Here is a 56,124-nt window from a genome sequence, read left to right as displayed (position 1 = left end):
CAATGCCTTGACGCGCGAGATCATGCCGCGCTGATCGGTCTCCTTCAGCCGCAGCAGCACGGCGGCGATGTCGGCGGACGCGATCAGCCCCGGTAGCTCGGCGACCAGCGTCGCGGTATCGTCGACGACGGGCGTCGCGAGATAGAGGCGCGGCGCCGGGCGCGGCGGAGGCGGTTTGTTCGACAAGGTCTAGGCTGCCTTCTGTTCCAGGCTGCTTTGCCATTCGCCCCTGGAGGCGAGGCCGTTCATGCGCGCGCGATGGCTGAAGGCGCGCTGGCCGGCCGCGACGTTCTCAGGCTTGCCCGACCAGGCCTTCTGCGGCGCGGCCTGCAGCGCGCGGCCGTAGGAGAAGGTCAGGCCCCAGGGCAGCGGACCGAGCTTGTGCATGGCGTTGAGATGCGCGGTCGCCTCCTCGTCCGTCTGGCCGCCGGACAGAAAGGCGATGCCGGGCACCGCCGCCGGCACGCAGGCCTTCAGCAGCCGTATCGTCTTCTCCGCGACCTCCTCGACCGAGGCCTGCTTCGGACATTTCTTGCCTGATATCGCCATGTTCGGCTTCAGCACCATGCCTTCCAGCGCCACGCGCTGCACGCGCAATTCCTGGAAGGTCTTGTTGAGCACGCGGCTCGTCACCTCGTAGCAGCGCTCGATGTCGTGGTCGCCGTCCATCAGCACCTCCGGCTCGACGATCGGCACGATCTGCGCGGCCTGGCACAGCGCAGCATAGCGCGCCAGCGCGTGGGCGTTGACGCTGATCGCGGTCATCGAGGGGATGCCGCTGCCGATGTCGATCACCGCGCGCCATTTGGCAAAGCGTGCGCCGCGCTCGTAATATTTCTTCAGCCGCTCGGCGAGCCTGTCGAGCCCGACCGTGACGAGCTCTCCGGGGCACATCGGCAAGGCCTGCGTGCCTTCGTCGACCTTGATGCCGGGAATGGCGCCGGCCTGCTCGATCAGCTTGACCAGCGGCGTGCCGTCCTTGGCATTCTGCCAGATCGTCTCGTCATAGAGGATCACGCCGGAGATGTACTGGCTCATGGCGTCCTTGGCGCGAAATAGCATCTCGCGATAGTCGCGGCGGTTCTCCTCGGTCGATTCCACGCCGATGGCGTCGAAGCGCTTCTTGATGGTGCCGGAGGATTCGTCGGCAGCAAGGATGCCCTTGCCGGGCGCCACCATGGCGGTCGCGATCTTGTTGAGCTCAGTCAGATTCATCGAGAGGTCCTCCCAAAACGATTCTGCCCTTGCCCGTGAAAATAGACCGTTCTCGGGCAATTGCCGAGTTATCGTTCGTCGCAGGGTAAAGGGTCTTTCTGTCATTCCGGGATGCGCCGAAAGGCGCAGGCCCGGAATCCATAACCCCAGGCTGTGGTTATGGATTCCGGGCCCACGCTTCGCGTGTCCCGGAATGACGGGAGGATGTGACGGAGGCCTTAGGCGACCCGGGGATCGAGCTCGCCCTTGGCGTAGCGCTTGGCCATCTCGGCGGTGGTCAGCACCTTCTTGATCTTGGAGGCCTGGCCTGCGGTGTTGAACTCCTGCAGGCGCTGCTTGCACAGCTTGGTCATCGCCTCCATCGCCGGCTTCAGGTACTTGCGCGGATCGAACTCTTCCGGGTTGTCCTTCAGAACTTTCCGGATCTGGCCGGTCATCGCCATGCGGTTGTCGGTGTCGATGTTGATCTTGCGCACGCCGTTCTTGATGCCGCGCTGGATCTCGGCCACCGGCACGCCCCAGGTCGGCTTCATCTTGCCGCCATAGGCGTTGATGATGTCCTGCAGATCCTGCGGCACCGAGGAGGAGCCGTGCATGACGAGATGCGTGTTCGGCAGCTTGCGGTGGATCTCCTCGATCACGTTCATGGCGAGGATGTCGCCGTCGGGCTTGCGGGTGAACTTGTAAGCGCCGTGCGAGGTGCCCATCGCGATCGCGAGCGCGTCGACCTTGGTCTCCTGCACGAACTTGACGGCCTCGTCCGGATTGGTCAGCAGCTGGTCGTGGCTGAGCTTGCCTTCGGCGCCGTGGCCGTCTTCCTTGTCGCCCATGCCGGTTTCGAGCGAGCCGAGCACCCCTAACTCGCCCTCGACCGAGATGCCGCCGAGATGGGCCATGTCGGTGACGGTCTTGGTGACGCCGACATTGTAGCCCCAGTCGCCGGGGGTCTTGCCGTCGGCCTTGAGCGAGCCGTCCATCATCACCGAGGTGAAGCCGGCCTGGATCGCGGTCATGCAGGTCGCCGGCTCGTTGCCGTGGTCGAGATGAACGCAGACCGGAATGTGCGGATAGATCTCGGTCACCGCGTCCATCATGTGCTTGAGCATGACGTCGTTGGCATAGGAGCGCGCGCCGCGCGAGGCCTGGATGATGACGGGCGCATCGACCTGGTTGGCCGCGTCCATGATGGCCAGCGCCTGCTCCATGTTGTTGATGTTGAAGGCCGGTACGCCGTAATCGTTCTCCGCCGCGTGGTCGAGCAATTGACGTAACGTGATCCGAGCCATCTGTCTTTGTCTCCCGTTGGGGCCTCAAAGGCCGCTTGATTACTTGCTACGCAGAACTTCAACGCCGGGCAGGGGCTTGCCTTCCATCCATTCAAGGAACGCGCCACCGGCGGTCGACACATAGGTGAAGTCACCGGCCACATGGGCCTGGTTGAGCGCCGCGACGGTGTCGCCGCCGCCCGCGATCGAGATCAGCTTCTTGGCCTTGGTGCGCTCGGCGGCGTGCTTGGCGGCCGCGACCGTGCCGCGGTCGAACGGCTGCATCTCGAATGCGCCCAGGGGGCCGTTCCAGACCAGCGTCGCCGCATCGTCGATCGCGGCATGGACGCGCGCGATCGATTGCGGGCCGACGTCGAGGATCATGCCGTCGGCCGGGATCGCATCGAGTCCATAGGCATGCGACGGCGCGTTGGCGGCGAAGTGATAGGCGACGGTGGCGTCGACCGGGAGGATGATGGCGCAATTGGCCGCGTCCGCCTTCTCCATGATGCGCAGCGCGGTGGGGCTAAGATCCTTCTCGGCCAGCGACTTGCCGACCGCAACGCCCTGCGCGTGCAGGAACGTGTTGGCCATGCCGCCGCCGATCACGAGCGCGTCGACCTTGGTGACGAGGTTTTCCAGCAGGTCGATCTTGGTCGAGACCTTGGCGCCGCCGATGATGGCGATCACGGGCTTGCTCGGCGAGCCCAGCGCCTTCTCCAGCGCGTCCAGCTCGGCCTGCATGGTGCGGCCGGCATAGGCCGGCAGCTTGTGGCCGAGACCTTCGGTCGAGGCGTGGGCGCGGTGCGCGGCCGAGAACGCGTCATTGACCCAGATGTCGCCGAGCTTCGCGAGTTCCGCGACGAAGGCGGGATCGTTCTTTTCTTCCTCTTTGTGGAAGCGGGTGTTTTCCAGGCACAGGATGTCGCCATCCTTCAGGCCGGCTACCGCCTTGGCCGCGGGCTCGCCGATGCAATCCTCGGCAAACGCGACGGGCTTCTTCACCACCTTCGCCAGCGCCTCCGCGACGGGCTTGAGCGAGTCCTTGGCGTCGCGTCCCTTCGGCCGGCCGAAATGCGCGAGCAGGATGACCTTGCCGCCCTGGTCGGCGAGCTCGGTGATGGTCGGCGCCACGCGCTCGAGCCGGGTGGCGTCGGTGACGCGCCCGCTCTCCATGGGCACGTTGAGGTCGACGCGCAGCAGCACGCGCTTGCCCTTCACGTCGACGTCGTCGAGGGTGCGGAATTTAGCGGGCATCGTTCATCATCCGTGCGTCGGAGTGTCGGAATCGGGGGGAGGCGAATGGCCGTGGTCGCCGCTCCCTCCACCGTCTTTCGGAGACTTCACTGCGAGGCCCCGGCGAAATCCGTACGCGATCAACGCGATCAACAGTATGACGCCAGGGATGCCAATCCAGTGAGGAAGCACCTTGGCTTCCCTCAGATCACCTTCGCCATCGCGGCGGCGGTGTCCGCCATGCGGTTCGAAAAGCCCCACTCGTTGTCGTACCAGGACATCACGCGCACCAGCGTGCCGTTCTGCACCTTGGTCTGGTCCTCGTGGAAGGTCGAGGAGTGCGGGTCGTGGTTGAAGTCGATCGAGACGTTCGGCGCATTGGTGTAGCCGAGGATGCCCTTGAGCTGCTGCTCGCTGGCGCGCTTCATCGCCGCGTTGATCTCCTTGGCGTCGGTGGCGCGCTTGGCGACGATCTTGAGGTCGACGACCGAGACGTTCGGGGTCGGCACGCGGATCGCGACGCCGTCGAGCTTGCCCTTCAGCTCGGGCAGCACGAGGCCGATCGCCTTCGCAGCACCCGTCGAGGTCGGGATCATCGACATCGCCGCCGCGCGGCCGCGGTAGAGATCCTTGTGCATCGTGTCGAGCGTCGGCTGGTCGCCGGTATAGGCGTGGATCGTGGTCATGAAGCCGGTCTCGATGCCGACGAGATCGTTCAGCACCTTGGCAACCGGCGCAAGGCAGTTGGTGGTGCAGCTGCCGTTGGAGACGACGAGGTGATCCTTGGTCAGCGTGTCGTGGTTGACGCCGTAGACGATGGTGGCGTCGGCGCCGTCGGCGGGCGCGGAGACCAGCACGCGCTTGGCGCCGGCGGTCAGATGCGCGCTAGCCTTGTCCTTCGAGGTGAAGATGCCGGTGCATTCCATCGCAATGTCGACGCCGAGATCCTTCCAGGGCAGCTTCGAGGGATCGCGCTCGGCGGTCACCTTGATCTTGCCGTTGCCGAGGCTGATGGAGTCGCCGTCGACGGTGACGGTGCCGGGAAAGCGGCCATGGACGCTGTCGAAGCGGAGGAGATGAGCGTTGGTCTCGACCGGGCCGAGGTCGTTGATGCCGACGACCTCGATGTCCTTGCGGCCGGACTCGGCGATAGCCCGCAGGATGTTGCGGCCGATGCGGCCAAAACCGTTAATTCCGACGCGGACTGCCATGTGTCGTCTCCTTCAATGACCGTTGTCATCCCGCACAACGCGCTATACGCCTGCGAGGGTTTTTTAGGGGCGGACGCCCGGTTCGGCCGGGCGGTGCTTGATCATATGGGAGATTAGGTAGTCCTTTTTTGCGGCAAGCTCAACTCTCAGGAAACGCGCTTCAGCACAGCGTTAACCGCGGCCTCGGCGGTAATGCTGAAATGCTTGTAAAGCTCCTTGGCAGGGCCGCTTTCGCCGAACGAATGCATGCCGATGAATTCGCCATCCTGGCCAATCACGGCGTCCCAGCCCCAGCGCACGGCGGCCTCGATCGCGATCTTCACCGGCGCGTTGCCGATGATGGCGGCGCGCTTGGCCTCTGGTTGCGCTAACAACAGCTCCAGCGAGGGAACGGAGACAACGCGCGAAGCGACGCCGCGTTCCGCCAATTGTTTCTGGGCCGCGACCGCGATCTCGACCTCCGAGCCCGAGGCGAACAGCGTCGCCTTGGCTTCGCCCTCCGCGGCGACCAGCTCGTAGGCACCAGCCGCGCAGGGATTGTCGTTCGGTGCGGTGGTCCGCAGCTGCGGCAGGTTCTGCCGCGTCAGTGCCAGCACGGTCGGGCCATCGACGCGGTTGAGCGCGAGCTCCCAGCACTCAGCGACCTCGATGGCATCGCAGGGACGGAACACGCGCATGTTGGGAATGGCGCGGAGCGCTGCGAGATGCTCGACCGGCTGATGGGTCGGGCCGTCTTCGCCGAGGCCAATCGAGTCATGAGTCATGACGTAGACGACGCCGGCGCCCATCAGCGCGGCAAGGCGCATCGCCGGACGCGCATAATCGGTGAAGACGAGGAAGGTCGCGCCGTTCGGCGCGAAACCGCCGTGCAGGAAAATGCCGTTCATCGCGGCCGCCATGCCGTGCTCGCGGATGCCGTAATGGATGAAGCGGCCCTTCGGCGTCTTGGCCGAGAAGGCGGTCGCCGACTTCGCCTTGTTGTTGTTGGAGCCGGTGAGGTCGGCCGAGCCTGCCAGGAATTCCATCGGCATGGCGCCGGCGATGACTTCGATCACCGCTTCCGACGACTTGCGGGTGGCCGCGGTCATCGGCTTTTCCAGCAGCTCCTTCTTGTAGGCGCGAACGGCCTTGGCGAGCGAAGCGGGACGCTCGTGACGCAGGCGGCGCTCGAACTCGGCGCGCTTGCGGCTGCCGAGCTCACCGAGCCGCGCTTCCCATTCCTGGCGTGCCGCGGCGCCTCGGCTGCCGGCCGCGCGCCATGCCTTCAGCACGTCGTCGGCGACCGCGAACGGCTCGAGCGAAATGCCGAGATTTTCCTTGGCAGCCTTGAGCTCGTCGGCGCCGAGTGCTTCGCCGTGCACCTTCGAGGTGCCTTGCTTGTGCGGCGCGCCGAAGCCGATCGTGGTGCGGCAGGCGATCAGCGTCGGCTTGCTGGATTTCTTCGCGCGCGTGATCGCATCGGCGATCGCGGCCTGGTCGTGGCCATCGATCTTCTCGGCCGCCCAGCCCGCCGACTTGAAGCGCTTCACCTGGTCGACGGAATCGGAGATCGAGGTCGGGCCGTCGATCGAGATGCCGTTGTCGTCGTAGAGCACGATCAGCTTGTTGAGCTTCCAGTGGCCGGCCATCGCGATCGCTTCCTGCGACACGCCTTCCATCAGGTCGCCGTCGGAGGCGAGCACATAGGTGTGGTGGTCGACGATCTTCTTGCCGAATTCGGCGGCGAGCATCTTTTCGGCCAGCGCCATGCCGACCGCAGTCGAGATGCCCTGGCCGAGCGGGCCGGTGGTGGTCTCGATGCCATTGGTGCGGAAGTTCTCGGGGTGGCCGGGGGTCAGCGAGTCGACCTGGCGGAACTGCTTGATCTGGTCCAGCGTCATCTCGGCATTGCCGGTCAAATACAGCAGCGAATAGAGCAGCATCGAGCCGTGGCCGGCCGAGAGCACGAAGCGGTCGCGGTCCGGCCAGGCGGGCGCAGTGGCATCGAATTTCAGGAACTGCGTGAACAGCACGGTGGCGATGTCGGCGGCGCCCATCGGCAGGCCGGGATGGCCCGATTTCGCCTTCTCGACAGCGTCCATGGAAAGGCCGCGGATCGCGTTGGCCATACGGGTGTGATCGACCTGCGTCATGTCTGAAATCCGTCTGAAATGAAGCGCTTGGCGATGGTTGCCCGCGCGGGGAGAAGCCTGGCGGCCACTGAAGGTTGGCGCTGGGATAGCACCTCGGTTCCGGGAGTCCAAGGCAATCGAACGCCGGTTTGGCCGCAAAAGTTGCCTGTGTGGACATCGGTTTTCCGCCGGGATCGCGCCGGGCGGAAGCGACGCAGCGACACGTCGTCCCGATTGAACAGTGCATAGTTTTGCGGCGGCGTTGCGCTTGGCTAGCTTGCTTTGTAAATTTCTGCTTCTAACCGCTTGCCGAACCGAGTCTTTTGCCGGACGGCAAGCTCCAGGGAAAGGCCACTGGGCAAAGGCCGCCAGGTTCCGCCGCTGACTGCATGAACGATCGCGTATCCAACAGTTCCGCCATGACGGAGTCGTCCGCCGTCGAGATCGAGATTGCGACCCGCAGACTCATGGCGGCGCTCGATGCGCTCGAAAGTGCGGTGGAGCGGCGTCGCGATGCCGATCGCGACGAGAACGAGCTTGCGGCGCGCATCCAGGCGCTCGGCGCGGATCGCTCGCGTCTTGCCGACGAGCTCGACGGCGCGCTGGTGAAGGCACGCAAGCTCGAGCGCACCAATCGCGAGATTTCTGACCGGCTGGATTCCGCGATCGTGACGATACGCTCGGTGCTCGATACCGGAGAGGACGGATGAGCCACATCAACGTCACCATCAACGGCCGGCAATATCGCATGGCCTGCGAGGAGGGCCAGGAGGTGCGGCTGCTCAAGCTCGCCGAGACGCTGGAGACGCGCATCCAGTCGCTGCGCGGAAAATTCGGCGAGATCGGCGATGCGCGCCTCACCGTCATGGCTGCGCTCACCGTGTGCGATGAGCTGATCGACACCACCAACCGCGTCCGCACCCTTGAGCAGGAATTGACCGAGCTCAGGGATTTCCGCAATGCCGCCGTCGAGCGCGCCAGGATGACGCAGACCGCGGTGGTCAACGCGCTGAACGCCGCCGCCGAGCGCATCGAGAAATCGACCCAGGTCCTGAACCGGACGGTGGGGAACGGCATCGCGATCGGCTGAAGCTCGATAGGAGCCGTGCCCTTACCCTCCCCTGGAGGGCCCTGGAGGGGGAGGGTCGATCGCGCGTAGCGCGAGCGGGGTGGGGTGATCTCTCCACACGAACAGTGCCCGTGGGGAGAGATCACCCCACCCCGTCTCACATTTCGCTGCGCTCCATGTGAGCCGACCCACGGGCGAGCTTCGCTCGTCCCGGACCCCTCCAGGGGAGGGTAAGAAAGCGCGCAGCGGAAGCCGCACTCTCGTCGCACTGGCGATTCGTCAGTACAGTTGTTACATTGCCTGCGCGAGGCTGCGACGTGCGTCAGGAGCCATATATCCCCGGGGCCTTATCGATCCTTTAGGGAACTGTCCCTGGCCGGGCCCGTGGGCTCGGACATATGGTGCCCACCTACTTTCGTAGGGAACTCCGGGATCGAGTGCTTCAACGGCGTTCGCGGCTTCGCACTTTCGTTTGCTTCGTTTGTGCTTGTTGAAACGACTGCGGCCAATTCAACAGGTGTCATTCCCCGCGAAGGCGGGGAATCCAGTACGCCGCGGCCCTTGTGTGAATCACCACCGCCTCTGGAATACTGGATCACCCGCATTCGCGGGTGATGACGTGGGGACCAAAGCACATGTCCAACTCCAAAGCCGAGCTCCGTGCCAAAGCCCTCGCCAAGCGCGATGCGCTGAGCGAGAAGAAACGCATCGCGGCCGCCGCAAAGCTCGCCAAGCGCGGGCTACCGTTCAAGCTGCTGCCCGGCAGCATCGTCTCCGGCTATTCGCCGATCCGCAGCGAGATCGATCCGATGCCGCTGCTTGCGAGGCTCGCGGAAGAGGGCGCCAGGCTGGCGCTGCCCTGCGTCACCGCGCGCGGCCAGTCGCTGATCTTCCGTCTCTTCCATCCGAACGACCGCCTGATGCTCGGCCCGCTCGGCATTCCCGAACCTTCACCTGCTGCGGCCGAAGTCATTCCCGACATCATGCTGACGCCGCTCGCCGCCTTCGACCGCCTCGGCCATCGCATCGGCTATGGCGCCGGGCATTACGATTTCACCTTCGCGCATTTGCGCAAATCCAAGCACATCGTCGGCATCGGCCTTGCGTTTGCAGTGCAGGAGATCGAGGCGGTTCCGGCACTATCCCACGACGTGGCGCTCGATTATGTGCTAACGGAATCGGACGTGTTCGATTTCCGGAGTTCTGAAGTTGCGCATTCTCTTCGTGGGTGACGTCGTCGGCCGTAGCGGACGCGAGGCCGTCTCCGAATATCTGCCCGGCATGGTCAAGGACTGGTCGCTCGATCTCGTCGTCGTCAACGGCGAGAATTCGGCCGGTGGCTTCGGCATCACGGAAGCGATCTACCAGGAGTTTCTCGAGGCCGGCGCCGACGCGGTGACGCTCGGCAATCACTCCTGGGACCAGCGCGAGGCGCTGGTGTTCATCGAGCGCGCCGACCGCCTGGTGCGCCCCGCCAACTATCCGCGCGGCACGCCCGGCCGCGGCGCCGCCTTGGTCGAGACCAAGAACGGCAAGCACGCCCTCGTCGTCAACGCGCTCGGCCGCGTCTTCATGACCCCGTTCGACGATCCCTTCGCCGCGCTCGAGCGCGAGCTTGGCGCCTGTCCGCTCGGCGTCGCCGCCGACGCCATCGTCGTCGATTTCCATTGCGAGGCTTCAAGCGAGAAGCAGGGGATCGGCTTCTTCTGCGACGGCCGCGCCAGCCTCGTCGTCGGCACGCACACGCATGTGCCGACCGCCGACCACCAGATCCTGTCAGGCGGGACCGCCTACATGACCGACGCCGGCATGACCGGCGATTACGATTCCATCATCGGCATGCAGAAGGAAGAGCCGCTGCGGAGGTTCACATCAGGAATTCCGTCCGGCCGCTTCGAGCCGGCCGCAGGCGCCGCGACGCTCAGCGGCGTCGCCGTGGAAACGGACGATGCGACAGGGCTCGCGCTCAAGATCGCGCCGGTGCGCGTGGGTGGAAGGCTGGAGCCGACGACGCCGAAATTCTGGTTGAGCTGAAGCGCGAGCGAAATCACCCGGTGTCGTCCCCGGACGATTATATCAACTTTGCCCTCAGCAGCGGACATCGACGGGCAACAAGGGAACTCCGCTTTGGGCTACAAGCGGAAGTCAACAGTCATTGGCGGCTGCGAGCCCTTCTCTTCGACAGATTGGATTCCGTTCAAGAAGCTGTCCGCAACATTGGTGTCATCGTCGGCGAAGAACCATGTTGTATCTCGCCGATGATCTTGAAGCCGTGGCGTTCATAAAGGGAGATGTTTCGCGGATTCGAACTTTCAAGGTAGGCGGCGATGCCCTCCTCGTCGCATCGTCGAAGAGCGTGCTTCATCAACAATGTGCCGAGACCTTGGCCGATCCAGTTCGGATCGGAGGCAATGAGAGGCAGATACCAATGGGGCTCGTGGGGATGATGTTCGGCCATTCCCTGGAGCATGTGTCCAATATCATCGGCGATCTCCGGACGCAGGGATTGCGCCATGAGTGCGTCCATGGCCGTTTCATCGGGCTCGACGCCGGGCGGCAGCCACAGGGCGGCCGCGCGAGCCCCTTCTGTGATGTAAGCTGTGCCATGCTCGAATGCCCGTCCGCCAAATGCCTTGACGAATTGAGGCATAATCCTGAGATATTCGGATGAATCGGGCCAAACCCAACGCGCCATCGGATCGGCTGCAAAGCCAAGTACAATGGTGCTGATAGTGCTTGCCTGAATGTTGGCGCCCGCAGATTTGATTTCCGAGTCTGCGCTCATGATATCGTCTCCAAGTCGTCGATGGCGTCGGCCACATTCATTCTAAGATGCAGCACAGGATAGTGGCCGGGCGCTACGGCGTCGCGCGCAATCACGCGTCAATCTCAGGTGACCGCGCCCCGCGCCGCGACTGGCCAAAGTGCCTCCACGCGGGAATCCGGCGTGTTGAAGCCGCGCACGCCGACATACCAGTCGTAGAGATTGACGGTCGGGTCGCAATGGCCGGGGATCAGCGTCACCTTGTCGCCGATCGCTAGTCGCGACGAAGCGTTGTCGAAATTGAGCAAGCCATGCTCGTCAGAGGGCCGATGATAGCGCAGATCGGGCCGGCCGAGCACGACCGGAAATCCGCTGTCGTTCGACAGAGCCTTGTGGCCGGCATCGATGACCGCGTGTTCGCCGGCGCCTGTGCTCATCACCGTCGCGATCACGAACAGCGCATGCTCGAACGGATTGGCGTTGCGCGCCCCGTCGGCGAGGTTCTTGGCGTAGTCGGCGTCCATGAAGATATAGGAGCCCGCCTGCAATTCGTTCCAGATGCCGCTCGCGCCTTCGAGCTCGAATGTGCCGGTTCCCGCACCTCCAATCGTCCGGCACTGAAAGCCCGCGTCCTTGAGGACGCGCAGTGTCTCCGCGGTCGCGTTCGCGGCACCGGCGATGGCAGCGCGCCGCTCCTCCGGCGTGCGTAAATGTTGCGCAGAGCCGTGATAGGCCTGCAAGCCGCCGAACGATAGAAAGCGTGAAGCCGCCACCTGCCGCGCCAGGGTGGCCGCCGCCGGCCCCGGCCTGACGCCGCAGCGACCGGCGCCGACGTCGATTTCGACCAGGACTTCGATTTGCGATCCTGCCCGCTCCGCGGCCTGCGACAGTTGCTCGACCATGATCGCATCGTCCACGCAAACGCTGATGCGTGCGTGGCGCGCGAGGCCTGCGAGCCGTTCCAGCTTCCGCAGGCCCACCACCTCGTTGCTGACGAGCACGTCGCTCACCCCGCCCGCAACCAGGATCTCGGCCTCGGCGACCTTCTGGCAGCACATGCCGATTGCGCCGCGCGCTATCTGCTTGGCCGCAATGATCGGTGATTTGTGGGTCTTCGCATGCGGACGCAAGCGAACGCCGAGCTTGCTCACCGCCGCCGCCATCGTGTCGAGATTGCGCTCGAAAGCGTCGAGGTCGATGATCAGCGCCGGTGTATCGATCTCGGAAAACGGCGCGCCGATTTGGGCGGGTGGACAGGCCATCGAAAAACCAGCTTGTTGTGTTCGGGTTCGCGCTCCGAATGCGCGGCGGCATTTCTACGGCAACGTCGGCCGCCGCACCAGTGCAGTCGGCTTTTGGTGCTCGGCAGGCGGCGGTGAGAACCGCCCACAATTTCGGAATAATAGCATTCTACCCCTGTTTTGCCCGACGGGTCAACGCGCGCCACGGCCTGCCGGCGCAAGCCATTGATTCCACACGCCCCGGCTACTGTGCATGGGGTTGTTTTCGAGCTTTTGTTTTGAAGATGCCGGAGCGTCCTCGTCAGCCCTGGCGAAAGCCCATCCGGAAGGCGCCCCAGTGCTTGCCGCGGATCATGATTGGTGAGGACAGGTCCTTCATCAGCACGAACTGCCCGCCGCCCATGTCGCGGCGATAGGTCTGCAGCAGGAAGGGTTTTGTGTTGGCCGCGACCTTCTTCACCGCGCGGTCGGTGAACAGGCGGCGGTTGCGGCAATTGGCGTTATTCCAGACCGGGTCCTTGCCCTGCGGCAGGCGGTAGTTCGGATTGTGGGTCGGAAGGTAGCCGCCCCGCGCCCAGGCGACGCAGAACACGATGCGCGGATCGGTCTTCTGGATCGGGTCCTGGATCGCGGGCAGCACGCGGTCGGTGAACTCGACGTAGTTGGTCAGGTACTGCTTCGGATCGGTGCCTGATATCTCGCGGTAGGTCTCGTCCATGAGCTGGTCGAGCGTGATCTCGCCGCGGTCGATCGCAGCTTCGAACTCGGCCGAGATCCGCTTCGCGGTGTCGACGACGATACGGATCAGTGGCGCGTCCGACGTCTCCACGCCGCTGTCGGCGATCAGCGCGATCAGGCCTTCGGAGGCGTCGAGCAGCTTTGCTACCCGCTCGTCGGCGCTTCGGAGGTCGCGCGAGGAGAGGTCGACGCCCTTGGCGAGCTCGTTGAGCTCGCTGATCACGGTGTCGCAGTGGCCGAGATTGGAGGTTGCCGCGCGCGCGACGCCGTCGATCTCGGCTTCGACCGAGGCGAAGCCCTGCTGGACCCGCGAGATGATGCCGGAGATCGCTTGTGCGCCTTCGCCGGCGGTCTTGGCGCGCTGCGAGGCGTCGCTGCTCTCGCCGATCAGGCCTTCGATCTGGCCGTCGAGATCGCGCACCGTGTCGGAGATCTCATGCGTGGCCTGGCGCGTGGCCTCCGCGAGGCTCTTGACCTCGCTCGCGACCACCGCGAAGCCGCGGCCGGCATTGCCGGCGCGCGCGGCCTCGATGGTGGCGTTGAGCGCGAGCAGATTGGTCTGCTTGGCGATCGCCTCGATCGAGCCGGAGACCTTCGCCACCTGCGCCAGCGCCGCGCCGACGGCGCTGAGGCGCGCCTCGATCCGCTCCACCGCGGCGACGAGCTCGGAGATGTGGCTGACCGCGGTGTCGACCGCGCCGCGAGACTGCGCGATCTCGCCGACCGCGGCCGACGTCGTGGTTTGCACCGCCTGCGAGGCGTTGGCGATGTCGTGGTTGGCAGAGACCATCCTCTCGGCCGTCTTCTGCAGATGGTGAAACCGTTCCGACTGGCTCGCGACGCGGTTTGCGACGTCCTGGACATTGCCGGCGATGTCGGCGAGCTCGACGCCGAGACCGCCGATGCGGTCGGCGAGCTGGTCGATCAGGCGTTCGGCCAGCGTCCGGTTGGAGGCAGTGTCCAATACGGCAAGTTGTGCAGAGGACATGTACGGGCTCTCTCCAGTCGGAGCCGTTGATCGGCTCCTTGGCGGCATTCCGATTCCAGATCCGACCTTAGAGGATGATTCGCGCCCGGCGTCTTGCCCAGGAGTGCAGGTGCGTGCAGGTGCGTGCACGCGCGGGAGCGCTACAGCTTGTAGGCCGTGCGGAAGCCGCCCCAGTGCCGGCCCTGCACGCGGATCGGGACGTCGATCTCCCGCATCATCACCGTGTTCCCGTTGCCCATGTCGCGCGCATAGCTCTGGACCAGGTACGATCGCAGGTTGCGCGCGGCGGCCAGCCCCGCCGGATCGTTGAAGATGCGCCGGTTGCGGCTGTTGGCCGTGTTCCAGGCGACGTCGCCCGGCCGCTGCGGATGCGAATAGATCTTGTTGTGCACCGGCAAAAAGCCGTTGCGGTCGACCATGGCGCAGAACGCCATCCGCGACTCCCGCGCCAGAAAGGCTTCCTGGAACGGCGGCAGGGCGCGGTCGGCCCAGTCGAGATATTTGGTGCGGTATTGCTGCGGATTGGTGCCGCCGATTTCCAAATAGTCCGTGTCGAAGAGGTCGTCGAGCTTGACCTCGCCGCGCGCAACCGCCTGCTCGAATATCTGCGTCAGCGCATTGCCCGCTTCCATGGCACGGGTGACGAACTCGGTGTTCTCCTCATGGATCGACCAGAGCTTGTCCTCGATCTTCTCGTTGAGAGCGGCGGTGGCGCCGACGAATTGCGCGCGGGCGCCGGCCTTCGATTGCTCGATCACGCGCAGGCGGCAGGCGCCGATGTCCTCTAAGCTGCCTTCGATCGTCGCTTGCGGTGCGAGCCGGCTCGCGTCCGCGCCGCCGATCAGCACGCCTTCCATCGCGATTTCATAGACCGGCATCACGGCGCGCGCGGTTTCGAATTTGAGGTGGCAGGGCAGCCGCTCGGTCTTGCGGCGGTCGTCGTGCTCGCTCTGGCGCAGCAGCACCGCGCAGCGCGATTTCAGCTTCTGGGCGAAGGTGGTGACGGCCTTGCCGGCGCTGGCGACGCTCTCGCCATGGGTCTCGGCCGCCTTGGTCGCCGCGTCGATCTCGGCCGCGCTCTCGCCGACCGAGATGATGAACTCCGAGGCGCTGGCGGCATTGCCGGAGACTTCGCTGGTCGTGGCATTCTGCTCGGCGACCGCGCCGTTGACGGTGTCGAACACCGGACGGATCGCCTCGATCGCCTGCGAGATGCGGTGCACGGCGTCCGCCGAACCGGCGGCGTCGCGCTGCAATGCGTCGATCTTCTTCGTGATCTCCTCGGTCGCACTCTGGGTCTGCACCGCGAGCGCCTTGACCTCGGTGGCAACGACGGCAAAGCCTTTTCCGGCTGCGCCCGCGCGCGCGGCCTCGATCGTCGAGTTGAGCGCGAGCAGCGTGGTCTGCCGCGCGATCTGCGCGATCAAATTGACGACGTTGCCGATGGCGGCGGAGGATTCGCGCAGGCGGTCGACATTGGCGCGGGCTTCCTGCGCGGCGGCGCTGGCCTCGTCGGCGAGCTTGCCGGCTTCCCGGACCTGCGCGCCAATCCCTTGCGCGGACTGGGTGAACTTGTCGGCGGCATGGGCGAAGGTGGAGGCGGTGGATTGCGCCGCGTTGGTCCGGCCGGTCAGGGCGTCGGTGCGGTCGCGAATGGCAGCGAGGGTCGCCGCGGTCGCCTCGGCGCCGCCAGCCACCGAATTGGCGGCGCGCTCAAGCTGGCGGATCATGGCGCCGAGCTCGAGTTCCAGCAATTCCAGGATTTCCCGGGCCGAATCACTTTCGGCGGTCGGGGCGGGTGCGGCAGGGGCCGCCGGCTGCGCAGCCTCCGGGGCTGCCGCGGGCGCGGCCGTGTCCGGCAGACGCTTCCGAAATAATCCGAACGCCATCGGGTCTCTCTTGTCGGGGGACGGTCGGGCGCTATTTTCGCAGTCCGGAATGAAATCAGGGTTAACGGTGCCCATCTAGGCAGGCGCCGTTACGGCGGCTACCTTTACAGTGCTACCTCAGGCGCAGCCGAGCCCTTTGATTCCGGTGGGTTGGCGGCCTATAAGGCCGCGCTTCCCACGCTCATCTTTGGCTGACGATTTCTCAAGAGACCACGCATGGCCGGACATTCCCAATTCAAGAACATCATGCACCGCAAGGGGCGGCAGGATGCCCAGAAGTCGAAACTGTTCGGCAAGCTGGCGCGGGAAATCACCGTCGCTGCCAAGCTGGGCACCCCCGACCCCGCCATGAACCCGCGCCTGCGCGCCGCCGTGATCGCTGCGCGCCAGGAGAACATGCCGAAGGACAATATCGAGCGCGCCATCAAGAAGGCGCTCGGCAGCGACGGTGAGAACTATGACGAGATCCGCTACGAGGGCTACGGCCCCGGCGGCGTCGCCGTCATCGTCGAGGCACTGACCGACAATCGCAACCGCGCCGCCTCCGACATCCGCTCCTTCTTCACCAAGTCCGGCGGCAATCTCGGCGAAACCGGCTCAGTCTCCTTCATGTTCGACCGCACCGGCATCATCGAATACGACCGCAGCGTCGCCTCCGACGATGCGGTGCTGGACGCCGCGATCGAGGCCGGCGCCGACGACGTCGTTTCCGGCGAGGGCGGCCACGAGATCTACGCCTCGACCGAAGGCTATCGCGACGTCGCCAAGGCGCTGGAAGCCAAGTTCGGCGAGCCGCGCAAGGCCGCACTGATCTGGAAGCCGCAGAACACGGTTGCGGTCGACGACGAGACCGGCGAGAAGCTCCTGAAGCTGATGGACCTGCTCAACGAGCACGACGACGTCCAGAACGTCTACGCCAATTTCGAGGTGTCGGACGCGCTTGTTGCGAAGATGGGCGGATAGGCCGCTCTCGTGTCCCGGACGCGCTGCAGCGTGAAACGCTGCGGCGCTGGGCCGGGACCCATTCCCCTGTTACTTCCGTTCTGTTTCTGTTTCGCATCCCGCGGCCAGCCGCTATCACTGGCCCATGACTGCGCTCCCGATTCGTGGCCCCGTTCGCATCATCGGCATCGACCCCGGCCTGCGCCGCACCGGCTGGGGCGTGATCGAGGCCGAGGGCAACCGCCTGATCTATGTGGCCTGCGGCTCGGTGGAACCGCCGGACGATTTGCCGCTGGCGAGCCGCCTGCTCGCGATCCATGAGGGGCTCGCTTCCGTCTTGTCCGATCACCGGCCGGTGGAAGCGGCGGTGGAGCAGACCTTCGTCAACAAGGACGGCGTTGCGACGCTGAAGCTCGGCCAGGCCCGCGGCGTCGCCATGCTGGCGCCGGCAATGTTCGGCATCTCTGTCGCCGAATACGCGCCGAACCAGGTCAAGAAGACCGTGGTCGGCGCCGGCCACGCCGACAAGCAACAGATCGCGATGATGCTGAAAATTCTGCTGCCGAAGGCTGAGCCGCCGTCCGCGGACGCAGCCGACGCGCTCGCCATCGCCATCACCCACGCCCATCACCGCCAGAGCACCGCTCTCAGGCTGAAGGTGGTGGGGATATGATCGGCAAGCTCAAGGGCTTGATCGATTCCTACGGCGAGGATTTCGTCATCCTCGACGTTGGCGGCGTCGGCTATCAGGTACATTGCTCCTCGCGCACCTTGCAGCATCTGCCCTCGCCGGGTGAGGCCGCTGTGCTGTCGATCGAGACCTATGTCCGCGAGGACCAGATCAAGCTGTTCGGCTTCCGCACCGATCAGGAGCGCGAATGGTTTCGCCTGCTCCAGACCGTGCAGGGCGTCGGCGCCAAGGTCGCGCTGGCCGTGCTCGGCACGCTGTCGCCGGCCGATCTCGCCAATGCCATCGCGCTGCGCGACAAGGCCGCGGTGGCGCGAACGCCCGGTGTCGGCCCGAAGGTCGCCGAGCGGATCGTCACCGAATTGAAGGACAAGGCGCCGGCCTTTGCCAATGTCGATCCCGCCGTCGTGCATCTCGCCGGCGCCGTCGACGACCAGCGCGCGCCGCGCCCCGTCGCGGATGCGATCTCTGCGCTGGTCAATCTCGGCTACGGCCAGCCGCAGGCCGCCGCGGCGATTGCATCGGCCTCGCGCAGCGCGGGTGAGGGCGCCGAGACGGCGCAGCTGATTCGATTGGGTTTGAAGGAACTGGCCAAGTGAACAACGGCCAGCGCCTCTCCGAGTGGGGTCAAGGTGCGGCACGCCAGCATTTGCGGCGCCTCGGCCGTATGTTCGTCGTCGTCTTCTGCGGAACACTTTTTGCCGGGTATCTTGCAATGCTGGCGTTCTCGGCGTCAGGTTTTTTTCTTAGTCGTGTCATTCGATGCTTTTCGGTCTCGCGCGACCTGATCGGGTTCAGCTGGTTTGCCGTGAAAGGCTTGTTCTTGCCTGCGGCCGTTGTGGCCTTGATGGTTGCAATCTTCCTGCAAATCCGAGGCTCCGTTGTCTGGTGGAACGTTCTCGTTGCAAGCTTGCTTTCGGCGCTGGTGATTGGCTCTGTTGGAAGAGCACTGAGTGAACCGGCTGAGGCATTTGTCTTGCCTGTGGTAAGTTTGATCTTCTTTGCAGGTGCTCAAGCTGCCCTTCTTATCGACAAGCGACTGTGCAGGACTTCCGCATGACCACTCCCCCCCGCATGGTCTCGCCGGAGCGCCGCAGCGATGATGTCGGCGACACCGCGCTGCGGCCGCAATCGCTGTCCGACTTCGTCGGCCAGGCGCAGGCGCGCAAGAATCTCTCGATCTTCATCGAAGCGGCGCGCAAGCGCGGCGAGGCGCTGGACCACGTGCTGTTCGTAGGTCCCCCGGGGCTCGGCAAGACCACGCTGGCGCAGATCGTGGCGAAGGAGCTCGGCGTCGGTTTCCGCGCCACCTCGGGGCCCGTGATCGCCAAGGCCGGCGATCTTGCCGCCCTCTTGACCAATCTCGAAGAGCGCGACGTGCTCTTCATCGACGAGATCCATCGCCTCAGCCCGGCGGTGGAAGAGGTGCTCTATCCCGCGATGGAGGACTTTCAGCTCGACCTCATCATCGGCGAGGGCCCGGCGGCGCGCTCGGTCAAGATCGAGCTGTCGAAATTCACGCTGGTCGGCGCCACCACGCGCGCCGGCCTTCTCACCAATCCCTTGCGCGACCGCTTTGGCATTCCGGTCCGGCTCAACTTCTACACGATCGAGGAGTTGGAGAGCATCGTCAGCCGCGGCGCGCGCGTGCTCAACGTCGGCATGAGTGCGGACGGCGCCAACGAGATCGCGCGCCGCGCCCGCGGCACGCCGCGCATCGCCGGCCGCCTGCTCCGCCGCGTGCGCGATTTCGCCTCGGCGGCCGATGCCGACAAGATTGACCGTAAGATTGCCGACCATGCGCTGAGCGCGCTCGAGGTCGATGCCGCAGGGCTGGACGCGATGGATCGGCGCTATCTCTCGACCATCGCGCTCAACTATGGCGGCGGACCGGTCGGTGTCGAGACCATGGCTGCGGCCTTGTCGGAGCCGCGCGACGCCATCGAAGACATCATCGAGCCCTATCTGATCCAGTGCGGCTATCTGCAGCGCACCCCGCGCGGCCGCCTGCTGACCTCGCACGCCTTCCGTCATCTCGGCATCGCCGAACCCTCGCGCGATGCGGCGGCGCAGTTCGGCCTGTTCGGCACGGATGACAGCGACGAGTGAGCTGCTGAACCTCGCGCCGTTCCGCCTATGATGAATTTCCGTTAACCTCGTGCAGACGATCTGCACGAACGCACCCCAATTCCGCTCCAATCGGATATCATCAAGGCGCCGCATCATCATCGGGCTTCCATGATCACGCGCCGTCATCTTATCCGTTCCATTGGCGGTCTGTCCGCCCTCGGCGTCTCGACCGCAGCCTACGGCGTCGGTGTCGAGCCGGTGCTGCGCCTTCGCGTCACGCGCTATCATCCGATGCCGCGGCAGTGGCCGGCGGATTTTCCGCTGAAGATTGCCGCCATCGCTGACATCCATGCCTGCGATCCCTGGATGTCGCTGGAGCGCATCGAGGGCATCGTCGACCGGACCAACGCGCTCAACGCCGATCTCATCGTGCTGCTCGGCGACTATGTCGCCGGCCTTCACCATGTCACGCGCTTCATTCCGTCGAGCGAATGGGCAAGGGTATTGGGGCGCCTGAAGGCGCCCCTCGGCGTCCATGCCGTCATGGGCAACCACGACTATTGGGATGACAGAACAGTGCAGCAGGCAGGGCACGGGCCGACCATCGCACATCGGGCGCTGGAGGCGGCCGGCATCCCCGTCTACGAGAACGATGCTGTGCGCCTCACCAAGGACGGCCGTCCGTTCTGGCTTGCCGGCCTCGGCGATCAGCTCGCCTTCCTGCCGGCGCGGCGCTTCCGGAGCATGGCGCACTTCGGTGCCGACGATCTCAATGCTACGCTGGCGAAGATCACCGACGATGCGCCGGTCATTCTGCTCGCGCACGAGCCCAATGTCGCTCCGCTCGTGCCCGCGCGCGTCGCGCTGCAATTGTCCGGCCATACCCATGGCGGCCAGGTCCGCCTGCTCGGCTGGTCACCGGCCGTCGCGCCCAGGAACGGCCTGCGGCTCGCCTATGGCCATTTTCGCCTGAAATGCGATCTCATAGTCTCCGGCGGCCTCGGTTGCAGCATCATGCCGCTCCGCTTCGGTGTGCCGCCTGAGATCGTCGAGGTGACGCTGGGAAGGTCAGGACCGGTCGTGTCCTAACACGCTTGCGCGTCCGGCTGTTTTTGCGCACAACGAGCCGGTTACCGACCAGCGAAGAGGCTCGCGACGTGACAGCTCATCTCGACGGCGAGATCCGCGACGGCCGCCACCACATGCAGGTCCGGGTCTATTACGAGGACACGGATTTTTCCGGCATCGTCTATCATGCCAATTACCTGCGCTACATGGAGCGCGGACGCACCAATCATCTCAGGCTGATGGGTGCCGAGCAGCAGGTGCTGTTCGAGCAGACCGAGACGGACGGCGCGGGCTTCGCCTTCGTGGTGCGCTCGATGCATCTGGACTTCCTGAAGCCCGCGCGAATGGACGACGTGCTCGACGTCGTGACCTGGCCGGTCGCGGTGAAGGGGGCATCCATCATGCTGGCGCAGGAGGTGCGGCGCGGTGATGACGTGCTGGTGAAAGCCGAGGTCCGCGTTGCCTTCATCAGCGGCGGCCGCGCCCAGCCGATCCCGAAATCGATCCGCCAACTGATGAAGGCCGATCTGGTTTCGTGATCGCTCGATAGCGGATGGCCTATCGACTCCGCCAATTGCGACGATACATTCGCTGACACGATCAACCGATGAGGTCATCATGTCGCGCCCGCCGCTTCCACCCTTCACCCGCGAGACCGCCGCGCAAAAAGCCCGCATGGCCGAGGACGCCTGGAATTCACGCGATCCGGTGCGGGTCTCGCTCGCCTATACCGAGGACAGCCGCTGGCGCAACCGTTCGGAAGTTTTTCAGGGCCGCGAGGCCATCGTCGCCTTCCTCACCCGCAAATGGGAGAAGGAGCAGGATTACCGCCTGATCAAGGACCTCTGGGCCTTCGACGGCAACCGCATCGCGGTGCGCTTCCAGTACGAATGGCACGATGCAAGCGGCCAGTGGTACCGCTCCTACGGCAACGAGCAATGGGAGTTCGACAAGCACGGCCTGATGAAGCGGCGCGAGGCCTCGATCAACGACATCGCCATTGCGGAGAAGCACCGCCGGTTTCACTGGGCGGCACCGGGCCCGCGACCGGCCGATGTGCCCGGGCTGGGAAGCGAGCCGTTCTGAATTCTACCAGCGGCGCTGCTTCACCCTCTCCCCTTGTGGGAGAGGGTGCCGAGCGAAGCTCGGCGGGTGAGGGGTCTCTCTCCTCACGAGCAGTCCGGCGAATGGATAGAACCCCTCATCCGGCGCTTCGCGCCACCATCTCCCGCAAGGGGAGAAGGGAAGACGAGTGCGTCTCGAGCTTCGTAGTCAGGTGCGCTTAGCCAGAAACCGCGTAATCGCCCCGCCGAGCTTCGCATTTTCCATCGGCTCCGCCAGCGACGCCCTCGCCGTGGCAACGACATCCTCAGGTGCCTTGCCATCGCGCAGATCGCAGCACACTTGCGCGAACCCGACATCGAATTCCGGATGCGGCTGCACTGTCAGCGTCGCGCCATTGGCATAGAGCAGGCCGGCATGCGGGGTGAATTCGGAGGAGAGGATCGTCAGCGCATCGCTTGGCGGCTCGATCACCTGGTCCTGATGCGAGGCGGCGATCGCAACCGCTTCACCGTCGATGACGCCGTTCTCCGGCAGCACCTGATAGACATGCCGGCCGATGCCCCAGCCATGCTCCGATTTGCGCACGGTGCCGCCGAGCGCCTGCGCGATCAGCTGGTGGCCAAAGCAGACACCGACCATCGGTGTCTTGTTGGCGTAAGCCGTTCGCACGAAATCTTCCAGCGGCGCGATCCAGTCGAGCCCGTCATAGACCCCGGCCGCCGCGCCGGTAATGAGGATGGCCTCGAGCTTGCTCGGATCGGGCAGCGCATCGCCGCTGGGGATGCTGACGACCTCGATCGTCGCGGCCGGCTCCTCGGCGCGGATCATGCGCGCGAACATGTCCGGAAACGAACCGTGGCGCTCGCGGTATTTTTGCGGCACCTCTCCGGTCTCGATGATGGTGATGCGTGCCATGGGCCTCCCGGTCAAAAGGTTGCGAAGCTCAGCCTCTTTCTGCCCCATGTTGCTGGTGCGGCGCTGTGCGCTCGAGCAGAGCGCTCTCCTTGCGGATCTCGTTGAGAAAGGCCTTGGCCAGACGCGACAGCGGCTCGGCTTCAGACCATAGCATATAGGCGACCGCCTGCGTCGTCGGCGTGAACGGACGGACGACGAGGCCGCTGCCGCCGTTCTGCCGCGGCGAGAAAGGATCGACCACCGCCGCGCCGACGCCGGCGGCGGCCAGCACGCAGGCCGTGTTGCAGTAGCGCACCTCGACCGTCGGCCGGAACGGCGCGCCGGCGCGGGCAAAGCTGTCGCGCACGGCTTCGCCGAGCCGCGTGCCGCGTTCGAGCCCGATGAAGGGTAGGCCGGAGAGATCGGAAGCGGAGATCATCGGCCGGTCGGCGAGTGGATGCTGTGGCGGCAGCACGCAGACCATCTCGCCGGTGTGCACCACCTCATGCGCGATGCCGGGATGATGCGTGAGGCCGAGCGCGAAGCCGAGCTCGGCGACGCGGCTCAGCACACCCTCGATGATGCCCTCATAGCGCCGTACATCGAAGAACACCCGCGTCTCCGGGCGGCGGCGCAGGAAGCCCGACAGCGCGGACGGAATGATGCTGTACGCGAGCGGCGGCGTCGCCACGATGGCGAGATGCCCGGACCGGTTCTCGCGCAAATCGCGCATGCGGTTCTCGAGCTTGGCGTGCAGCGCGAAGATCGCCTCGCTCTCCTTGTAGAGCGCCATCGCTTCGGCGGTCGGAAACAGCCGGTTGTTGACGCGCTCGAACAGCGCAAAGCCCGCCTGCGCCTCCATCGTCTTCAGCGCGTTGCTGACCGCCGGCTGCGACAGCGCCAGCTCGTCCGCCGCCGCCACCGTGGTGCGGTGGCGGATCACGGCGCGAAGGATCTCGAGCTGACGCAGGTTCATATCACTGCCGATTATAGTCAGGGCCAAAACATCATAGCAACGCGAATTGATTTTGCAGCACCGCTCGCCCGTAATGGCAGCGGATTTGCACGTCGCATCAAAGGGTTCGTTCGCCCATTGAGGCAGCACTGCGCACAGATTGGAGGCAATCTTGGTTCGTGTCCTTCGCGCCGCAGCCGCTCAGATGGGGCCGACGCAAAAAGCCGATACGCGCGAACACACGTTGTCGCGGATGCTCGACATGCTGGAGGAGGCGGCCGGTCGGGGTGCGAGCCTTGTGGTGTTTCCGGAGCTCGCCTTCACCACCTTCTTCCCGCGCTGGCTGCTCGAAGGCGAGGCCCTCGACCGGTATTTCGAGCGCAGCATGCCGAACCCCGCGGTGGCAAAGCTATTCGATCGCGCACGTGCGCTGCGCGTCGGCTTCTATGTCGGCTATGCCGAGCTGACGCCGGAGGGGCGGCGCTACAATTGCTCCATCCTGGTCGATCGCGACGGCGAGGTTCTCGGCCGCTATCGCAAGGTGCATCTGCCGGGCTCGGTCGAGCCGCGCCCGGGCGCGCGCTACCAGCAACTCGAGAAGCGCTACTTCGAATATGGCGACCTCGGCTTTCCCGCCTTCCGCGCTGGCTCGTCCTGGGCCCATGCCATCATGGGCATGATGATCTGCAATGATCGTCGCTGGCCGGAATCCTGGCGCGTGCTCGGTCTGCAAGGAGTCGAGCTCGTCTGCATCGGCTACAATTCGGCGGCCTACGATCCCAACGGCGGCACGACCGAGGACGGAGCCTTGCGCACCTTCCACTCGACGCTGGTGACGCAGGCCAACGCCTACATGAACGCGACCTGGGCGATTTCGGTGGCGAAGGCGGGCGAGGAGGACGGCTCCGGCCTGATCGGCGGCTCCTGCATCGTTGATCCCAACGGCCGCATCGTCGCGCAGGCGCAGACGCTGGCCGACGAGGTGATCGTCGCCGACATCGATCTCGACCTCTGCCGCCAGGGCAAGGACAAGATGTTCAACTTCGCCGCCCACCGGCGGCCCGACCAATACAGGGTGATCACCGAGCGTGCCGGAATCATCGAGCCGGCCGTTCTCGACGCGGATTGACCAACGGCCGGTCGCAGCATTGGCAAAAGGAGCTGACATGACACGCCTCTCGTATTTGCTTGCCTGCGCAGCGCTGGCCGCGGCGACGTCGGCGCGAGCCGCCGAGCTGCCGGCGGAGATCAAGCAGGCCGGCACGCTGAAGCTCACGGTCAACTCCACCTACGCGCCGATGGAATATCGCGATCCCGCAACCAACGAGCTGGTCGGGCTCGACATCGATCTGGCGAAAGAGCTCGCCAAGCGGCTTGGCGACCTCAAGATTGTCTGGAGCGAGACGCCGTTCGCCGAGCTGATCCCCTCGCTCCAGACCAAGCGCGCCGACTTCATCATTTCCGGCATCTCCGATCGTGCCTCGCGGCGCGAGACCGCGGATTTCGTCGATTACCTCGCAACCGGACCGCAGTTCTTCGTGACGGCGGACAGCGCGGCCAAGGACGCCACCGATCTCTGCGGCAAGAAGGTCGGCACCACCCGCAGCACCAGCTTCCCGGTCGAGATCGAGAAGTGGAGCAAGCAGAATTGCGAGCCGGCCGGCAAGCCCGCAATCCAGTACGTTCCGGGCGAGAATTCCATCGACGTCCGCAACCAGCTCAAGCAGGGCCGCATCGACGCCGCCGTGCAGGGCAGCGAGACGTTGCCTTATGCGCAGCAACAGGAGCCCGGCAAGTATCGCATCGTCGGCGAGCCCTTTGCCAGGGGCTATCAGGGCATCATGTTCCGCAAGGACGATGCGGCCTTGCGTGAGGTCGTGACGGAGAAACTCGCGACGATGATCGCTGACGGCTCGTACAAGGCCATTCTCGACAAATGGGGCTTGGGGACCAATGCAGTCGCCCAGCCCATGCTGAACGCGGCGCCGCAATGAAGCAGGCGCCGGCACTCGTGCAAGGATTTCCCGATCTGTCGGGCATGCGGATCGCGCGCGAGCCGCACTGGTTTCGCTGGATCAGCGCGGCCCTGATCGTCCTCGTGCTGGCGGCGATCGCGCGCGCCTTTGCGAACGGCCAGATCGAATGGTCCTATGTCAGCCGCTTCCTGACCGCAAAGGTCATCCTCGAAGGCATCGTCAACACCATGGTGATGGCGGTGCTGGCGATGATGCTCGGCATCTTCCTTGGCATCGTCGTCGCGATCATGCGGCTGTCGCCCAATCCGGTGCTGAAGTCGGTCGCCGCCGGCTACACCTGGCTGTTCCGCGGCACGCCACTGATCCTGCAGCTGCTGTTGTGGTTCAATCTCGCGCTGGTGTTTCCGACCATCGGTATCCCCGGCCTGTGGTCTGCACGCGCCGTCGATGTCATGACGCCGTTCCTTGCCGCGCTGCTCGGGCTCGGCATCAACCAGGGCGCCTACACCTCCGAAGTCATGCGCGCCGGCATGCTGTCGGTCGATATCGGGCAATATGAAGCGGCGCAGGCGATCGGCATGGGACGGCTGCGCGCGTTGCGCCGGATCGTGCTGCCGCAGGCGATGCGCGTGGTGATCCCGCCGCTCGGCAACGAGTTCATCGGCATGGTGAAGGCGACTTCGCTCGCCAGCGTGATCCAGTATCCGGAGCTGCTGCACAATGCCGAGAACATCTACTACGCCAACTCCCGCGTCATCGAGCTCCTGATCGTCGCCGGGCTCTGGTACCTGTTCGCGGTCTCGATCCTGACACCGCTCCAGATGTTGCTCGAACGCCGCTTTGCGCGCGGCACATTGCGGCTGGCGCGATGACAAAACCGCTCGTCGCGATCCGCTCCGTAGCCAAGAACTTTGGAGAGTTTCAGGCTCTCAAGAACGTCTCGCTCGACGTCTGGCCCGGCGAGGTGATGTGCCTGATCGGCGCCTCCGGCTCCGGCAAGACCACGCTGCTCCGCTGCATCAATCAGCTCGCCACGATCGATGCCGGCGGCATCTGGCTCGACGGCGAACTGCTCGGAGTGCGCGAGCAAGGCGGGAAACTCCATCGCCTGAGCGAGCGCGAAATCGGGCGGCAGCGGCTCAAGACCGGCATGGTATTCCAGCGCTTCAACCTGTTTCCGCACAAGACCGCGCTGGAGAACATCACGGAAGGCCCGACCCAGGTGCAGGGGCGCAAGCCGGATGAGGTGCGCGCCGAGGCGACCGAGCTGCTTCGGCGCGTCGGATTGTCGGCCAAGGCCGACTGGTATCCGGCGCAGCTCTCCGGCGGCCAGCAGCAGCGCGTCGCGATCGCGCGGGCGCTCGCCATGAAGCCGATGCTGATGTTGTTCGACGAGCCCACCAGCGCACTCGATCCCGAGCTCGTCGGCGAGGTGCTCGCGGTCATGAAGGAGCTGGCGCGAAGCGGCATGACCATGATGGTGGTGACGCACGAGCTCGGCTTCGCCCGCGAGGTCGCCGACCGCGTCGTCTACATGGATCAGGGCGCGATCGTCGAGCAAGGCCGCGCCTCCGACGTGTTGGGCGCGCCGCGCGAGGAGCGCACCAAGGCATTTCTTTCGGCAGTGATCTGACATTGGGGGTATGGTGATGAAGAGATTCTTGCTTGCGGCGGCGTTCCTGGGCGCCATGAGCGTGTCGGCAATGGCGGCCGAACTGCCGCCTGAGATCGTAAAGCGCGGCAGCATCAAGGTCGCGGTGGTGCCGAACTATCCGCCGATGGAGTTCCGCGATCCCGCCACCAACGCGCTCTCCGGCTTCGACGTCGATCTTGGCGAGGCGATCGGCCGCAAGCTCGGCGTCAAGATCGAATGGACCGAGACCAGCTTTGCCGAGTTCATGCCCTCGATCTCGACGGGGCGGGTGGATGCGATCCTGTCCGGTTTCACCGACTATGCGAGCCGGCACGAGGTCGCGACCTTCGTCGATTATTTGCGCAGCGGCCCGCAGTTCTTCGTGCAGGCGTCACGCAAGGCGGAATTCAAGGATGCGACGTCGCTGTGCGGCAAGAAGGTCGGCGCCAGCCGACGCACCATGTTCCCGGCCCAGATTGCGGCGTGGAGCGAGAAGAATTGCGGCAGCTCTCCGATCCAGTTCGTCGGCACCGACGGCTCGGCCGATGCGCGCACCCAGCTGAGGCAAGGCCGCATCGATGCCGCCGCCCAGGGCAACGAGACGCTGCCCTACATCATGGACCTCGAGCCCAACACCTATGCGACCGTGGGCGCGCCCATCGCACAGCAATTCACCGGCATTGCTCTGCCGGTGAAGGAGAAGGCATTGCAGCAGGCAATGCTGGAGGCGGTCGACGCGCTGATCGCGGACGGCACCTACAAGACGCTGCTGGCGAAGTGGAAATTGAGCGACAACGCAATCGAGAAGGCGACCATCAATGCTGGACAGTAAGGCACTCCAGAGCATTCCGCTCGTTCCGGCCAACACCGCGGATCCCGCGCCCGAATATCCGTGGCTGAAGCCGTACACATCCGCGATGTTCCTGTCGTTCGACGTGGACGCCGAGAGTGCCTGGACCAGCAAGGACGCGGTGCATGCGCAGCGGCTGATCACCATGAGCTATGGCGGCTACGAGGCGCGCGTCGGCACGCCGAAGCTCCTGGAGCTGCTCGACCAGCTCGATCTCAAGGCGACGTTCTTCGTCACGGGGTGGTCGGTCGACGCGCATCCGGCGATGGCGGAATCCATCTTGAAGGCCGGTCACGAGATCGGACATCACGGCTATCACCATCTCTTGCCCGATCCCGGCGATCCATGGATCGAGGAGGAGCTGGAGCGCGGCTTCGAGGCTTTGAAGCGCCGGCTCGGCGTCAAGCCGACCGGCTATCGCGCGCCCTATGGCGAGTTCACGGAGGAGCTGCGCGTCGCGCTGGTGCGGCACGGCATCGTCTACACGTCTTCGTTCCGCGACGACGTCAGGCCCTATCGCCATCGCCTCGCCGACGGCAAGCCCGGCACGATCGAGCTGCCGGTGACCGCGAGCTATGACGACTGGATGCACGGCCTGTCCGCGCGCTTCAGTCCGCGCTCGATCTTTCCGAAGGAGCACGTGCTCTCGATGTGGAAGGACGAGCTGGATGAGGTCCGCGACTGGGGCGCGATGGTGACGACGGTGCTGCACCCCCAATGCAGCGGCCGCCCGATGCGGCTGCGCCTGCTGCGCGAATTCCTGACCTACGCAAAATCGTGCCCTGATGTCTGGATCACCACTGGCGAGAACATCGCGGAGAACTTCCTGCGCCACGAAGCGGGTCACCGCTAATGTCGATCTCCCGCCGTTCGCTCCTCAAGGCCGGCGCGGCGCTGCCGGCGCTGTCGCTGCCGGGCATCGTCCGCGCTGAATCGCAATCCACGCTGCGCTTCATCCCCGTCATCGATCTCGCCTTCGTCGATCCCATCTATTCGACCGCGCAGGTGTCGCGAAACCACGGCTTCATGGTCTACGACACGCTCTACGGCATGAGCTCCTCGCTCCAGGTCTCGCCGCAGATGCTGTCGGGCCACGCCATCTCCGCCGACCAGCTACAGTGGGACCTCACGCTTCGCAACGGCCTGTTCTGGCACGACGGCGAGCGGGTGCTGGCGCGCGATTGCGTCGCCAGCATCCGTCGCTGGGCCGCGCGCGACGGCTTTGGCGGCGAGCTGATGGAGGCGACCGCCGAGCTCTCGGCTGCCGACGACCGCACCATCCGCTTCCGTCTGAAGCGTCCTTTTCCGCTGCTGCCGCAGGCGCTCGGCAAGGCAGCGATCAATGCCTGCTTCATGATGCCGGAGCGGCTGGCGAGCCAGGATCCGTTCAAGCCGCTCACCGAGGTGATCGGCAGCGGTCCGTTCCGCTATCTCGCCGACGAGCGCGTGCAGGGCGCGCGCAATGCCTATGCCAAGTTCGAGCGCTATCAGCCGCGCACCGACGGCAAGCCGGATTGGACTGCGGGGCCGAAGATCGTGCACTACGATCGCGTGGTCTGGACCACGACGCCCGATGCCGGCACCGGCGTCGCCGCGCTCCAGACCGGCGAGCAGGATTGGCAGGAGACTACGCCGCACGATCTGCTTCCGGTGATCAAGGCGGCCGGCGATATCGAGACGCGCATCCTCGATCCCCGAGGTTACGCCTGCATGCTGCGCCTCAACCACCTGCAGCCGCCGTTCGACAATCCCGCCATCCGCCGCGCGCTCCTGGGTGCGATCGACCAGTCCGCATTCATGACCGCCGTCGCCGGCACCGATCCGGCGTTCCAGGTCTCACCGGTCGGCTATTTCGCACCCGGCACCCCGATGGCAAATGAGGTCGGCCTCGACGTGCTCCGCGGCCCGCGCGACTACGCCAAGGTGAAGGCCGACCTGAAAGCCGCCGGCTATAACGGCGAGAAGATCGTGCTGCTCGTTCCGACCAACTCGCTGGCGCAGAAGCCGCTCGGCGAGATCGCGGTGGATTCGTTGCGCAAGGCCGGCATGAACGTCGAATATGCCGGCCTCGATTTCGCCGTGGTGCTGCAGCGCCAGCTGAAGAAGGATCCGCTTCCGCAGGGCGGCTGGAGCGCCGCGGTCGGCAACTGGCAGGGCATCGACTGGCTCAACCCGGCCGGCAACACCAACATTCGCGGCGAAGGCAAGGTCGCCGGCTGGTACGCGAGCACGAAGATGGGCGAGTTGCGCAGCCAGTGGCTGGCGGCCTCCGAACTCGCCGAACAGCAGCGCATCTGCCGCGAAGTCCAGAGGGTGGCGTTCGAGGAAATCCCCTATATTCCGATCGGCCTCTACAAGCAGCCGACGGCCTATCGCAAGGCCATCACCGGCATTCTCGACGGCACCGCCGTGTTCTGGAACGTGCGCCCCGCATGAGCACCACAGCAATCTTCGGCAGCTATGTGCTGTCACGCAAAGACGGCGCGCAGGATGTCTTGCGCGACCACTGGGTTCTGGTCGAAGGCAAGAAGATTGCAGCGATCACACGCGACAAGCCGCGCGCCGATCGGGTCTATGATCGTCCGGGCCGCTTCGTCCTGCCGGGCCTGCTCAACCTGCACAATCATTGCTTCTCGGAAGCGGTGGCGCGCAGCCACACCGAGGACGGCAACGGCCGCAAGAACAACCAGAGCATCGTCTACACGGTGCTGCTGCCGCTGACCAAGCGCGGCGCCGATATCCTGTCGGCGGAAGAGCGCCTTGCGGTGGCGCGGCTCGGCATCCTCCAGCTGCTCAAGGGCGGCGCCACCACGGTGATGGAGCCGTTCCGCAACTCGATCCCCGAGATGTTCGACGCGGCGGAAAAGATGGGCATCCGCTTCTACGGCGCGCCCTATCTGTTCTCGACCTCCGACGCCAAGGCCGGGCCTGACGGTGTGGTCCAATATTCCGGCGATGACGGCGCTGCGGATATGGCGGCGTGGGACGCGCTCTATCAGCGCTGGAATAATCGCGGCGACGGCCGCATCAGTCTTGCGATGAGCCCGCACGCCACCGACACCTGCGGCCCCGATCTCTTGAAAGCCTGCGCCACGCGGGCGCGCGAGCTCGGCGTTCCCATCACCACGCACATGGCGCAGAGCCGCGCCGAGGTCGAGACCATCGGCAAGCGCTATGGCGGCCGCACGCCGGCAGAATATCTGGACTGGCTCGGCCTGCTCGCGCCGGATCTGATGGCGGCGCACTGCATGTTCAGCAGCGATGACGATCTCAAGCTGATGGCCGCGCGCGGCATGACCGTCTTGAACTGCCCGCGCGTGTTCGCGCGTGCCGGCATCACCGCGGCGTTCAGCCGCTTCGCCGCGCACGGCGTGCGCACCGTGGTCGGCACCGACGGCTACAACATGGACCTGCTCGGCGAGCTCAATGCGGCCTCGCTGATCTCCAAGATCATTTCGGCGCGCCCTGACGTCGCGAACTCACCCGAGCTGATCGAGGCGAACACGACGGTCGCCGCCGACGTGATCAAGCGGCCCGATCTCGGCCGCATCGAGCCGGGCGCGACCGCCGATCTCACGGTGGTCGATCTCACCCATCCGCATCTGCAGCCGCTGTTCGACCCGCGCCGCGCGCTGATCGCACTCGCCAACCGCGCCAATATCGATCAGGTCATGGTCGATGGCCGGGTCCTGGTCGATGAGGGACGCTATCTCGGCGCGGATGAAGCCGCGATTACGGCGGCCGGCACCGCCGCGATCGGCAAGATCTGGGATCTGCCGGAGGCGCAGGCGGCGTTCAGTGGTTGAGTGCCGCTGGTGCCACGAAGACGGTGCGCTCCCTCTCCCGCTTGCGGGAGAGGGCAGGGGAGAGGGCTCTCTCCAATCGGGGACACTCCCCGTGTTGAGAGAACCCTCTCCCGGCGCTACGCGCCGACCTCTCCCGCAAGCGGGAGAGGTTGAAGCGAGCCTGTAGCTGCACTGTTCGAACCGAAGCCCTAATCCTCAAACTCCACCAGCGCCTTGCGCATGGTCTCGACCAGATCCAGCGCCACGGGTGACGGGCTGCGCTGCGCCGGAAACACCGCGGAGAATTCGAAGTCGATGCGCGGAAGGAAGCGTCGCACGACGACGCCGCGCGTTGCAAATTCCTGCGCGGTGAAGGGATCGCAGATCGCGACGCCGAGCCCTGACGACACCATGCCGCACATGATTTCCGACAGCGTGGTCTCGACCCTGAGCACACGGCGGACGTCATGGCGATGAAACACCTGGTCGACGAGATGCCGGCTCGACGATCCCGCCGACAGCGAGATGAAGGTCTCGCCCTCGAAATCGCGCGGCTCCAGCACCTCTTTCTCCGCCAGGCGATGCCCTGTCGGCAATACCGCGACCCGCGCCGGCGCGGGCAGGCGCAGGCTCGGCAGGCCGGAATGCGCGATCGGCACCTCTGCAAAGCCGATGTCGCATTGGTTGTTCAGGACCCAGTCGACCACGATGGGCGAGATCACGCCGAAGAAGGCAAGGTTCAGATTGGGACGCTCCATCAGGAAGTGTCCGGCAAGGCGTGGTAGATAGCCGTTTGCCAGCGCCGGCAGCGCGGCTATCCGCAACGACCCCGTGCGGCGGCCGCGGATTTCTTCCGCCGCCGCAGTGATGCGCTCGAGACCGACGAAGGAGCGCTCGACCTCGGTGTAGAGCGCCATCGCCGCCGCGGTCGGCACCAGGCCGGTGCCGCGCCGCTCGAACAACTCCATCTTGAGCAGCGCCTGGAAGTCGCGCAGCAGCCGGCTGACCGCGGGTTGCGTCACCGCCATAAGCTTCGCCGCCTCGGTGACGCTGCCGGTCAGCATCGTCGCCCGGAAGGCCTCCACCTGCCTCGAATTGATCCGCGCCATCCCGTGATCCAAATCATAACATTTTGGCATGCAAAGGGTGTCATTATTCATTGGACGATGGAAGTATAGGTTGCGATCTTTTTCATCAGAGCTGGAGACAGCCCGCTTTTTCGGCAGATTGGAGGACTTCCAACCTCCAGATCGCGCCAAATCCGCCGAGCAGGGGCCGGAGCCCTGGTCGGGAGACGGATGGCGCGGAAGGAAATGCGGCAGGCACTTCGGCCGGAGACTTGTCGGCACGTCACCTCATTCCGGTATTGGAGATCGGTCCATATGAAGACTCTTCGCTTTCTGACCGCGGTCAGCATCGCAGCGCTCATTGCCGCCCCCTCGGTCGTCTCGGCCCAGCAGAAAACGCTTTATGTCGCCGGCTATGGCGGCTCGTTCGAGAAGACCATCCGCGACGAGGTGATTCCGGCCTTCGAGAAGGAGAACGGGGTCAAGGTCGAGTATGTCGCCGGCAACTCCACCGACACGCTGGCCAAGCTTCAGGCGCAGAAGGGCAACCAGCAGATCGACGTTGCCATCGTCGATGATGGCCCGATGTACCAGGCGATCCAGCTCGGCTTCTGCGGCAAGCTCGACGGCTTGCCCGCCGATCTCTACGACACTGCACGCTTCAAGGACGATCGCGCGGTTGCGATCGGCATCGTCGCCACCGGGCTGATGTACAACACGAAAGTGTTCAAGGAGAAAGGCTGGGCGCCGCCGACCTCGTGGAACGACCTGAAGGACACGAAATACGCAAAACAGCTCGTGATTCCACCGATCAACAACACCTACGGTCTCGAAGCGCTGGTGATGCTGTCGAAGATGAACGGCGGCGGCGAGACCAACGTCGAGTCCGGCTTCAAGATCTTCAAGGAGCAGATCAATCCGAACGTGCTGGCCTATGAGCCGTCGCCGGGCAAGATGACCGAGCTGTTCCAGTCCGGCCAGGCCGTGATCGCGGTATGGGGCACCGGCCGCGTGCAGAGCTTCGCCAATACCGGCTTCCCCGTCGACTTCGTCTACCCGAAGGAAGGCGCAGCGACGCTGCTGACCACGGCGTGCCCGATCAATAAGCCCAATGCTTCGCCGCTGGCTGCGAGCTTCGTCAAGATGCTGCTCGATCCGAAAACCCAGCTCGTGATGCTGAAGGATTACGGCTACGGCCCGGTGCTGAAATCGCTGGTGATCCCGCCCGAGCTCGGCAAGATGGCGCCGATCGGCGAGCGCGCGGCCAAGCTCTATAATCCGGACTGGACCGTGATCAACGAGAAGCGCGAGGAGTGGACCAAGCGCTGGAATCGCGAGGTCGAACGCTGATCGGTCGCCGCGGAGACAGCGCCATGGCCTATCTCGAGCTCGATCGGGTCGCAAAGCAGTTCGGCACGCAGACTGTGGTCGATGACTTCAGCCTGTCGGTGGGGAAGGGGGAGTTCATCTCCTTCCTCGGCCCGTCCGGCTGCGGCAAGACCACGACGCTGCAGATGATCGCGGGCTTCCTCGATCCGACGCGCGGCGCGATCCGCCTTGAGGGCAAGGACCTGACCGTGATCCATCCGGCCAAGCGCGGCCTCGGCATCGTGTTCCAGAGCTACGCGCTGTTTCCGCACATGACCGCGGCGGAGAACGTTGCCTTTGGCCTAGAGATGCGTGGCGTGCCGCGCGCTGAAAGGTCCGAACGCGTCCGCGCCGCACTCGCGATGGTGGGCCTCGCCGGATACGAGGATCGCCATCCGCGTCGCATGTCCGGCGGCCAGCAGCAGCGCGTGGCACTGGCGCGTGCGCTGGTGATCAAGCCCAGCGTGCTGCTGCTCGACGAGCCGCTGTCGAACCTCGACGCCAAGCTGCGCGAGGAGATGCAGATCGAGCTGCGCCAGATCCAGCGCACCGTCGGCACCACCACGATCCTGGTCACGCATGACCAGAACGAGGCGATGTCGCTGTCGGATCGCATCGTGGTGATGAGTCAGGGCAAGATCGAGCAGATCGGCACGCCACAAGAGACCTATGAAAGGCCGGCCTCGGCCTTCGTCTCGCAATTCCTCGGCAAGACCAACGATTTTGCCGGAACGATCGACCGGACCGTCGCGCCGACGCAGTTGGTGGCCGGCTCCTGGCGCGCACCGGCGCCGGCTGGGCTCGGCGGTCCCGTCACCGTCAGCGTTCGCCCCGAAAGAATCGGCTTTGGCGATACAGGGCTCAGCGCAAAAATCATCACGCGCATCTTCCAGGGCAATCACTGGCTGTTCCAGTGCGACAGTGAATGCGGCCCGGCGATCGTGATCCGCCAGAACGACGGCAAAGCGCAGCCGGCCGAAGGGGACGCGGTTCGCCTCACCTGGCGGCCCGAAGACATGAGCGTTCGCGTGAGGGCCGGCGCATGAGCATGGCGGCCGAGGAGCGCAGCCTGCCCGCGCCGTGGGTGCTGACCGCACCCGCCTTGATGCTGTTCGTCGGCGTGCTGCTGATTCCGCTGGCGATGACGGTGATGCTGTCGTTCCACGATTGGGGCCAGTACAAGGGCATCGAGCCGGTCTTCATCCTCAAGAACTGGCACGAGATCGCGACCGATCCGTATTACGCCGAGATGTTCTGGCGGACGTTCCGCATCGCCATCCTGACCACGCTGCTCACGGCGCTACTCGGGGCACCGGAAGCCTATATCCTCAACCGCATGAGCGGCCGCTGGAAGAGTTTTTTCCTCCTGGTCATTCTGGGGCCGCTTCTCATCTCCGTGGTGGCGCGCACGCTGGGCTGGGCCCTGCTGTTCGGTGGCAACAACGGCCTCGTCAACAAGCTGCTGATGTCGCTCGGGCTGATCGGCTCCCCCATTCCCTTCATGTTCACCGAAACAGGCGTGGTGATCGCGCTCGCGCATGTGATGATGCCGTTCATGGTGCTCTCGGTGTGGGCGGCGCTGCAGCGGCTCGATCCGCAGATCGAGAATGCTGCGATGTCGCTCGGCGCGGGCCCTGCGACCATCATCCGCCGCATCATCATGCCCCAGATCATGCCGGGCGTGCTGTCGGGCGCCATCATCGTGTTCTCGCTCTCGGCCAGCGCCTTCGCGACGCCGGCGATCATCGGCGGCCGCCGCCTCAAGGTCGCCGCGACGCTCGCCTATGACGAATTCCTCAACACGCTGAACTGGCCACTCGGTGCCGCCGTCGCAACGCTGCTGCTGGCCGCATTGGTGCTGATCGTCGTCGGCAGCAACGCACTGATCGAACGCCGCTATGCGGAGGTGTTCCGATGAGCCGGAACGGTCCGCTCGCGCTGATCTTCCACACCGTCTTCGTCATCATCATGGTGGCGCCGATCCTGGTGGTCTGCCTCGTCGCCTTCACGCCCGAAGGTTTTCTGTCGCTGCCGACCAACGGGTTTTCGCTGCGCTGGTTCAAGACGATCCTGAATTACCCCGAATTCATTCACGCCTTCTGGGTCAGCCTCGGCCTTGGCGCGTTGTCCTCCCTCGTGGCGCTGCTGTTCGCGGTGCCGGCGGCGCTGGCGATCGCGCGCTATCGCTTCCGTGGTCGTGATGTGCTGGCGGCGCTGTTCCTGTCGCCGCTGATGATCCCACATGTGGTGCTCGGCATCGCCTTCCTGCGCTTCTTCACTTCGGCCGGTCTCGGCGGCAGCTTCGCGGCGCTGATCGTCGCGCATGTCATCATCGTGTTCCCGTTCGCGCTGCGGCTGACGCTGGCGGCGGCGACCGGCATGGACCGCACGGTCGAGATGGCGGCGGTCTCGCTCGGCGCCGGCGGCTGGACGCTGTTCCGCCGCGTGACCTTGCCGCTGATCCTGCCCGGCGTGATTAGCGGTTGGGCGCTCGCCTTCATCCAGTCCTTCGACGATCTCACCATGACCGTCTTCCTTGCTGCGCCCGGGACCGAGACGTTGCCGGTCCGCATGTTCCTTTACATCCAGGACAACATCGATCCGCTCGTGACGTCGGTCTCGGCCTGCGTGATCGCAATCACCATGGCCGCCCTCATTTTGCTCGACCGCTTCTACGGGCTCGACCGTGTGCTCGCTGGCAAGGGCGATACGGGACGATAGGAGAACTCATGTCAGGAGATTACGACGTCGCCGTCGTCGGCGGCGGACTGCTCGGCTCCGCCATTGCCTGGGGCCTCGGCCGGCTCGGCAAGAAGGTCGCCGTGCTCGACGAAGGCGACATCACCAAGCGCGCCTCGCGCGCGAACTTCGCATTGGTGTGGGTGCAGAGCAAAGGGCTCGGCATGCCGGCCTATACGCGGTGGACCGTGCAGGCCTCGCAGGCGTGGGGCCGGCTGGCCTCCGAGCTGAAGCAGCAGACCGGCCTCGACGTCGCCCTGCAGCAGAACGGCGGTTTTCATCTCACGCTCGGCGAGGACGAATTCGGCCAGCGCACCGAGCTCGTCAAGCGCATGCACAACCAGGTCGGCGCGGCCGACTACAAGATGGAGATGCTGCGGCCGTCCGAGGTGAAGGAGGCGCTGCCGCTGATCGGCCCCGAGGTCTCCGGCGGCAGCTATTGTCCGCTCGACGGCCACGTCAATTCGCTGCGCACCTTCCGCGCCTTCCACACCGGCTTCATTGCGTTCGGCATCGACTATTTTCCGGAGCGTCCGGTCTCGGCGATCAGCAAGAGCGGGGGCGAATTTCGGCTGATCACGCCGCAGGGCGAGCTGCGCGCCGCCAAGATCGTGCTCGCCGCCGGCAACGCCAACCAGACGCTGGCGCCGATGGTCGGCCTCTTTGCGCCGATGGGCCCGACTCGCGGCCAGATCGTCGTGACCGAGCGCACCATGCCGTTCCTGCCGCATCCGCTGACCACGATCCGCCAGACCGACGAGGGCACGGTGATGATCGGCGACAGCAAGGAGGACGAGCTCGATGATCGCACGCTGAAGCCGTCGATCAGCGGCGTCATGGCCGATCGCGCGCAACGCATGTTCCCGCATCTGGCGCGGCTCAACGTGGTCAGGAGCTGGTCCGGCATTCGCGTCATGCCGCAGGACGGCTTTCCGATCTACGACCAGTCGGAGACGCATCCCGGCGCCTTCGTCGCCTGCTGCCATTCCGGCGTGACGCTCGCCTCCAACCACGCCTTCGAGATCGCGCGCATGGTGGCGCAGGGCGCGCTCGAGCCGGAGCTGGTCGGCGCGTTCTCGGCCAGCCGTTTTGGCGGCGCAGGTGCTGCGAACAGCAGCGGCTACTAGAGATTCTGAGAAGGAGCCAAGAGGCATCCCCATGTTCAAGCGATCCGAACAGGACAAGCGGCCACAGGTGCAGATCTTCGTCGATGGCGTCGCGGTCGCAGCGCGCCAGGGCGACACCGTCTCCGCCGCACTGCTGGCCTCCGGCGTTGACGCACGGCGTTCCACCGCGGTGAGCGGCGCGCCGCGTCTGCCTTATTGCATGATGGGCGTCTGCTTCGACTGCCTCGTCACCATCGACGGCGTCGGCAACCGGCAAGGGTGCCTCGTGCCCGTCGCCGAGGGCATGCAGATCGAAATCCAGAAGGGCAAGCGGGAGATCGGAAAATGAGCGTGGCTCCCAAGCGCGAAAACTATGACGTCGTGGTGATCGGCGCCGGGCCCGCGGGCCTTGCGGCTGCCGCAACATCCGCCAAGGCCGGCCTCTCGACGCTGCTGCTCGACGAGAACATCGGCCCCGGTGGCCAGGTGTTTCGCGCCATCGCCTCGACGCCGGTTACCGAGCGCAATCAGCTCGGCGCCGATTATTGGGTCGGGGCCGATCTCGTGCAGTCGCTGCGCGCGAGCAATGCGGAGGTCATTCACCGCGCCACCGTCTGGAGCCTCGACCGCAATCTCGATATCGCCGTCTCGATCGGCGGCGCCTCGGCCTTTGTCAAGGCGAAACGCGTGATTCTCGCGACCGGTGCGCTGGAGCGGCCGTTCCCAATTCCCGGCTGGACGCTGCCGGGCGTGATGACCGCCGGCGCGGCGCAGACCATGCTGAAGTCCTCGGCCCTGGTGCCCGACGGACGCACGGTGATCGCAGGGCAGGGGCCGCTGCTGTGGCTGCTCGCCGCGCAGATACTGCGGCTTGGCGGCCGCATCGATCGCATCCTCGACACCACCCAGCGCGGCAATTATTTCGCCGCGCTCCCGCACGCTTTCGCCTTCCTCACCTCGCCCTATTTCGCCAAGGGCCTGTCGATGATGCGCGAGGTGAGGGCGAAGGTGCAGGTCGTCTCCGGCGTCACCGAGCTTGCGGCTTCCGGTGATGGCCAGCTTGCCAGCGTGAGCTACGTCGCCGGCGGCAAGCGCGAGACCATCGCTGCGGACCTGTTGCTGCTGCATCAGGGCGTCGTGCCCAACGTCAATCTGGCGATGTCAGCCGGCATCGAGCATCGCTGGGATGATCTGCAATTGTGCTGGTCGCCAGTGCTCGACGCGAGCGGCAATTCGTCGGTCGCCGGCATCGCGATCGCCGGTGACGGGGCCAGCATCGGCGGCGCGAGTGCAGCCGTGGTGCGCGGTCGCATTGCCGCGCGCGCCGCCGTCGAAGCACTGGCGCCCGCTTCTGCCGCAAAACTTCCCGCAATGGCGACGCTCCGTTCCGACCTCGCCAAGGCTGAGCGTGGTCGCCTGTTCCTCGACACGCTGTTCCGCCCCGCGCCGCAGTTCCGGATTCCTTCAGGCGATACCATCGTCTGTCGTTGCGAAGAGGTCACGGCAAAGGACGTTCTCGATTCCGTCGCGATCGGCGCGACCGGGCCGAATCAGCTCAAGGCCTATCGCCGCACCGGCATGGGCCCGTGCCAGGGCCGGCTCTGCGGCCTCACCGTCACCGAGCTGATGGCGGGGGCGCGCGGCAAGACCCCGCAGGAGATCGGTTACTACCGGCTGCGCGCGCCGGTGAAGCCGATCACGCTGGCCGAACTCGCCGCCGTTCCCAAGAGCGAGGCCGACGTCAAGGCTGTGGTGCGCGGATGAGCACAAATGTGGATGCGATCGTCATTGGCGGCGGCATTCACGGGTGCTCGACCACGCTGCATCTGTGTCTCGCCGGCCTGAAGCCGGTGCTGATCGAGAAGGACTATGCCGGCCGTCACGCCTCGGGCGTCAATGCCGGCGGCGTCCGGCAGCTCGCGCGGCACATTCCCGAGATTCCGCTGTCGATCCGCTCGATGGACATCTGGGAGAAGATCACGGATCTCGTCGACGACGATTGCAGCTTCGAGAGCTACGGCCAGGTGCTGGTCGCCGAGAACGAGGAAGAACTCGCCCTCTGCCGCGCGCGCGTCGCCGAGCTCAATGCGCTGGGCTTCACCCACGAGGAGCTGATCGACGCCGCCGAACTGCGCCGGCTGGTGCCGGCGGTGGCCGAGACCTGTCCCGGCGGTGTGGTTTCTCGGCGTGACGGTGCGGCCAATCCGGCGCAGACGACGACGGCGTTCCGCCGCAAGGCCGAGCAATTGGGCGCAACTGTGCGCGAAGGCGTAGCTGCCGGCAGCATCCGGCACCGTGACGGCCTCTGGCACGTCGATGCCGGGTCGGAGAGCTTTGCCGCGCCGGTGCTGGTGAATGCTGCCGGCGCCTGGGCCGGCAGGATCGCGGCTCATCTCGGCGAGCCCGTCGCGGTCGAAACCGTGGCGCCGATGCTGATGATCACCTCGCGCGTGCCGCACTTCATCGACCCCGTCGTGATCCTGCGTGGTCGAAAGCTGTCCTTCAAGCAGTTCAAGAACGGCACCGTGCTGATCGGTGGCGGCCATCTGGCGACGCCCTATCAGGATCGCAACGAGACGGTGCTGGACTGGAAGAGCCTTGCGACCAGTGCGCAGACCGTGTTCGAGCTGTTTCCGGTGATGCGCAGCGCCAACATCGTCCGTGCCTGGGCCGGCATTGAAGCCAAGATGAAGGACGACATTCCCGTGTTCGGGCCGAGCTCGCGTCACAAGGGCCTCTATCACCAGTTCGGCTTCTCGCTGCACGGTTTCCAGCTCGGCCCTGGCGCCGGCGCCGTGATGGCGGAACTGATCGTCAACGGCGGCACCCAGACCCGTATCGGCGAACTCGGCATCGACCGCTTCCACCCTTCCACGCTCTAAACAAGAGGATATCATGAGCATCACCCGCAGCATCCGCACGCCCATCATGCACCGCGCCGTCGAAGCCAATGGCTTCGTCTTCCTCGGCGGCACGATCGCCGACGACACCTCGGTCTCGATGGGCGAGCAGACCCGCAACATCCTCGGCAAGATCGCCGGCTATCTGAAAGAGGCGGGAACCGACAAGAGCCGCGTGGTCAGCGCCTCGATCTTCGTCACCGATCTCTCCAAGAAGAAAGAGATGGACGCGGCCTGGACCGAATTCTTCGGCGACAACCTGCCGACCCGCGCCACCGTCGGCGTCGCCGATCTCGGCGGCGGCGCGCTAATCGAGGTGGTGGTGACCGCGCTCAAGGGCTGATGGCGCACGGCGAGGAAGGACGACAGCGCCAATCACGCTGTTGTCTCCTCGAGCCGCGCCTTGATCTCGCCTTTTGATGGGACTAGTTAGAGAGTTCCTCAATCAGGATCTTCGCAGCCATGGATTTCTCTCCGACCGCAACGCCCATCCGCCTTGCTCACGGGGAATTCCATGCCTGCTTCAATCGTCCTGTCGAACCTGTCGCTGTCCACGCCTGACGGGCGCTCTCTTTTCTCAAACCTCGATCTGACACTCGGCGCCGAGCGAACTGGTCTCGTCGGCCGTAACGGCGTTGGCAAGACGACGCTGCTTGCGTCGATGCTCGGCGAACATGTTCCTCAGTCGGGACGCGTTCTGATCAACGGCACTATCGGCTTGTTGCGCCAGGACGTGCAGGTTCTTGCCGGCGCGACCGTGGCGGATCTGTTCGGCGTGCGGCCGGCGCTCGAGTTGCTGCGCCGTGCCGAGCGGGGCGACGCCTCCGCCGACGAGGTCGCTGCGGTCGACTGGACGCTCGAGACGCGGCTTGAGGCCGCGTTGGCGCGCCTCGGGTTCGATCCGTCTCCCGATACGGCGCTGTCGTGCCTGTCCGGTGGCCAGATCACGCGGGTTCGTCTCGCCGCGCTGGTGTTCGCTGCGCCTGACTTCCTGCTGCTGGACGAGCCCACCAACAATCTCGACCAGGACGGACGCAAGGCCGTCACCGATCTGCTGTCTGCCTGGCGCGGCGGCGCGATTATCGTCAGCCACGACCGGACACTGCTCGACACCATGGATGCGATCGTCGAACTGACGTCGCTCGGCGCGACGCGATATGGTGGCAATTGGAGCAGCTTTCGAACGCAGAAGGCCATCGAGCTCGCGGCTGTGAGGCACGATCTCGCGCATGCCGAGAACCGCCTGTCCGAGATCGACGGGAGGGCGCAGGAGGCCGCGGAGAAGAAAGCGCGCAAGGACAGCGGCGGCAGAAAGAAGCGCGCCAAGGGCGACATGCCGCGCATCCTGGCCGGCGCCCGCAAGGATCGCAGCGAGGACACCGGCGGCAAGAATGCGCAAATCGCGGAGCGGCAGCGCGCGGAGGCGCTTCAAGCCATCGACACGGCGCGCCGGCGCATCGAGGTTCTTCAGCCGCTCTCGGTCAAATTGCCCGCAACCGACCTGCCGGCGGGGAGGGAAGTGCTTTGGCTTGACGGTGTCAGCGCTGGCTTTTGGCCGGAGCAGCCTGTCGTGCGCGACCTCTCATTTGCGGTGGTCGGGCCGGAGCGCGTCGCGCTGGTCGGGCCCAATGGCTCCGGCAAGACGACGCTGCTGAAGCTCATCGTGGGCGAGCTGCGTCCGCTTGCGGGCATCGTGCGGCTCAGGCCGGATTTCGCGTTGTTCGACCAGAAGGTCAGCCTGCTCGACCCGGCGCGCTCCATCCTGGACAATTTTCGGCGTCTCAATCCGAAGGCCGGTGCGAACGAGTGCCATGCCGCGCTGGCCCGGTTCATGTTTCGCGCCGATGCCGCCTTGCAAATCGCCGGGAGCCTGAGCGGCGGGCAAATCTTCCGCGCGGGCCTCGCTTGCGTGCTGGGCGGGCAGCCGCCGCCGTCGCTGCTGATCCTGGACGAGCCGACCAATCATCTCGACTTCGAGTCCATCGAAGCCGTCGAGGCCGGCTTGCGGGCCTATGACGGCGCACTGCTGGTCGTCAGCCATGACGAGGCGTTCCTGCAGGCGATCGGGATCACGCGGCGGATCGAACTTGCCGCCAATTTGCCGCGCATCGATGGCGGGATCGTCTGATCCCGCTTGGCGCTCTGGATCTGGCTGTGATTTTCAAAAGCCCGACGCCCTGCCCCCAGCGCGTCGGGCGGAAAAAAATGAGTATAAATCCGTGATCCCAACGCCATTGTTGTGACGCGGGCCGCATCGATTTTCTACTCCGGGAAACTACCGCATCGGAACCAGGCTTCGTCTGCCCACCGATTGCGCGGCCTAGGATGCCGCGCCTCCACCCGGCTCCAGCGCCTCGCCGATCTCCAGCGGATGCGCCATGGTCTCGTGCAGCGCGTCGCGGTCGAGCTCGCCTTCGGAGATGCTGATGACCACGCAGGCAACGCCATTGCCGATCAGGTTGGTGAGCGCGCGGCATTCACTCATGAACTTGTCGATGCCGACCAGGATCGCGATCGACTGGATCGGGATATCAGGCACGATCGACAGGGTCGCAGCGAGCGTGATGAAGCCGGCGCCGGTCACGCCCGAGGCCCCCTTGGAGGTGATCATGGCGATGCCCAAAATGCCGAGCTCCTGCCAGATGGTCAGATGGGTGTTGGTCGCCTGCGCCAGGAACAGCGTCGCCAGCGTCATGTAGATGTTGGTCCCGTCGAGGTTGAAGCTGTAGCCGGTCGGGATGACGAGGCCGACCACGGAGCGTGAGGCGCCGAGATGCTCCATCTTCTGGATCATCTGCGGCAGCACGGTCTCGGAGGACGAGGTGCCGAGCACGATCAAGAGTTCGTCCTTGATATAGGCGATGAAGCGTAGGATCGAGAAGCCGGCGAGCCGGGCGATCGAACCCAGCACGATCAGCACGAACAGGATACTGGTCAGATAGAACGTGCCGATCAGCGCGGCGAGATTGAGCAGCGAGCCGAGGCCGTAGGCGCCGACGGTGAACGCCATGGCGCCGAAGGCGCCGATCGGCGCGACGCGCACGATGATGCGGATGATGCCGAAGAACATCTTCGCCGCCTTGTCGATCGCGTCCGCGATGGGCTCGCCGGCCTTGCCGAGAAAGGCGATGGCGAAGCCGGAGAGAATCGAGATCAGCAGCACCTGCAAGAGGTCGCCGCGCGCGATCGCCCCGAGATAGCTGTCGGGAATGATCGCCATCAGGTGGGCGACGATGCCCTCTTCCTTGGCCTTGGTGACGTAGGTCGCCACCGAATTCGGGTCGATCGTGGCTGGATCGATGTTGAAGCCGTGCCCGGGCTGGAGAATCTCCCCGACCAGAAGGCCGACCGCGAGGGCCACGGTCGAGACCGTCTCGAAATAGATCAGCGATTTCAGCCCGACCCGGCCGACCCGCTTCAGATCGCCCATCGAGGAGATGCCGTGCACCACGGTGCAGAAGATCACGGGCGCGATCATCATCTTGATCAGCGCGATGAAGCCGTCGCCGAGCGGCTTCAAGGCCTTGCCGAGATCGGGATAGACATAGCCGATGAGCACGCCGAGTGCGATCGCGATCAGCACCTGGACGTAGAGGATCTTGTACCAGGGCTGGTGCCGGCGCTGGATGGCTGACGGGATCGCAATCTGTGTCATAATGTAGGCTCGGGAACGGATTGATCGTGCATGATTTGCATCATGTGATGGGCGCCGCAGAAGCGACAATCACATTTTTGTCTGTTGGCACGACCATCGGTCGTTGCGTCGAACTTGGGTGGGAACATGACGATCGCAACAGGCTCGGACGAGCAGAGTTATTTTCCACGTTGGAAGCTCAAGACCTCGGGCGTGATTATGCCGGAGGAGCGGCTGTCCTGGGGCCAGACCATCGTCTCGGGTCTTCAACATTGCGTCGCGATGTCCGGTGCGACGATCATCGCGCCGCTGTTGATGGGGTTCGATCCCAACGTTGCAGTTCTGTTCTCCGGCGTCGGCACGCTGATCTTCTTCGTCATCGTCGCCGGGCGCGTGCCGAGCTATCTCGGCTCGAGCTTCGCCTTCATCGCCGTCGTCATCGCCGCCACCGGCTATGCCGGGCAGGGGCCGAACCCGAACCTGTCGGTTGCGCTCGGCGGCATCGTCGGCGCCGGAGTGCTGTATGGCCTGATTTCGCTGGTCGTGATGTGGTCCGGTGTCGGCTGGATCGAGCGGCTGCTGCCGCCGGCCGTTACCGGCGCCGTCGTCGCCGCGATCGGTCTCAATCTCGCGCCGGTGGCGGTCAAGGCAGTGAGCGCCAATGCCTTCGACACCTGGATCGGGCTCGCCACCGTGCTGATCATCGGCGTGGTGGCCGTTGCAGCGCCAGGCCTGTGGCGCCGCCTGCCGATCATCCTCGGCGCTGTCGGCGGCTATCTCTTGTACCTGCTTTTCGCGAACGGCCTCGGTTTCAGCAAGCCGATCGATTTCACGCAATTGTCGGCCGCGCCGTGGCTCGGGCTGCCGAACTTCACTGCGCCGAGCTTCCATGCCGATGCGATCTTCCTCATCGCGCCGGTTGCGGTCATTCTCGCTGCCGAGAATCTCGGGCACATCAAGGCCGTGGGCGCCATGACGGGCCGAAGCCTCGATTCTTATCTTGGCCGCGCCCTGTTCGCCGACAGCTTAGCTACCATCGTGGCGGCGTGCGGCGGTGGTACCGGCGTCACCACTTATGCCGAGAACATCGGCGTGATGGCGGCGACCAAGGTCTATTCGACCCTGCTGTTTGCGTTCGCAGCCTTGGTGTCGATCCTGCTCGGCTTCTCGCCGAAATTCGGCGCGCTCATCCTGTCCATCCCGGGTCCCGTCATCGGGGGGCTTTCGATCGTGCTGTTCGGATTGATCGCGGCGATGGCCGGACGAATCTGGGTCGAGAACAAGGTCGACTTCGCTAATCCTGCGAACCTCATCACGGTCGCGGTGGCGCTGATCGCAGGGGCCGGCGATCTCACGCTCAAATTCGGTGCATTCACGATCGGCGGCATCGGCACCGCGACCTTCGGCGCGATCATCCTCTATCAGATCTTGACCTCGCCGCGCGCGCAGCGAGCTGACTAGATCCCGGCATCTGCGAGGGATGGAACAAAACGCCGGTTCCATCCATGATGATGCATCCCGGAGAAAACACATGCCGCAAACCGAACGCTCGACCCCGTTTTCCTCGCGCCTCGTCGGCCAGTACGCGCTGGTGACCGGCGCCTCACAAGGCATCGGCCGTGCCGTCGCCATCCGGCTCGCCCAGGAAGGCGCGACCGTCGCCATCAATTATTTCGGCAGTCCCGAGGGGGCGGACGAGACGCTCGCGCTCGCACGAATCGCATCGAGCGATCGCGGCCACGGCAGGCTCGACCATATCGTCGTCAAGGCCGATATCGGCAATGAGCAGGACATCGCCGCGATGTTCGAGACGGTCCTGGCGCGTTTCAAGCGCCTCGACTGTCTCGTCAACAATGCCGGCTTCCAGCGGGAATCGCCGAGCGAGGCGCTCGACGTCGAAACCTATCGCCGCATCATCGACGTCAACCTGAACGGCGCCGTGCTGTGTGCGCAGAAGGCGCTGGCGCATTTCGTCGCGCGCGGGGCAGGCGGCAGCATCATCAACTGCTCCAGCGTTCACCAGATCATCCCCAAACCCGGCTATCTCGCTTACTCGATCAGCAAGGGCGGCATGGCCAATCTGACGCGCACGCTGGCGCTGGAATTCGCCGGCCAGCGCATCCGCGTCAATGCGGTTGGTCCCGGCGCGATCGACACGCCGATCAATGCGGCCTGGACCGGCGATCCGGAGAAGCGCGGCGTCGTCACCTCCCACATTCCGATGGGGCGCGTCGGCACGCCGGAAGAGATCGCCGCGGTGTTCGCCTTCCTCGCCTCGGACGACGCCAGCTACATCACCGGGCAGACTATCTATGCCTGCGGGGGCCTGACGCTGTTTCCAGAGTTTCGGGAGAACTGGGCAAGCTGAAAACCGGCTTGGGGTTGCGCGCGCCTCGCGTGGGATAGAGGGGCGCGACCGGTTGGGGATCTGCGGCGCCGTGTGCTATCGACCGTGGATGGCGCTGCCGCTATTGGCGGGCGCCGACACGTGAAGGGCCCGTGACCACAACCATCAACATCAATGCCTATAGTGACGCGCTGGTGGTGCTCGGGACTGCCGGCGTGGTGGTGCCAATGGTCCGGCATTGGGGCATCAATCCCGTGCTGGGCTATCTCGGGGCCGGCGCCATTCTCGGTCCGCTCGGGCTCGGCTCGCTCGTCAAGGACGTCCCGGTCCTGTACTGGTTCACCGTGACGGACGCCCAGAACGTCGAGGGTATCGCCAATCTCGGCATCGTGTTCCTGCTATTCCTGATCGGGCTCGAGCTGTCTTTCAGACGGCTCATGACGATGCGGCGTCTGGTGTTCGGGCTCGGCGGCCTGCAAGTCCTCGCGACGTCGGCCATGATTTTCGGCGTGGCGCTTCTCTTCGGGCAGAGCTCCGATACGGCCGTGATCCTCGGCGCGAGCCTTGCGCTGTCCTCGACGGCGATCGTGCTCGAGCTCCTGTCCGCCGAGAGGCGGCTTTCCACCTCGGCCGGGCGCGCCAGCTTCTCGGTGCTGCTGGCTCAAGACCTCGCAGTCGTCCCCATTCTGGTTTTCGTCTCGGTGCTCGGCGCGGGAAGCGGTGGCTCGGTCGTGGCGCACATCTCCAGTGCGGTCCTGAAGGCTGTGCTGGCGGTAGCCTTCCTCACTCTGGTCGGACGGCTGCTGATCCGTCCGCTCTTCCAGATGGTCGCAGGCACCCATTCGACGGAGTTGTTCGTTGCCGCGACCTTGTTCGTCATCGTCGGCGCAGGCCTTGCCGCCCACCAGGCTGGCCTGTCGATGGCGCTCGGAGCCTTCGTTGCAGGACTGATGCTGGCGGAAACCGAATATGGCAAGGCCATCGAGGCCACCGTCGAGCCGTTCAAGGGCCTGCTGCTGGGCATCTTCTTCTTCACAGTCGGGATGGCGATCGACGTCCGTGTGTTCCTGCGCGAGCCCGGCTGGCTGCTGGCCGCCGTCGTCGGCATTCTCGTCGGCAAGGCGATCGTGCTGATCATCCTGGGGCGCCTCTTCAGGCTGTCATGGCCCGCGGCGATCGAGATCGGCTTCCTGCTGGGCCCCGTCGGCGAATTCGCCTTCGTCAGCATCGGAATGGCGGCGGCCGGAGGCATGATCGAGCCCCGCGTGTCGAGCTTTGCCGTCGCCGTCACCGCCGTGACGATGGCCCTGACGCCGCTTCTGGGCATGCTCGGGCGACGATTGGCCGCGAAGCTGAGCAGCGAACGCACGCCCGATCCCGAACTCGCGGTCCGGCCGCCCGGCGACCGGGCGCAAGCCATCGTGGTCGGCTATGGCCGTGTTGGAAAGGTCGTCTGCTCCCTGCTGACCAGCCATGGCCTGAACTACATCGCGGTCGATCACGCGGCCGTCGACGTGGCGCGCGACCGCCGCGACGGTCACAAGGTCTATTTTGGCGATGCGACAGAGCCGGGTTTCCTCGAAGCCTGCGGCTTGATGCAGACGACCGGCGTGATCATCACCATCCAGTCGCGGCCGGCGATCGATGCCGTCGTCGAGCGGATCCGGGCGGTGCGGCCGGACGTGCTGATCGTCTCGCGTGCGCGGGACGCCGATCATGCCCGGCACCTTTACGCGATCGGCGCAACCGATGCGGTGCCGGAAACCATCGAGGCGAGCCTGCAGCTCTCCGAAGCCGCACTGGTCGGCCTCGGCGTTGCAGTCGGGCATGCGATCGCCTCGGTGCACGAGAAGCGGGACGAGTTCAGGCTGACGCTGCAGCAGGCCGCGCGGATCGCGGGACAAGAGAAAGCTCGTCCGCTCGATCTCACGGGACGGCGGTCGCCGCGATAGCGGCTATGCGGCCGCCATGCGCCGGGATTGTCGTCATCTGGCAAAACGGGCCGGCGCGAACTACATCATGCGCCATGACGAATGCCCCTCCGGCAAAACCTCCGCTCCAGGATTTCATCGGCCGGCACGAACGCCTGTTCGTGCTGACGGGCGCCGGCTGCAGCACCAATTCCGGGATTCCCGACTATCGCGACAGCCAGGGCAATTGGAAGCGGACCCAGCCCGTCAACTTCCAGGCCTTCATGTCGGACGAGCAGACCCGCCGGCGCTATTGGGCGCGCAGCCTGATCGGCTGGCGGCGGTTCGGCCGGGCGAGGCCCAACGATGCGCATCGCGCGCTGGCCCGGCTCGAGGCGAACGGCCGGTGCGGGATGCTGCTGACCCAGAACGTCGACCGGCTGCATCAGTCGGCCGGCCATCGGCAGGTGATCGACCTGCACGGCCGGCTCGATCTGGTCCGCTGCATGGGCTGCGGGGCGAAGACGCCGCGCGAGGAGTTTCAGCACGCGCTCGGCCGCGCCAATGCGGCATGGCTGACGCTCGATGCCGCGGATGCGCCCGACGGCGACGCCGATCTGGAGCACGAGGATTTTTCCTCCTTCGAGGTGCCACCTTGCCAAGCCTGCGGCGGCATCCTCAAGCCCGACGTGGTGTTCTTCGGTGAGAACGTGCCGCGCGAGGTGGTGGCCACGGCGCAGGATCATCTGGCAGAAGCCGATGCCATGCTGATCGTCGGCTCGTCACTGATGGTCTATTCCGGCTTCCGCTTCGTCCAAGCCGCCGCGCGGCGCAATATCCCCATCGCCGCGGTCAATCTCGGCCGCACGCGCGCCGACGATCTCCTGACGCTGAAGGTTGAGGAGCGCTGTGAAGCGGCGCTTGCATTCCTGCTCTGATCGCTCAGGCGCGAACACGCCTTGCCTATTGCATAGGTGCCGCGCAAAATAGCCGGGCACAGCGTTGCAGGCATGCCTCATGGCACGGGAATTGCTGTGCTTTTGGACCCGAACTTGACGATCAGCACGGAGAAATTGGAATGCTCGAGGGAGCCGAGGTGCGGCTTGCCGTTGATATCGGTGGCACGTTCACCGACATCGTGCTGGACGTGGGACAAGACCGCAAAACCCGCAAGGTGCTGACGACGCCGCAGCGGCCCGAGCAGGCGGTGCTGGACGGCATGCGGCTCATTCTTGCCGATGCGCGCGCGCATATCAGCGATATCGACGTCTTCATCCACGGCACGACGCTTGCGACCAACGCTATCATCGAGCGGCGCGGCGCCAAGACGGCGCTGATCGCAACCGAAGGCTTTCGCGACGTGCTCGATATCGGCACCGAGAGCCGCTACGACCAGTACGATCTCAGCATCGACAAGCCGAAGCCGCTGGCGCCGCGCGGCCTCCGCTTCACCGTGCCCGAGCGCATCGACGCCCACGGCGCCGTCCGCCTCCCGCTCGACGAGACGGCCGTGCGCGCGCTCGCGCCGAAATTGCGTGAACTCGGCGTCGAGAGCGTCGCGGTCGCCTTCCTACACTCCTACGCCAATCCCGAGCACGAGCGACGCGCAGCGGCGATCATGGCCGAGGAGATGCCCGGCATCTCCGTCACATTGTCTTCCGCCGTCTGTCCCGAAATTCGCGAGTATGAGCGCACATCGACTGCGGTCGCGAACGCCTATGTGCAACCCCTGATCGACGGTTATCTCGCCCGCATGGCCGACGCCCTGCAGGTCGAGCAGTTCCGCGGCGCGATCTACCTCGTCACCTCAGGCGGCGGCGTCACTTCGATCGAGACCGCGCGGCGCTTTCCGGTGCGTCTCGTCGAGTCCGGGCCGGCCGGCGGCGCGATCTTCGCGGCGCAGATCGCGGCGCGTCTTGGCGAGAGCAAGGTGCTGTCCTTCGACATGGGCGGCACCACCGCAAAAATCTGCCTGATCGAGAAATACCAGCCCGAGACCTCGCGCGTGTTCGAGGTCGATCGCGCCGCGCGTTTCCTCAAGGGCTCCGGCCTGCCGGTGCGCATCCCCGTGATCGAAATGGTCGAGATCGGCGCCGGCGGCGGTTCGATCGCCCATGTCGACGCGATGAAGCGCGTCACCGTCGGCCCGGAGAGCGCCTCGTCGGAGCCGGGACCGGCCTGCTATGGCCGCGGCGGTCAGCGCCCCGCGGTGACGGATGCCGACGTTGCGCTCGGAATGATCGATCCTGACGCCTTTGCGGCCGGCACGATCAAGCTCGATCCGGAGCTGTCGAAACAGGCGCTGCTGCGCGATGTCGGTGCGCCGCTCGGCCTGTCGGCGGAAACAGCGGCTTATGCCGTGCACGAGGTGGTCTGCGAGAACATGGCGAGCGCCGCGCGCGTGCACGCTGTCGAGCGCGGCGCGGTGGTCGGCCAGCACACGCTGATCGCCTTCGGCGGCGCCGCGCCGCTGCATGCGGCGCGCGTTGCCGAGAAGATCGGCGTCTCCCGCGTGATCGTGCCCTCGAACGCCGGCGTCGGCTCGGCGGTCGGATTTCTGGCGGCTCCCATCGCGTATGAATTGGTGCGCAGCCGTCACGTGCGCCTCGATGATTTCGACACCGAGGCGGTCTCCGATCTGCTGCAGGACATGGCGACCGAAGCGCGCGCGCTGGTCGAGCCGGGCGCGGCCGGCGCGCCGGTGCGCGAGCGCCGCGCGGCTTTCATGCGCTATGTCGGCCAGGGCCACGAGATCACCGTCGAGCTGCCGAACCGTCCGCTGACGACGGCCGATCTCGCCGGTCTGCGGCAAAAGTTCGAGGCCGACTATTCGGCGATGTTCGAGCGACCGATCCCGGGCGCGGCGATCGAGGTGTTGAGCTGGTCGGTGCTCGCGACCACCGAGGCGCGCAATCCGCCCGCCGTCGCTTCCGTGGCGCGCCAGCCCGCGGCCAAGGCGTCCGGCAGCCGAAAATTCTTCGACGGCCGGGCCGGCGAAGTGATCGAGATCCCGCTCTATCGGCGCGAGGACATGGCGCCAGGGGCGACCATCGCAGGCCCCGCCGTGATCGCGGAAGACGAAACCTCGACCTTCGTCTCCACCAGTTTCGACGCCCATATCGACGGTGCCGGCAGCATCGTCATGGAACGAAAGGCGGCCTGATCATGAGCAAGGCAAATGGCGCGAGCCTGATCGACCTTCAGATCATGTGGCACCGGCTGATCGCCGTGGTCGAGGAGCAGGCGCAGGTGCTCTTGCGCACCGCCTTCAGCCCGATCGTGCGCGAATGCGGCGACCTCTCGGCCGGCGTGTTCGACCTCAGGGGGCGGATGCTGGCGCAGGCGGTGACCGGCACGCCCGGCCACGTCAACTCGATGGCGGAATCGGTCAAGCACTTCATCGCTCACTTCCCGATCGAGACGATGAAGCAGGGCGATGCCTACATCACCAACGATCCCTGGATGGGGACCGGTCATCTCAACGATTTCGTCGTCACCACGCCCTGCTTCAAGGACGGCAAGGTCGTCGCACTGTTCTCCTGCACCAGCCATCTCATGGACATCGGCGGCATCGGCTTCGGGCCCGATGCCACCGACGTGTTCATGGAGGGGCTATACATCCCCATGCTGAAGCTGATCGACCAGGGCGTCGTCAACGAGACGCTGATGGCGATGATCCGCACCAATACGCGGCTTCCGATCGACACCGAGGGCGACACCTATTCGCTCGCCGGCTGCAACGACGTTGGCTGCGAGCGCCTGGTCGAGATGATGAGCGAGTTCGGCATCGAGACGCTCGACGAGCTCGGCGACTACATCTGCGACCGCTCGCGCGAGGCCGTGCTGGCCGAGATTGCAAAGCTGCCGAAGGGCAGCTGGCGCAACACCATGGTGGTCGACGGATATGATGCCCCGGTGACGCTGGCGGCGACGCTGACCATCTCAGATACCGGCATCCACGTCGATTTCGACGGCACGTCCGCCGCGTCAAAATTCGGCATCAACGTGCCGCTGTCCTACACCACCGCCTATACCGTGTTCGGCCTCGGCTGCGTCGTCGCCTCGCAGATCCCCAACAATGCCGGCTCGCTCTCGCCGCTGACGGTGTCTGCGCCGGCCGGTGCCATCCTCAATGCGCCGAAGCCGGCGCCCGTGGCGTCGCGCCACGTCATCGGCCAGATGCTGCCGGACGTCGTGTTCGGCTGCCTGCGCCAGATCATTCCCGAGCGCGTGCCTGCGGAAGGCACCTCCTGCCTGTGGAATCTCAACGTGCGCGGCCAGACCCGCTCCGGCGCCGGCGGCAATTACGGGTTCTCGATGGCAGTCACCTCCAACGGCGGCACCGGTGCGCGCTTCGGCAAGGACGGGCTGTCGGCGACCGCTTACCCAAGCGGCGTGCGCGGCACGCCGGTCGAGATCGCGGAGACGCAGACGCCGCTGATCTTCTGGCGCAAGGAGCTGCGCCCGGATTCCGGTGGGGCAGGGCGCACCCGCGGCGGCCTCGGCCAGATCATCGAAGTCGGCAGCGGGGTCGATGCGCCGTTCGACATCCTCGCCGCGTTCGACCGCATCGACCACCCGCCGCGCGGGCGGGACGGCGGCCAGAACGGCGAGGCCGGCTATGTCGGTCTCAAATCCGGCAAGAAGCTGCGCGGCAAGGGCTTTCAGCAGGTGCCGCCGGACGACCGGCTGGTGGTGCTGACGCCCGGCGGTGCCGGCATCGGCGATCCCAGGGAGCGCGATCGCGCGGCCGTCAACGACGACGTCGCAAGCGGTCTCGTGTCTTCGGAGAACGCAGTCAAGGTCTATGGGTACGCGCGTTGATGCATCAGCGCGCTCGGTAAACGGAGGGGATAATGATTACGCGACGGAACTTCACTGTGGGCGCAGCAACGCTGCTCGCCGCCGGCCACATCTCGACTCGCGCCCGGGCGGCAACGAGCTGGGATATGTCGACGGTCTGGCCCGACGGCAATTTCCACACCCAGAACGCGATGGCCTTCGCGGAGGAAGTGAAGAAGCAAAGCAATGGTGCGGTCGCCATCACCGTGAAGGCCGGCGGCCAGCTCGGCTTCAAGGGGCCCGAGCACCTGCGGGCCGTGCGCGACGGCCTGGTGCCGCTCGCCGACGTCCTCAACATCCAGCAGGTCGGCGACGAGCCCTTCATGGGCGTCGAGAGCATCCCCTTCCTCTGCGGCTCCGTGGACGAGCTCAAGGTGCTGCACAAATATGTGCGGCCCGAATATGAGAAGATCGCCGCGCGCAACAACCAGAAGATACTCTACATCGTGCCGTGGCCGACGCAATATCTGCATCTGAAGGCGAAGGTCGCCGACGTCGAGGGCCTCAAGAACATCAAGATCCGCGTGCCCGACAAGAATGCGGTCGAGATGCTCAATGCCATCGGTATGGCGGCGGTGATGATCCCCTGGGGCGAAACGATTCCCGCACTCGCCTCCGGCGCGGTGGCCGGGGTGTCCACCTCGTCGGTGTCCGGCGTCGACGGCAAGTTCTGGGAGTTCCTGAAATACGTCTACCCGACCAACCATGTCTGGTCGTCGCAGATGCTCACCGTCAATCTCGATGCCTGGAAGGCGCTTGGCGCCGATCAACAGAAGCTGGTCGCTGACATCGCGGCGAAGATGGAGCCCGGCTTCTGGGCCAATTCGCTCAAGGCCGATGTCGACAGCCTCAACCGCCTCAAGGAGGGCGGCATGGAGGTGGTGCCGGTCTCGGACGCCATGATGAAGGACATCCGGGCCAAGACCGCGCCGCAGTTGGATGCCTTCCTCAAGCGCGTGCCGGCGGCCGACAAGCCGGTGCGGGCCTATCTCGCCGAAATTAAGCGCGGCTGAGGACGAGGCGTGGTGAGCCTTTCGCCTGAAGCATCGCAAAGCCTCAACGCGGCGGCGCCTGCGCCGCTGCGCATCGTCCTCGACGGCATCGATCGCCTCGGCCGGCTCGACGGCTGGATCGGCGGCTTCTGTCTCCTGATGCTGACGCTGTTGATGCTGTGCGAGGTCGTAACCCGCTTCCTCTCGAACTTCCTGCCGTTCTTCCCGCCGACCATCTCGATCGCGTGGGAATATTCCTCCTATCTAATGGCGGCGGCCTTCACTTTCGGTGCCGCCATGACGCTGCGCGTCGGCGGCCACATCCGCGTCGTGCTGCTCCTGAAGAACGCACCCGTGCCGGTGCAGCGCGCGCTCGAGATCCTCTCGGCGGCGGCCGGCTTCGCCTTCATGGCGTTCCTGACCATGGCCATGGCGAAATTCGCCTGGAGCGCCTTCGTGCGCGGCCAGGTCTCGACCTCGAGCGACACGCCGCTGTGGTTTCCGCAAGCGATCGTCACCTTCGGCATGTTGCTGCTGACGCTGCAGTTCCTCGCGCGTGCGATCCAGGCCGCGCTCGGCCTGCCGCTGGAGGACCATCGCATGAAGGCCTCGCCCGTCGAATGACCGCCTTGCCCGCATCCGGATCCAAGATCGCATGACCATCGAAGTCGTCGCCCTGTTCGCGATCCTGTTTGTGCTGCTGGCTTGCGGCGTCTGGATCGGCCTCACGCTTGCGCTGACCGCGACGCTGCTGCTCGCGATGTTCCGTTCGGTCCCGCTCGACAAGCTGCTGCCGCAATACGCCTGGAACATCCTGACCACGCAGGAGCTGCTGGCGCTGCCGTTGTTCATCCTGATGGGCGAGTTGCTATTCCGCACCCGTCTGTCACGCTCCCTGTTTCAGGGATTGGCGCCCTGGGCCGGGCTGCTGCCCGGGCGCCTGCTGCATGTGAACGTGATCGGCTGCACCATCTTCGCGGCGATCTCGGGCTCGTCGGCCGCGACGACGCAGGTGATCGGCCGCATGTCGCTCAGCGAGCTCACGCGCCGAGGTTATTCCCGTGACATCGCGATCGGCTCGCTCGCCGGCGCCGGCACGCTGGGCTTCCTGATCCCGCCCTCCAACATCATGATCATCTACGGCGTGCTCGGCGACGTCTCGATCCTGAAGCTGTTCACCGCCGGCGTGCTGCCGGGCTTCCTGCTGGCCGCGACGTTCATGGCCTGGGTGATGCTGCACACCACCCTCAAACCCGCGATGGTGCCCGAGACCGAAGCCAAGCTCTCGCAGGTGCAGTGGAGCGAGCGCTTTGCAGCACTGAAGGATCTCGCGCCGGCGCTGTTCCTGATCGCATGCGTGCTCGGCTCGATGTATGGCGGGCTCGCAACGCCCTCGGAAGCTGCCGCGGTCGGCGTGCTCGGCGCGGCCCTGGTTGCCTGGGCGCAAGGCGCAATGTCGCAGCAGGTGATCCGCGACGTCTTGATCGGCTCGGTCGTCACCTGTTCGATGATCGCGCTGATCGTGCTGGGAGCCTCGATCCTCGGCAATGCCGCGGCCTTCCTCGG

53 protein-coding genes and 1 other RNA gene (2 of these 54 running past the window's edge) are annotated in these 56,124 nt (G+C 65.4%); 40 read left to right on the top strand and 14 right to left on the bottom strand.

From position 1 onward, the window contains the following. From N2605_RS29500 to tkt, 6 genes are all read right to left on the bottom strand, one after another. On the bottom strand, window positions 1-186 hold the start of the coding sequence (locus N2605_RS29500; RefSeq protein WP_260344281.1) for a thiamine phosphate synthase. 504 nt of this gene lie to the left of the window's left edge; the window shows 186 of its 690 coding nt (coding positions 1-186); the start codon lies at window positions 184-186; its stop codon lies off the left edge, out of view. Window positions 187-189: 3 nt separating this feature from the next. Next, window positions 190-1,215: a class I fructose-bisphosphate aldolase gene (locus N2605_RS29495; protein ID WP_260344280.1), complete on the bottom strand. Its 1,026-nt coding sequence runs from the start codon at window positions 1,213-1,215 to the stop codon at window positions 190-192. A gap of 218 nt (window positions 1,216-1,433) precedes the next feature. Then, on the bottom strand, window positions 1,434-2,501 hold the full coding sequence (gene fba, locus N2605_RS29490) for a class II fructose-bisphosphate aldolase (RefSeq protein WP_035998315.1): 1,068 nt from the start codon (window positions 2,499-2,501) through the stop codon (window positions 1,434-1,436). 39 nt (window positions 2,502-2,540) lie between these two features. Beyond that, window positions 2,541-3,737, bottom strand: a complete 1,197-nt coding sequence (locus N2605_RS29485; RefSeq protein WP_260344279.1) for a phosphoglycerate kinase — start codon at window positions 3,735-3,737, stop codon at window positions 2,541-2,543. A gap of 182 nt (window positions 3,738-3,919) precedes the next feature. Continuing rightward, window positions 3,920-4,927: a type I glyceraldehyde-3-phosphate dehydrogenase gene (gene gap / locus N2605_RS29480; protein WP_035998321.1), complete on the bottom strand. Its 1,008-nt coding sequence runs from the start codon at window positions 4,925-4,927 to the stop codon at window positions 3,920-3,922. A 146-nt stretch (window positions 4,928-5,073) separates the two neighbouring features. After that, window positions 5,074-7,059 (bottom strand): transketolase, encoded by a 1,986-nt coding sequence (gene tkt, locus N2605_RS29475; RefSeq protein WP_260344278.1) that lies wholly within the window; start codon window positions 7,057-7,059, stop codon window positions 5,074-5,076. A gap of 368 nt (window positions 7,060-7,427) precedes the next feature. Here tkt and N2605_RS29470 point away from each other — a divergent pair, with 368 nt between their 5' ends. From N2605_RS29470 to N2605_RS29450, 5 genes are all read left to right on the top strand, one after another. Next, window positions 7,428-7,748: a DUF4164 domain-containing protein gene (locus tag N2605_RS29470; protein WP_020608063.1), complete on the top strand. Its 321-nt coding sequence runs from the start codon at window positions 7,428-7,430 to the stop codon at window positions 7,746-7,748. After that, window positions 7,745-8,128, top strand: coding sequence for a cell division protein ZapA (locus tag N2605_RS29465; protein WP_035998340.1), 384 nt, complete (start codon window positions 7,745-7,747; stop codon window positions 8,126-8,128). The genes N2605_RS29470 and N2605_RS29465 overlap by 4 nt, the downstream gene beginning before the upstream one ends. 283 nt (window positions 8,129-8,411) lie before the next feature. After that, window positions 8,412-8,572, top strand: a non-coding RNA gene (gene ssrS / locus N2605_RS29460) — 6S RNA. A gap of 170 nt (window positions 8,573-8,742) precedes the next feature. After that, window positions 8,743-9,339 carry a 5-formyltetrahydrofolate cyclo-ligase gene (locus N2605_RS29455; RefSeq protein WP_035998343.1) on the top strand — a complete coding sequence of 199 codons (597 nt, stop codon included), beginning with the start codon at window positions 8,743-8,745 and terminating at the stop codon, window positions 9,337-9,339. Next, window positions 9,317-10,141 carry a TIGR00282 family metallophosphoesterase gene (locus N2605_RS29450; RefSeq protein ID WP_035998346.1) on the top strand — a complete coding sequence of 275 codons (825 nt, stop codon included), beginning with the start codon at window positions 9,317-9,319 and terminating at the stop codon, window positions 10,139-10,141. Before N2605_RS29455 ends, N2605_RS29450 begins: the two co-directional genes overlap by 23 nt. 163 nt (window positions 10,142-10,304) lie before the next feature. On the opposite strand, the gene N2605_RS29445 is transcribed toward N2605_RS29450, so the two are convergent. From N2605_RS29445 to N2605_RS29430, 4 genes are all read right to left on the bottom strand, one after another. Next, a complete protein-coding gene (locus tag N2605_RS29445; protein WP_085971997.1) occupies window positions 10,305-10,892 on the bottom strand; it encodes a GNAT family N-acetyltransferase in 588 nt (195 codons plus the stop codon). 104 nt (window positions 10,893-10,996) lie between these two features. Then, window positions 10,997-12,133 carry a DSD1 family PLP-dependent enzyme gene (locus tag N2605_RS29440; RefSeq protein ID WP_260344273.1) on the bottom strand — a complete coding sequence of 379 codons (1,137 nt, stop codon included), beginning with the start codon at window positions 12,131-12,133 and terminating at the stop codon, window positions 10,997-10,999. Window positions 12,134-12,413: 280 nt separating this feature from the next. Continuing rightward, window positions 12,414-13,838 carry a methyl-accepting chemotaxis protein gene (locus tag N2605_RS29435; protein ID WP_225151179.1) on the bottom strand — a complete coding sequence of 475 codons (1,425 nt, stop codon included), beginning with the start codon at window positions 13,836-13,838 and terminating at the stop codon, window positions 12,414-12,416. Between the two features lie 140 nt (window positions 13,839-13,978). Further along, window positions 13,979-15,727 (bottom strand): methyl-accepting chemotaxis protein, encoded by a 1,749-nt coding sequence (locus N2605_RS29430; protein ID WP_260344272.1) that lies wholly within the window; start codon window positions 15,725-15,727, stop codon window positions 13,979-13,981. 216 nt (window positions 15,728-15,943) lie between these two features. Between N2605_RS29430 and N2605_RS29425 the strand changes: the two genes are divergently transcribed. From N2605_RS29425 to N2605_RS29390, 8 genes are all read left to right on the top strand, one after another. Beyond that, complete coding sequence (locus tag N2605_RS29425) at window positions 15,944-16,690, top strand: YebC/PmpR family DNA-binding transcriptional regulator (protein WP_225149260.1); 747 nt, start codon at window positions 15,944-15,946, stop codon at window positions 16,688-16,690. 124 nt (window positions 16,691-16,814) lie between these two features. After that, a complete protein-coding gene (gene ruvC / locus N2605_RS29420; protein WP_225187932.1) occupies window positions 16,815-17,342 on the top strand; it encodes a crossover junction endodeoxyribonuclease RuvC in 528 nt (175 codons plus the stop codon). Then, entirely contained in the window at window positions 17,339-17,956 is a 618-nt protein-coding gene (gene ruvA, locus N2605_RS29415) for a Holliday junction branch migration protein RuvA (RefSeq protein WP_035998377.1), read from the top strand. The genes ruvC and ruvA overlap by 4 nt, the downstream gene beginning before the upstream one ends. Further along, window positions 17,953-18,417 (top strand): hypothetical protein, encoded by a 465-nt coding sequence (locus N2605_RS29410; protein WP_260344271.1) that lies wholly within the window; start codon window positions 17,953-17,955, stop codon window positions 18,415-18,417. The genes ruvA and N2605_RS29410 overlap by 4 nt, the downstream gene beginning before the upstream one ends. Next, complete coding sequence (ruvB, locus tag N2605_RS29405; RefSeq protein WP_225183459.1) at window positions 18,414-19,466, top strand: Holliday junction branch migration DNA helicase RuvB; 1,053 nt, start codon at window positions 18,414-18,416, stop codon at window positions 19,464-19,466. The genes N2605_RS29410 and ruvB overlap by 4 nt, the downstream gene beginning before the upstream one ends. 129 nt (window positions 19,467-19,595) lie before the next feature. Further along, the gene (locus N2605_RS29400; protein ID WP_036021743.1) at window positions 19,596-20,516 is read left to right on the top strand and encodes a metallophosphoesterase; all 921 of its coding nucleotides are present in this window, start codon (window positions 19,596-19,598) and stop codon (window positions 20,514-20,516) included. Between the two features lie 68 nt (window positions 20,517-20,584). Then, window positions 20,585-21,034, top strand: a complete 450-nt coding sequence (gene ybgC, locus N2605_RS29395; protein ID WP_197960645.1) for a tol-pal system-associated acyl-CoA thioesterase — start codon at window positions 20,585-20,587, stop codon at window positions 21,032-21,034. Between the two features lie 79 nt (window positions 21,035-21,113). Beyond that, window positions 21,114-21,581, top strand: coding sequence for a nuclear transport factor 2 family protein (locus N2605_RS29390; protein ID WP_225151184.1), 468 nt, complete (start codon window positions 21,114-21,116; stop codon window positions 21,579-21,581). 186 nt (window positions 21,582-21,767) lie between these two features. Here the strand turns inward: N2605_RS29390 and N2605_RS29385 are convergent, their stop codons facing one another. Further along, complete coding sequence (locus tag N2605_RS29385; protein ID WP_260344270.1) at window positions 21,768-22,475, bottom strand: type 1 glutamine amidotransferase; 708 nt, start codon at window positions 22,473-22,475, stop codon at window positions 21,768-21,770. A 28-nt stretch (window positions 22,476-22,503) separates the two neighbouring features. Then, complete coding sequence (locus N2605_RS29380; RefSeq protein WP_225151189.1) at window positions 22,504-23,430, bottom strand: LysR family transcriptional regulator; 927 nt, start codon at window positions 23,428-23,430, stop codon at window positions 22,504-22,506. A 184-nt stretch (window positions 23,431-23,614) separates the two neighbouring features. Here N2605_RS29380 and N2605_RS29375 point away from each other — a divergent pair, with 184 nt between their 5' ends. Genes N2605_RS29375 through N2605_RS29340 form a run of 8 tightly spaced genes read left to right on the top strand, consistent with a single transcriptional unit; the run spans window position 23,615 to window position 31,674 of the window. Continuing rightward, entirely contained in the window at window positions 23,615-24,538 is a 924-nt protein-coding gene (locus N2605_RS29375) for an N-carbamoyl-D-amino-acid hydrolase (protein ID WP_036021756.1), read from the top strand. Window positions 24,539-24,575: 37 nt separating this feature from the next. Continuing rightward, complete coding sequence (locus N2605_RS29370) at window positions 24,576-25,403, top strand: ABC transporter substrate-binding protein (protein ID WP_225151191.1); 828 nt, start codon at window positions 24,576-24,578, stop codon at window positions 25,401-25,403. Next, entirely contained in the window at window positions 25,400-26,257 is an 858-nt protein-coding gene (locus N2605_RS29365) for an amino acid ABC transporter permease (protein ID WP_260344268.1), read from the top strand. Before N2605_RS29370 ends, N2605_RS29365 begins: the two co-directional genes overlap by 4 nt. Beyond that, window positions 26,254-27,018: an amino acid ABC transporter ATP-binding protein gene (locus N2605_RS29360; RefSeq protein WP_057028105.1), complete on the top strand. Its 765-nt coding sequence runs from the start codon at window positions 26,254-26,256 to the stop codon at window positions 27,016-27,018. Before N2605_RS29365 ends, N2605_RS29360 begins: the two co-directional genes overlap by 4 nt. A gap of 16 nt (window positions 27,019-27,034) precedes the next feature. Continuing rightward, window positions 27,035-27,850, top strand: a complete 816-nt coding sequence (locus N2605_RS29355) for an ABC transporter substrate-binding protein (RefSeq protein WP_035998422.1) — start codon at window positions 27,035-27,037, stop codon at window positions 27,848-27,850. Then, the gene (locus N2605_RS29350; protein ID WP_260344266.1) at window positions 27,837-28,721 is read left to right on the top strand and encodes a polysaccharide deacetylase family protein; all 885 of its coding nucleotides are present in this window, start codon (window positions 27,837-27,839) and stop codon (window positions 28,719-28,721) included. The genes N2605_RS29355 and N2605_RS29350 overlap by 14 nt, the downstream gene beginning before the upstream one ends. Then, the gene (locus N2605_RS29345) at window positions 28,721-30,304 is read left to right on the top strand and encodes an ABC transporter substrate-binding protein (protein ID WP_260344265.1); all 1,584 of its coding nucleotides are present in this window, start codon (window positions 28,721-28,723) and stop codon (window positions 30,302-30,304) included. Before N2605_RS29350 ends, N2605_RS29345 begins: the two co-directional genes overlap by 1 nt. Continuing rightward, window positions 30,301-31,674: an amidohydrolase family protein gene (locus tag N2605_RS29340; protein WP_260344263.1), complete on the top strand. Its 1,374-nt coding sequence runs from the start codon at window positions 30,301-30,303 to the stop codon at window positions 31,672-31,674. The genes N2605_RS29345 and N2605_RS29340 overlap by 4 nt, the downstream gene beginning before the upstream one ends. A 188-nt stretch (window positions 31,675-31,862) precedes the next feature. Here N2605_RS29340 and N2605_RS29335 read toward each other — a convergent pair whose 3' ends face one another. Then, window positions 31,863-32,762, bottom strand: a complete 900-nt coding sequence (locus N2605_RS29335; RefSeq protein WP_260344261.1) for a LysR substrate-binding domain-containing protein — start codon at window positions 32,760-32,762, stop codon at window positions 31,863-31,865. Between the two features lie 273 nt (window positions 32,763-33,035). Between N2605_RS29335 and N2605_RS29330 the strand changes: the two genes are divergently transcribed. From N2605_RS29330 to N2605_RS29285, 10 genes are all read left to right on the top strand, one after another. Next, window positions 33,036-34,070, top strand: a complete 1,035-nt coding sequence (locus N2605_RS29330; RefSeq protein ID WP_260344260.1) for an ABC transporter substrate-binding protein — start codon at window positions 33,036-33,038, stop codon at window positions 34,068-34,070. A 23-nt stretch (window positions 34,071-34,093) separates the two neighbouring features. Beyond that, window positions 34,094-35,134 carry an ABC transporter ATP-binding protein gene (locus N2605_RS29325; protein ID WP_225146426.1) on the top strand — a complete coding sequence of 347 codons (1,041 nt, stop codon included), beginning with the start codon at window positions 34,094-34,096 and terminating at the stop codon, window positions 35,132-35,134. Then, entirely contained in the window at window positions 35,131-36,006 is an 876-nt protein-coding gene (locus tag N2605_RS29320; RefSeq protein WP_225174957.1) for an ABC transporter permease, read from the top strand. The genes N2605_RS29325 and N2605_RS29320 overlap by 4 nt, the downstream gene beginning before the upstream one ends. Next, entirely contained in the window at window positions 36,003-36,809 is an 807-nt protein-coding gene (locus N2605_RS29315) for an ABC transporter permease (RefSeq protein ID WP_225146428.1), read from the top strand. The genes N2605_RS29320 and N2605_RS29315 overlap by 4 nt, the downstream gene beginning before the upstream one ends. Window positions 36,810-36,817: 8 nt before the next feature. After that, window positions 36,818-37,954 carry an NAD(P)/FAD-dependent oxidoreductase gene (locus N2605_RS29310; protein WP_036021801.1) on the top strand — a complete coding sequence of 379 codons (1,137 nt, stop codon included), beginning with the start codon at window positions 36,818-36,820 and terminating at the stop codon, window positions 37,952-37,954. Window positions 37,955-37,985: 31 nt separating this feature from the next. Further along, window positions 37,986-38,282: a (2Fe-2S)-binding protein gene (locus N2605_RS29305; protein ID WP_025034065.1), complete on the top strand. Its 297-nt coding sequence runs from the start codon at window positions 37,986-37,988 to the stop codon at window positions 38,280-38,282. Then, window positions 38,279-39,697, top strand: coding sequence for an FAD/NAD(P)-dependent oxidoreductase (locus N2605_RS29300; RefSeq protein ID WP_225146429.1), 1,419 nt, complete (start codon window positions 38,279-38,281; stop codon window positions 39,695-39,697). The genes N2605_RS29305 and N2605_RS29300 overlap by 4 nt, the downstream gene beginning before the upstream one ends. After that, complete coding sequence (locus tag N2605_RS29295) at window positions 39,694-40,815, top strand: NAD(P)/FAD-dependent oxidoreductase (protein ID WP_225146430.1); 1,122 nt, start codon at window positions 39,694-39,696, stop codon at window positions 40,813-40,815. Before N2605_RS29300 ends, N2605_RS29295 begins: the two co-directional genes overlap by 4 nt. 13 nt (window positions 40,816-40,828) lie before the next feature. Next, window positions 40,829-41,176: a RidA family protein gene (locus tag N2605_RS29290; protein WP_028138431.1), complete on the top strand. Its 348-nt coding sequence runs from the start codon at window positions 40,829-40,831 to the stop codon at window positions 41,174-41,176. A gap of 171 nt (window positions 41,177-41,347) precedes the next feature. Beyond that, window positions 41,348-42,961 carry an ABC-F family ATP-binding cassette domain-containing protein gene (locus tag N2605_RS29285; protein WP_225139276.1) on the top strand — a complete coding sequence of 538 codons (1,614 nt, stop codon included), beginning with the start codon at window positions 41,348-41,350 and terminating at the stop codon, window positions 42,959-42,961. 192 nt (window positions 42,962-43,153) lie between these two features. On the opposite strand, the gene N2605_RS29280 is transcribed toward N2605_RS29285, so the two are convergent. Continuing rightward, on the bottom strand, window positions 43,154-44,488 hold the full coding sequence (locus N2605_RS29280) for a dicarboxylate/amino acid:cation symporter (protein WP_036021811.1): 1,335 nt from the start codon (window positions 44,486-44,488) through the stop codon (window positions 43,154-43,156). A gap of 126 nt (window positions 44,489-44,614) precedes the next feature. Here N2605_RS29280 and N2605_RS29275 point away from each other — a divergent pair, with 126 nt between their 5' ends. From N2605_RS29275 to N2605_RS29235, 9 genes are all read left to right on the top strand, one after another. Continuing rightward, a complete protein-coding gene (locus N2605_RS29275; protein WP_260344255.1) occupies window positions 44,615-45,928 on the top strand; it encodes a uracil-xanthine permease family protein in 1,314 nt (437 codons plus the stop codon). Between the two features lie 70 nt (window positions 45,929-45,998). Further along, window positions 45,999-46,835: a glucose 1-dehydrogenase gene (locus N2605_RS29270; protein ID WP_260344252.1), complete on the top strand. Its 837-nt coding sequence runs from the start codon at window positions 45,999-46,001 to the stop codon at window positions 46,833-46,835. A gap of 131 nt (window positions 46,836-46,966) precedes the next feature. After that, entirely contained in the window at window positions 46,967-48,766 is a 1,800-nt protein-coding gene (locus tag N2605_RS29265; RefSeq protein WP_225139275.1) for a cation:proton antiporter domain-containing protein, read from the top strand. A 74-nt stretch (window positions 48,767-48,840) separates the two neighbouring features. Next, window positions 48,841-49,662 carry an NAD-dependent protein deacetylase gene (locus tag N2605_RS29260; RefSeq protein ID WP_260344251.1) on the top strand — a complete coding sequence of 274 codons (822 nt, stop codon included), beginning with the start codon at window positions 48,841-48,843 and terminating at the stop codon, window positions 49,660-49,662. 140 nt (window positions 49,663-49,802) lie between these two features. Further along, the gene (locus N2605_RS29255; protein WP_260344250.1) at window positions 49,803-51,887 is read left to right on the top strand and encodes a hydantoinase/oxoprolinase family protein; all 2,085 of its coding nucleotides are present in this window, start codon (window positions 49,803-49,805) and stop codon (window positions 51,885-51,887) included. 2 nt (window positions 51,888-51,889) lie between these two features. Next, window positions 51,890-53,548 (top strand): hydantoinase B/oxoprolinase family protein, encoded by a 1,659-nt coding sequence (locus tag N2605_RS29250; RefSeq protein WP_225126338.1) that lies wholly within the window; start codon window positions 51,890-51,892, stop codon window positions 53,546-53,548. A gap of 32 nt (window positions 53,549-53,580) precedes the next feature. Then, window positions 53,581-54,579 carry a TRAP transporter substrate-binding protein gene (locus N2605_RS29245; protein ID WP_109142491.1) on the top strand — a complete coding sequence of 333 codons (999 nt, stop codon included), beginning with the start codon at window positions 53,581-53,583 and terminating at the stop codon, window positions 54,577-54,579. Window positions 54,580-54,588: 9 nt separating this feature from the next. Then, window positions 54,589-55,182 (top strand): TRAP transporter small permease subunit, encoded by a 594-nt coding sequence (locus N2605_RS29240; RefSeq protein WP_109142492.1) that lies wholly within the window; start codon window positions 54,589-54,591, stop codon window positions 55,180-55,182. A 31-nt stretch (window positions 55,183-55,213) separates the two neighbouring features. Further along, window positions 55,214-56,124, top strand: partial view of a TRAP transporter large permease gene (locus N2605_RS29235; protein ID WP_260344248.1) — the 5' portion only. Its footprint extends 394 nt past the window's final position; the window shows 911 of its 1,305 coding nt (coding positions 1-911); its start codon is at window positions 55,214-55,216; its stop codon lies off the right edge, out of view.

The organism is Bradyrhizobium yuanmingense, from assembly GCF_025200905.1.
Taxonomy (GTDB): domain Bacteria; phylum Pseudomonadota; class Alphaproteobacteria; order Rhizobiales; family Xanthobacteraceae; genus Bradyrhizobium; species Bradyrhizobium yuanmingense.
Note: the sequence above shows the minus strand (reverse complement) of the source record. Positions and strands in the feature narration are given on the sequence as shown.

Excerpts from the sequence above, each read along its gene's own strand:
- N2605_RS29335 (WP_260344261.1), bottom strand. The coding sequence starts at position 32,762 with ATGGCGCGGATCAATTCGAGGCAGGTGGAGGCCTTCCGGGCGACGATG.
- N2605_RS29255 (WP_260344250.1), top strand. The coding sequence starts at position 49,803 with ATGCTCGAGGGAGCCGAGGTGCGGCTTGCCGTTGATATCGGTGGCACG.
- fba (WP_035998315.1), bottom strand. The coding sequence starts at position 2,501 with ATGGCTCGGATCACGTTACGTCAATTGCTCGACCACGCGGCGGAGAAC.
- N2605_RS29290 (WP_028138431.1), top strand. The coding sequence starts at position 40,829 with ATGAGCATCACCCGCAGCATCCGCACGCCCATCATGCACCGCGCCGTC.
- N2605_RS29320 (WP_225174957.1), top strand. The coding sequence starts at position 35,131 with ATGAGCATGGCGGCCGAGGAGCGCAGCCTGCCCGCGCCGTGGGTGCTG.
- N2605_RS29325 (WP_225146426.1), top strand. The coding sequence starts at position 34,094 with ATGGCCTATCTCGAGCTCGATCGGGTCGCAAAGCAGTTCGGCACGCAG.
- N2605_RS29375 (WP_036021756.1), top strand. The coding sequence starts at position 23,615 with ATGGGGCCGACGCAAAAAGCCGATACGCGCGAACACACGTTGTCGCGG.
- N2605_RS29305 (WP_025034065.1), top strand. The coding sequence starts at position 37,986 with ATGTTCAAGCGATCCGAACAGGACAAGCGGCCACAGGTGCAGATCTTC.
- N2605_RS29385 (WP_260344270.1), bottom strand. The coding sequence starts at position 22,475 with ATGGCACGCATCACCATCATCGAGACCGGAGAGGTGCCGCAAAAATAC.
- N2605_RS29300 (WP_225146429.1), top strand. The coding sequence starts at position 38,279 with ATGAGCGTGGCTCCCAAGCGCGAAAACTATGACGTCGTGGTGATCGGC.
- ruvA (WP_035998377.1), top strand. The coding sequence starts at position 17,339 with ATGATCGGCAAGCTCAAGGGCTTGATCGATTCCTACGGCGAGGATTTC.
- N2605_RS29350 (WP_260344266.1), top strand. The coding sequence starts at position 27,837 with ATGCTGGACAGTAAGGCACTCCAGAGCATTCCGCTCGTTCCGGCCAAC.
- gap (WP_035998321.1), bottom strand. The coding sequence starts at position 4,927 with ATGGCAGTCCGCGTCGGAATTAACGGTTTTGGCCGCATCGGCCGCAAC.
- N2605_RS29425 (WP_225149260.1), top strand. The coding sequence starts at position 15,944 with ATGGCCGGACATTCCCAATTCAAGAACATCATGCACCGCAAGGGGCGG.
- N2605_RS29250 (WP_225126338.1), top strand. The coding sequence starts at position 51,890 with ATGAGCAAGGCAAATGGCGCGAGCCTGATCGACCTTCAGATCATGTGG.
- N2605_RS29365 (WP_260344268.1), top strand. The coding sequence starts at position 25,400 with ATGAAGCAGGCGCCGGCACTCGTGCAAGGATTTCCCGATCTGTCGGGC.
- N2605_RS29465 (WP_035998340.1), top strand. The coding sequence starts at position 7,745 with ATGAGCCACATCAACGTCACCATCAACGGCCGGCAATATCGCATGGCC.
- N2605_RS29245 (WP_109142491.1), top strand. The coding sequence starts at position 53,581 with ATGATTACGCGACGGAACTTCACTGTGGGCGCAGCAACGCTGCTCGCC.
- N2605_RS29370 (WP_225151191.1), top strand. The coding sequence starts at position 24,576 with ATGACACGCCTCTCGTATTTGCTTGCCTGCGCAGCGCTGGCCGCGGCG.
- N2605_RS29310 (WP_036021801.1), top strand. The coding sequence starts at position 36,818 with ATGTCAGGAGATTACGACGTCGCCGTCGTCGGCGGCGGACTGCTCGGC.
- N2605_RS29275 (WP_260344255.1), top strand. The coding sequence starts at position 44,615 with ATGACGATCGCAACAGGCTCGGACGAGCAGAGTTATTTTCCACGTTGG.
- N2605_RS29355 (WP_035998422.1), top strand. The coding sequence starts at position 27,035 with ATGAAGAGATTCTTGCTTGCGGCGGCGTTCCTGGGCGCCATGAGCGTG.
- N2605_RS29445 (WP_085971997.1), bottom strand. The coding sequence starts at position 10,892 with ATGAGCGCAGACTCGGAAATCAAATCTGCGGGCGCCAACATTCAGGCA.
- N2605_RS29345 (WP_260344265.1), top strand. The coding sequence starts at position 28,721 with ATGTCGATCTCCCGCCGTTCGCTCCTCAAGGCCGGCGCGGCGCTGCCG.
- N2605_RS29390 (WP_225151184.1), top strand. The coding sequence starts at position 21,114 with ATGTCGCGCCCGCCGCTTCCACCCTTCACCCGCGAGACCGCCGCGCAA.
- N2605_RS29380 (WP_225151189.1), bottom strand. The coding sequence starts at position 23,430 with ATGAACCTGCGTCAGCTCGAGATCCTTCGCGCCGTGATCCGCCACCGC.
- N2605_RS29400 (WP_036021743.1), top strand. The coding sequence starts at position 19,596 with ATGATCACGCGCCGTCATCTTATCCGTTCCATTGGCGGTCTGTCCGCC.
- tkt (WP_260344278.1), bottom strand. The coding sequence starts at position 7,059 with ATGACGCAGGTCGATCACACCCGTATGGCCAACGCGATCCGCGGCCTT.
- N2605_RS29280 (WP_036021811.1), bottom strand. The coding sequence starts at position 44,488 with ATGACACAGATTGCGATCCCGTCAGCCATCCAGCGCCGGCACCAGCCC.
- N2605_RS29455 (WP_035998343.1), top strand. The coding sequence starts at position 8,743 with ATGTCCAACTCCAAAGCCGAGCTCCGTGCCAAAGCCCTCGCCAAGCGC.
- N2605_RS29330 (WP_260344260.1), top strand. The coding sequence starts at position 33,036 with ATGAAGACTCTTCGCTTTCTGACCGCGGTCAGCATCGCAGCGCTCATT.
- N2605_RS29260 (WP_260344251.1), top strand. The coding sequence starts at position 48,841 with ATGACGAATGCCCCTCCGGCAAAACCTCCGCTCCAGGATTTCATCGGC.
- N2605_RS29270 (WP_260344252.1), top strand. The coding sequence starts at position 45,999 with ATGCCGCAAACCGAACGCTCGACCCCGTTTTCCTCGCGCCTCGTCGGC.
- N2605_RS29430 (WP_260344272.1), bottom strand. The coding sequence starts at position 15,727 with ATGGCGTTCGGATTATTTCGGAAGCGTCTGCCGGACACGGCCGCGCCC.
- N2605_RS29295 (WP_225146430.1), top strand. The coding sequence starts at position 39,694 with ATGAGCACAAATGTGGATGCGATCGTCATTGGCGGCGGCATTCACGGG.
- N2605_RS29485 (WP_260344279.1), bottom strand. The coding sequence starts at position 3,737 with ATGCCCGCTAAATTCCGCACCCTCGACGACGTCGACGTGAAGGGCAAG.
- ruvB (WP_225183459.1), top strand. The coding sequence starts at position 18,414 with ATGACCACTCCCCCCCGCATGGTCTCGCCGGAGCGCCGCAGCGATGAT.
- N2605_RS29470 (WP_020608063.1), top strand. The coding sequence starts at position 7,428 with ATGAACGATCGCGTATCCAACAGTTCCGCCATGACGGAGTCGTCCGCC.
- N2605_RS29285 (WP_225139276.1), top strand. The coding sequence starts at position 41,348 with ATGCCTGCTTCAATCGTCCTGTCGAACCTGTCGCTGTCCACGCCTGAC.
- N2605_RS29495 (WP_260344280.1), bottom strand. The coding sequence starts at position 1,215 with ATGAATCTGACTGAGCTCAACAAGATCGCGACCGCCATGGTGGCGCCC.
- N2605_RS29435 (WP_225151179.1), bottom strand. The coding sequence starts at position 13,838 with ATGTCCTCTGCACAACTTGCCGTATTGGACACTGCCTCCAACCGGACG.
- N2605_RS29360 (WP_057028105.1), top strand. The coding sequence starts at position 26,254 with ATGACAAAACCGCTCGTCGCGATCCGCTCCGTAGCCAAGAACTTTGGA.
- N2605_RS29440 (WP_260344273.1), bottom strand. The coding sequence starts at position 12,133 with ATGGCCTGTCCACCCGCCCAAATCGGCGCGCCGTTTTCCGAGATCGAT.
- ruvC (WP_225187932.1), top strand. The coding sequence starts at position 16,815 with ATGACTGCGCTCCCGATTCGTGGCCCCGTTCGCATCATCGGCATCGAC.
- N2605_RS29340 (WP_260344263.1), top strand. The coding sequence starts at position 30,301 with ATGAGCACCACAGCAATCTTCGGCAGCTATGTGCTGTCACGCAAAGAC.
- N2605_RS29315 (WP_225146428.1), top strand. The coding sequence starts at position 36,003 with ATGAGCCGGAACGGTCCGCTCGCGCTGATCTTCCACACCGTCTTCGTC.